Source organism: Nocardia sp. CA-135953 (assembly GCF_050955735.1).
Classification (GTDB): Bacteria; Actinomycetota; Actinomycetes; order Mycobacteriales; family Mycobacteriaceae; genus Nocardia.
In genome coordinates, this window is sequence record NZ_CP192082.1 from 4,752,501 (window position 1) to 4,809,451 (window position 56,951).

The window sequence follows — 56,951 nt, forward strand, 5'->3', positions numbered from 1 at the left end:
AAGAACACACGCACACAACTGGACCCCAGATTCTCTCGGGGGGCTTGTTGAGGCAACTGTCCTAGCCTAGCCAACCGCCCGCGCAGAGTCAAGTCTGCTCGTCCGATCCGGCAACGCTGATCGCCAGGCGCTCCTCGTCCTACCTCGTTTCCCAGGCCACTGTGCTCAACGTTTCCGCTGCGCTTTGGGCTCCGGGTCGGTGTCCGTGTGGACAAAGTTACGCGGCGGAGAACGTCGAGTCAAATCCGCACTACACGGATGTCATTTCGCAGGTCAGCGGCCATCTGACCCCCCGGAAAACGGGCTCGGGACACTCGAATGTGACCCGAGCCACGTGATCTTTATGCGCCCGCCCGCAGCACGCCGGCGAAGTTCCGCTTGCCGCGGCGCAGCACCAACCATCGTCCGTGCAGGTAGTCGGCATCGGCGGGCGTCCATTCCAGATCCGAGATCCGCTCGTTGTTCACCGACGCTCCGCCTTCGTTCACCGCGCGCCGTGCGGCGCCGCGGCTCTCGGACAGTCCGGTGGCGACCAGCAGATCGACGATCGTGCTCGGTGCACCGACACCGACCTCGGCGACCGTGCCGTCGACTGCGGCCTCGCGCAGGGCTGCCGACAGCGTCGGCTCATCGAGTTCACGCAGATCCGCGCGTCCGAACAGCGCCTGACTCGCCAACTGCACAGCCCGGGTATTCGCCTCGCCGTGCACCAGATTCGTCATTTCCTCGGCCAGCTTGCGCTGGGCTTCCCGTGCGTGCGGACGCTCGGCCGTGGCGGACTCCAGCTCGGCCAACTCTTCGCGGGACAAGAAGGTGAACCAGCGCAGGTATCGCACGACATCGGCATCGGCGGTATTCACGAAGTACTGGTACCAGGCGTATGGGCTGGTCATTTCCGGATCGAGCCACAGGCTGCCGCCGCCGGTCGACTTTCCGAACTTCTTGCCGTCGGCCGAGGTGACGAGCGGCACGGTCAGCGCGTGCACTGCCGCACCGTCGACGCGCCGGTTCAGCTCGACACCGGCGATGATGTTGCCCCACTGATCCGAACCGCCTACCTGCAGGGTGCAGCCGTAGTTGCGGCGCAGTTGCAGGTAGTCGTTGGCCTGCAGCAGCATGTAGCTGAATTCGGTGTAGGAGATGCCCTCGCCGTCCAGGCGGCGCTTGATGGTGTCGCGGGCCAGCATGACATTGACCGAGAAATGCTTGCCGATGTCGCGCAGGAAGTCGACGGTCGACAGCTGGCCGGTCCAGTCCATGTTGTTGGCGATGATCGCGCCAGTGGGTGAGTCGTCGAGGTCGACGAAACGCTCGAGCTGTGAACGGATCCTGCCCGCCCATTCCGCGACGGTATCGGTCGAATTCATGGTGCGTTCGCCCACGTCACGAGGATCGCCGATGAGCCCGGTGGCACCGCCGGCCAGCACGATTGGGCGATGGCCCGCGCGCTGGAACCGCTTCAGCGCCAGCAGCGGGACCAGATGTCCGGCGTGCAGGCTGGCAGCGGTGGGATCGAAACCGGCATAGAGGGTCAGCGGCCCGGCGGATGTCGCCGCGCGCAGGGCGTCCAGGTCGGTGGACTGCGCGATCAGTCCACGCCAGGTCAGTTCGTCGATGATGTCGCCGCTCACGCCTCCGCCTCGCTGACGCTCGGCTCCAGCGTGCGCGATGCGCGCTGGCACATGGTTCGCTCACTTCGTTCGCTCACGCTGTCCCATCTTTCCGCACCGGTCCCCACGACCGGCATGGCCCTCAGTTCGCCGCGCGCCGCCACGCAGGGCGAACGATTTTCGGTAAACGCGACGACGATCGGCAGACCGCGGTCTGCCGATCGTGTGCGTTGTTCAGATATTCAGCGAGCCGACAGTTCCGGCAGCGCGACGATGCTGTCGCGACGCTGCCAGCCGATCCAGACGAACACCACGCCGAGCACCAGCGGGAACGGTGCCAGAGCGGGCGCGCCGAGCAGGAACACCTGGGTCAGTGCGGCGCAGACCATGGTGATGGTCAGGCCGACGGCCGCAGGGCCGGTCAGGCGGGGCACCAGCAGGCCGATGCCACCGGCGAGTTCGACGACGCCGGTGAAGTAGCGGAACCACTGGCCCCAGCCGATCGTGTCGAAGGATTCGATCGCCGCATGCGCGCCGAGCAGCTTCGGGGCGGCGGAGGCGATGATGAAGAACAGCGCGAGCATGACCTGCACGGTCCAGAGCGCGATGGTCATCTTCTTGCCGGGGCGGTGGGCGACGGTGGCGGCAGCGGACGTGATCGGGGCGGCGGGGGCGATGGCGGTCATCTGTCATTCCTTCGGGTCGGTCGCGCCGGGTGAAGCGCGTTCAACAGATAGGACGGACACCGCGGCGAAAACCCATCGCCGATCCCGAAAATTCTTGTGACCTGGTGTTATACCGCTTCGATCGGGGCACGCGGGCTGCGCCGGTAGACCGAGACCGCCGGCGACGCGAGCCAGAATCGCCACGGCACATCCGCGGCACTGCTGACCCCGACGCGCGGTCCGTCCGAAATCTCGGCGGGGTCGATCGCGCCGTTCAGCACCAACCGGATCGGCGAGGCCGGGTCGAAGAGCGGAGTGCCATAGTCGCTCAGGGTTATTCCGAGCGCGCTGCCGAGATTCCCTGGGCCCCTTGCCAAATCGACGTCCGTGCGAGCCGCGGGTCGTCGCTCCCTGACCGTCTCGGCCCCGGCGATCACCTCGCCCGACCGGATGAGTACCGCACTCGCGGTGCCGTCCGGGCCGCTGGTCACGTTCACGCACATATGCATGCCGTAGCTGAGGTAGACGTACAGCACGCCCGCGGGCCCGAACATCACCGCATTGCGCTTGGTCCGCCCGCGTCCGGAATGCGATGCGGGATCCGGCCACGGTCCGGCCGGATCGCCGCCATATGCCTCGACCTCGACGATTCGCACGCCGACCGGTCCAGACCACAGTGTCGAGCCGAGCAGTCGGCGAGCCGCGGCGGGTGGTTCGACCGCGAGTTCCTCATTACGCACGACTCTCCATTGTTCCCGAAAGTCAGACGTAGCGACTGTGCTGGCCCGAGCGCAGCGTGACGAGATCGTCGATGATCACCGCGGCGTAGCCGACCGCGACCAGCACCGCGAGCTGCGCCCAGGCGACCCACGCGATACCGATCGGGATGGTCGCGGCCACCGCGGCGGCAGCGAGCAGTCGCGACCACGGGCGTCGCAGACCGAGGGCGAGCCGGAAGCAGAATTGGCCGAAGAAGTACAGCGCGACGCCGCCGGAGAGCGCGGACGCGGCGGCGACGGAGGCGGGTTCGTTGCCGTGCGCGATGGTCATATTGATGCCCGCCGCGGTGACGGTGATGCCGGTCAGCAGCGGGTAGAGCGCGTAACCGTAGGCGAGCACCGCGGGACGCGAGCGTTCCCGATCCGGGACCGCGGCCAGCGCATGCTCGCCGAGGTCGTCATCGATCCCGAAGTAGGCCCACCACAGCACATAGACCAGGCAGAGTCCGAGTGCGACGGTGGCGGTCAGCGGCACGGTCAGCTTCTCCCCCGCCAGGCCCAGACCGATCGCGACCACCGACTCACCGATGGCGACGATGATCACCAACCCGTTGCGCTCGCAGAAATGGCTGGCCCGCACCACGAAATCGCGGGTGTCGACCAGGTACGGACTCAGTACCTGCACCCCGAATGCCAGCCCCCAGCACAGGTACTGCCACCAGCCGTGCACGAAACCGCCCGCGAGCACGAGCGCCGCCGCGAGCGCGTTCAGCGGCGCGATGCGTTTGATCGCCTGGCTCGCCGAGGTGCCGCCGCTGACCCAGAACAGCGCCGTGTGCACCGTGTTGACCAGGACGTAGCCGAGACCGAAGGCGAGACCCGTGCCGTGGAACGCGTCCGGGATCGCCAGCGCGACCACGAAGAATCCGAACATGCCGATCAGCAGCAGCGTGCGGCGCTGCGAATTGCTCGGCGCCACTTCGTTGGTGAGCCAGACGTAGCCGCTGTACATCCACCAGATGACCCCGAACAGCACCAGCACCTGAGCCAGCGCCTCCCAGCCGGGATGGTGGGTGAAGACGTGGGTGAGCTGGGTGATGGTGAAGACGAAGACGAGATCGAAGAACAGTTCCAGGGTGGAAACCCGAACCTGTCCTCCGTCCACGTTCGGTTCCGTGGTCTGGCTGGTCACGGCAGGATCGTAAAGCAACGCGGCGAACTGGTCATCCGATCACGTCGGTCCCCATGTAGAGCCCCGCGAGCTTGCTCGGGTTCACCTGGAAGCGCAGGTTGTGGATGTGGCCCTCGATGATGTCGTAGGTGAACACCGCCACCGGGTTTCCGTCGATGCGCGCGAGCGCACCGAGTTCCCCGTTGATATGCGCGGGCTCGAGGACGATGCCCGCGACCGACGGCTTGGCGAGTACGCCGAGGACCCAGCGGGCCACATGATCCGGTCCGTACAGCGGACGCCGGGCCGCGGTGACCACACCGCCGCCGTCGGACCACGAGGTGACTTCGGGGGCGAGCAGGTCCATCAGGGCATTGAGATCGCCACCGGCGCAGGCGGCCATGAACTGTTCGGTGATGTGGGAGCGCTCGGCTTTATCGGTATCGAAACGCGGGCGACGGGACTGCACATGGGAGCGAGCCCGATGCGCGATCTGCCGCACGGTGGCCTCGGGCTTGTCGAGGGTGTCGGCGATTTCGGCGTGGCTGTATCCGAACACCTCGCGCAGCAGGAAGACCGCGCGTTCCACCGGATTCAAGGTCTCCAGGACCACCAGCATCGCGGTGGAGACCGTGTCGGCCAACTCGGTCGCCTCGGCGATATTCGGTGAGGTCAGCAGGGGTTCGGGAAGCCAAGGGCCGATATAGGTTTCGCGCTTGGCCTTGGCCGAGGTGAGCCGGTTCAACGACAGGTTGGTGACCGTGCGCACCAGATAGGACTTGGGGTGCTGGACTGTCGACTGATCGGTTTCATTCCACTTCAGCCAGGTGTCCTGGAGGATGTCCTCGGCATCGGTGACGGTGCCCAGCATCCGGTAGGCGGTGGAAAAGAGCAGGCGCCGGTGTTCGATGAACGGGTCCTGCGCGGACGTAGCGTCGGCCATCTGGACCATGCTCCTAGGGCAAGTCCGGATTTGGCAATCCAACTTTCCGGACGAACGCGGAAACCGCCCGCCTGGTTGGCCGACGGCTGATCCGGGCCGGTTCATGCGGTCCGACGCGTGGATTTGCCGCCGTTGGACAGCTGGACCGAGACCGTCATCTTCTTGCTCAGCTCGAAGCTCGGCACCGGGCTGCCGCTCACCCCTTCCTTGTACAAGACGGCCGCTCGTCCGGTCAGGTAGAACCGGCTCGATTCGTCGCACGGCAGGTTCCGCGACGTCGGGTTCCTCGGCGACCGGACCATGGTGAACGGAACCCTCACGCCGTATCGGAATGTCGGCGATGAGTTCGAGCCGGGTCAGTCGGCCGGAATACCGGAACATCACCACTGACGGGTCTTGCCCCAAGGACCAGATCGCGCTAAATTCATCACACAGTGAATTCAACGCTCGATGAATTGAGGCGTCCCATGACGGACCTGCACTCATCCCATGCCGTCGAGGTTCGCAACCTCACCGTGCGCCGCGGCGGCCGCGAAGTCCTACACGACATCTCGCTGACCATCCCGCGCGGATCCATCACCGGACTGCTCGGTCCGTCGGGATGCGGCAAGACCACGCTCATGCGCAGCATCGTCGGCACCCAGATCGTGGCGTCCGGCGAGATCTCTGCGCTCGGATTACCGGCGGGCTCGGCGGAACTGCGGCATCGGATCGGTTATGTAACCCAGGCACCGAGCATCTACCGCGATATCAGCGTGCGTGAGAACGTCGCCTACTTCGCCGCGCTCTACGGCCGCGACCGCGACGACATCGACGAGGCCATCGGCGCGGTCGGTCTGCTGGATAACGCCCATCAGCGCGGCGACGAACTCTCCGGCGGCCAAGGGACCCGCGCGTCTCTGGCCTGCGCCTTGGTCGCACAGCCGGAGGTGCTGATCCTGGACGAGCCGACGGTCGGCCTGGATCCGGTGCTGCGCGTCGACCTGTGGAAGCAGTTCCACGAATTGGCCGCCAACGGAACGACACTGCTGGTTTCCAGCCATGTGATGGACGAGGCCGAACACTGCGACAAACTGCTGCTGATGCGCGAGGGCAATCTGCTCGCCGAGCTCAGCCCCGACGAACTGCGCACCGAAACCGGTGAGCAGAACCTCGAACAAGCCTTCCTCACTCTGATCACGATGGGACGTGCGGCATGACCACCACCCTCGTACCCCGCCGCCGGACGCCGACACTGCGTCCCTATGCCGCGACGACCGGGCGCATCCTGCGTCAGCTGCGCAACGACCACCGCACTGTCGCAATGATTCTCGTGGTTCCGGCGGTCCTGATGGCGCTGCTCTACTTCATCTACAAGGACACCCCGCCCAACCCGTTCAACCCCGTGCCGATATTCGATCGCGTTGGTATGAGCATGCTCGGCATCCTGCCGTTCATCGTGATGTTCTTGATCACGGCGATCGCCATGCAACGTGAACGCACCTCCGGCACGTTGGAGCGGCTGCTCACCACACCGCTGTCGAAACTCGATCTGCTCGCCGGATACGGCACCGCCTTCTCGGTGGCCGCGGCGGCGCAGGCGGCGGTTGCCTGCCTGGTCTCCTTCGGGCTGCTCGGCCTGAATTCAGCGGGCAGTCCGGTCTGGGTGGTGGTGATCGCCATGATCGACGCGGTCTGCGGCGTCGCACTCGGGCTATTGGCAAGTGCCTTCGCGCGCACCGAATTCCAGGCCGTGCAATTCATGCCGGTGGTGGTCGCACCGCAGATCTTCCTGTGCGGCTTACTTGTTCCGCGTGGACAGTTGCCCGGCTGGCTGGAGGCGATCAGCAATGTGATGCCGCTGAGCTATGCGGTCGATGCGCTGCAACAGGTTTCGACGCATCCGGATGTCACCGGACAAATGCTGCGTGATCTGGCGGTCGTCACCGGATTCGCGATCGTAGCGCTCTGCCTGGGCGCGGCCACGCTACGACGGCGGACCGCGTGACAGCCGAGGAGATTGCACAGGACCCGACGACCAACGGCGACCGGGGCACTCGCTCCGGTCGCCGGCCTGGTCGCTCCGACACCCGGGAGGAAATCCTCGCGGCCGCCCGCACCCGCTTCGCCGAGATCGGCTTCGACAAGACCTCGATTCGCGCCGTCGCCGCCGACGCCGGGGTCGATCCCGCGCTGGTCCACCACTATTTCGGGACCAAACAGCAACTGTTCGCCGCGGTGGTCGAGTTTCCGATCGATCCGGAAGCCACACTGCGCCGGATCGAGGCCGCGCCGCTGGATCGGCTCGGCGAAACCATTCTCGGCTCGGTGCTCGCGGTGTGGGACTCCCCCGCCGGCCCCGGGATCGTCGCGGCAGTGCGCAGCATTCTCGCCGGTGGCGATATCGCGCTGGCCAGGACGTTTGTCCTCGATGTCGTCCTGGAACGGGTACGGATGCGGATAGCGAAGCCCGAGGACGACGGGCGCGCCCGGGTCGCGCTGGTAGGCACGCAGATGATCGGCGTGCTCGTCGCGCGCAAAATTCTGGAGATAGAACCGCTGGCCTCGATGCCGGGTCCTGAACTGGTCGCGGCCGTCTCCCCGACGCTGCAGCGCTATCTCACCGGTGAAATCGACACTCCCGCACCATAACTCGCGGCCGCGCACGCTATCGCGGGCCACCGGGCCGATGGCTGCTCAGGCGTCGGCATGCTGACTTGTGAAGGCGGCGTGTTCGGCGTCGGTGACATCGCGAGCCTCATCGATCAGCAGCACCGGAATGCCGTTCTCGATCGGGTACGCGCGGCGCAGGCGCGGGTTGTAGAGGGCGGTGGCGCCCTTGTCATCGCGGACCAACAGCAGCGGACCCTTGTCCTGCGGGCAGGCGAGCAGGCTCAACAGGGTGGCGTCCAAGGCGGTTTCCTCCGGCATGATCGATAACTTACCCGGCGCCTAGGACCGTTCCGCACCCGAACCGGCCGATGGCGGCTCGGGCACGGGCGCCCGGTGGAACGAGATGTAGCGATGCCCGAAGAAGCTGGCGACGGCGACCAGACCCATCACCACCACCGCGGCCGGCCTACTCGGCAGATGCAGCACCGAGACGGCCAGCGACAGCAGGGCGATATTCATCAGCAGCCCACCGGAATTGACCGCCACGAAGCGAACGAAATCGCGCAGCATATGTCCGCGCACCCGGAAGACCAGCGTGCGATGCAGTACGAAAGCGATGACGATGCTGACGGCGTACGCGGCGACCACCGCGACCGCGGGCGGCACATTACTGCCGAGCACCGATAGCCACAGCACGGTGAGCCCCATACCGAGCGCGGTGTTGAACGCACCGACCACCGCGAAGGCGATCTCCTGCCGACGCACCAGCCGCAGCAGCACACCCGGATCCTCGGCGCCGGTCGCACCCGCATGATCCGCCGTGAATTCGGCCTGCTGGTCAGCTGTCAACGAGATACTCCCGCCAGATCGGGTTCCGAAACCGTCACGGTCACCGGCGGTTCGGTCGGCGTCGCATCCTCGTCACGCTCGCGACCGCGCACGAACATCCATTGCAATGCGCCGATTCCGAACAGCCCGAGCAGTATCGCGACCCCGCCGATCTTCCACCCCGGCGGGCGCCAGGCCAGCTCCAGGTCGCCGTTCTTGGTACCGGCCGGAATATCCACGGCAACAAAGGTTTTCGCGACCACGTCGAAGGGGATCGCGCGGCCGTTCAGCTTCACCTGATAGCCCGGCCAGCCCAGCCGCGCGAAGACCACGCGGCCACCACTATCCGAACTCACGCGAACCCGGCTGGTCAGTTCCGATTCCGACACCGACGTCGCGGTGCCACCGGAGACCGCCGACACCCGGCCGTTCTGCGTGGACAGCAGCCCACCCACTCGCTCGAGCACCGCGATGTCCTGGTCGTGACCCGGATAGTCGACCCACTGCCAGCCAGATGGTGCGGGTTGATCGCGCGCGTCCGGGTACAGCGCCTTCTGCAGTACTACCCGATCCACCTTCATCAGGTCGACGATCGTCCTGCCGGTAGTGGGCTCGGTCGCGAAGGCCCGCCGGAAGGCATCGGGGCAGACGCTGGTGTCCCAGCGCATGCACAGCATTTCACCGAACCAGAAGTGCCCGTTGGGCGTATAGCCGCTGACGTAGGTCTTCTCCAGATCCTTGGCGTAGTTACCGAAGACCAGCGATCCGTACGCGCCCCGCAGCGAACGATCCTCCGGCCGGATCAGCCCGCGATCGGCCAATTGCAGGGTGGTACCCCGAAATTCGGGAAAAGCGTCCTTCATCTGCGACCGCTGCTCGGGCAGGTTCCAGCTCATCGGCGTCGGCTGTGCCGCATGCACCTGCAGGAAGGCGATCGGGAACACCGAAACGATGGTCAACGCGCAGGCCGCGGCCATGCTTTTCTTCATCCCGAGCCACACGACGGCCGCGCCGAGCACGGCGATTCCGACCGCCGCCACCACATGCCAGACGACCTCGCGCGGCGCCGCCGAGAACGACCGCACCCACAGCAGCCCGATCAGCACACCCGCCGCGATAGCGCGGCCACGCCAATTCTCGAAGGTGGCGAAGCGGCCGAGCAGCACGCACACCAGCACCAACAGTCCGAGGGCCAGCATCGGCAATACCCGCGCGGGCCAGCGCAGCGGGCCGATGGTGCCCGGCCCCGCCGTCCACATCAGCGCCATCAGCGCGACGAGCGCGATCGCACTGAACTCCCGCCAGGACGCGCGCGCCTTGCGCCAGTCGATGAAGGCCAGCGCCGGAATCAGGAACCAGGCGATATAGACGACCGGCATCGGCTGCACATAACCCCACCACGAGTTGTACGCGGGTAACGAGCTGGGCAGGCTGGCATTGAGCGATTCCGACCACGGCACGGTCAAGAACTGGTCGTTATTGATCTGAGCCGTGCCGCGCCAGGTCACCTTCGCCGACAGCATGCTCGGCAGATAGGTGGCCAGCCCTGCCACCGCCGCACAGCCCGCGACCGCGAGCAGTCGCAGCGACGGCTGCCACTTGCGTTGGTAGACGACCTCCCCCACGGCCACCGCGCCGATCATCAGCCCGGCCTCGACCGCCGGGAAAATGTATTGCACCGAGATGGCCAGGTACAGGAAAACGAAGGTAGGGATCGGGCCGCTCCGTCCCCGTGCGTAGCGCACGCCGGACGCCCACGCGTGCACCAGCCACGCGGTACCGGTGAAGGCGGTGTACCAACTCGCCTCGTCGAAGAACAACAGCCAACCGGTGAACGGAATCGACACGCCCGCGACGGCGGCCCACGGCAGCCGCGCCCCGTACTCCACGCAGATGCGGTAAACACCGGTTCCGAGGACGACCGCGAAGATCAGCTTGATCACGGTGGTGTAGAGCGCGATGTTGTCGACCGAGGGCGCGATCAGATCGACCAGCAGTTGCGGCGGATTCAGCAGGCCCGCCTCCTCGATGGCGTAGTTGCCCGCCATCCAGTGCTCGGGGACCAGCACCGGGAACTGTCCGTCGCGCAGGGACCGGCCGAGCATCACCCACAGCGGGCCGTACTGCGACTCGCTGTCATCGGTGTAGAAATGCCTGGCATTGGCCAGCAGGACGGCACCATATCCGGCAATCACACCGAGCGCGGTTATGAATCCCCACTTGTACACGTCCCGCCGGGCGGGGGCGCTGCTTTCCACCACGAGTTCCAGACCCTACAGGGCGCACTCGTCGAGGGACACCTCCGATCGGGCCTGCGCGAATCGACCGCTACGAGACCACGTCCGCCAGTTCGCGATCCGGCTCGCCGGGGCTCGGATCCGCCGCAGGCGGTTCCGGATCCCGACGCCGCGAGCGCACCCACAGCCACTGCAGCACCCCGATGGCGGCGAGACCGAGCGCTGTGGTGCCGATGCCGATCTTCCAGCCCGGTGGCCGCCAGGTCAGCACCAGTTCGGCGTTCTGCGTGCCTGCGGGTATGTCGACGGCGACAAAAGACTTCGCCACGGTGGTGATCGGGATCTGCTTACCGTCCAGGGTCACTCGGTAACCCGGCCAGCCGAGGCGCGCGAATACCACCTTGCCGCCGCCGGCCGAGGACACCCGCACCCGGCTGGTGGTATCGGTCTCCGAAACCGATGTCGCTGTCACATTTTTCGCATCCGCGACGCGGCCGTTCACCGTCGAGATCGGACCGTCCACGCGTTCCAGCACCGAGATGTAGCGCTCGTGACCGGGATAGTCGACCCACTTCCAGCCCTCCGGTGCCGACTGATTACGCGCATCGGGGAACAGGGCGTGCTGCAACACCACTCGGTCCAGCTTCATGAGATCGACAAGGGGACGGCCGGTGGTCGGCTCCGGGGCGAACATCCGCCGAAAGGCGTCCGGGCAGACGCTGCTGTCCCAGCGCATGCACAGCAGTTCGCCGAAATAGAAGTGACCGGTCGGGGTGTAGCCATTGACATAGGTCAGCTCGAGCGATTTGGCGTAGTTACCGAAGACCAGGGATCCGTAGGCGCCGTCGAGTCTCATATCGTCGCGCTGCAGCAGCCCGCGCTCGCCGAGTTGGATCGTGGTACCGGGAAAGTCCGGGAACGCGGCCTGCGCCTCGGACCTGTTGGTCGGCAGATGCCATGTCATCGGCGTCGGCTGCGCCGCATTGACCTGATAGAACGCGATCGGGAACATCGCGACGATGGTCAGCACACCCGCGGTGGCAAGACTCCGGTTACGGGCCAGCCAGACCACCCCGGCGACAAGCGCGCCGATCGCGGCGGCCGCCAGCACATGCCGGACCACATTGTGTGGATCCGCGGAAAAGGACCGCACCCACAGCAGACCGATCAGCAGGGCGGCGGCGATGCCGCGACTCTTCAGATGACGCAGGGTGGCGTAGCGCCCGAGTAACACACAGACCAGCACGAGCAGGCCGAGCGCGAGCATCGGCAGCACCCGCACCGGCCAGCGCAGCGGACCGATCGAACCCGGTCCGGCACTCCACATCAGCATGATGATCGCGAACAGTGCGACCCCGCTGAGCTCGCGCCAGGATTCGCGGGCGCGCCGCCAGTCGATGAAGGCCAGCGCCGGAATAAGGAACCAGGCGATATAGGTGACCGGCATCGGCTGGATATAGCCCCACCAAGAGGTGAACGCGGGCAATGTGCTCGGCAGACTGGCATTCAGGGATTCCGACCACGGCACCGTCAAGAACTGGTCGTTATTGATCTCCATGGTGCCGCGCCAGGTCACCTTCGCCGACAGCATGCTCGGCAGAAAGGTCAGCAATCCGGCCAGACCGGCACCCGTCGCGGCGACGGTCAACCGCGCCACCGGCTGCCATTTGCGTTGGTAGACGAGCTCGCCCACCGCGACGGCGAGCAGCATGAGCGCCGCCTCGACAGCCGGGAAGATGTACTGCGTGGAGATGGCCAGGTAGAGGTAGATGAAGACGGGAATCGGCCCGCCCAGACCGCGGGTGTAGCGCACCGACGACGCCCAGGCATGGACCAGCCATGCAGTGCCGGTGAGCGCGGTCATCCAACTGGCCTCGTCGAAGAACAGGAAGAAACCCGACAGCGGGAACGCGACACCCGCGACCGCGGACCACACCGGCCGCGCGCCGTACACCAGGCAGATCCGGTAGACACCGAGCGCGGCGATGATCGCGAAGATCAGTTTGACGACGGTCGCGTACACCGCCATGTTGTCGACCGACGGCGCGATCAGATCGATCAGCAGCTGTGGCGGGTTGAACAGGCCGGCATCATCCATTGTGTTGTTGCCCGACATCCAACGCTCGGGCACCAGCACCGGGAAGGTGCCGTCACGGAGCGCGCGTCCCAATCCCACCCAGAGTCCGGTGTACTGCGATTCGGTGTCGTCGGTGTAGAAGTGCCGCGCATTGGCCAGCAGGACCGCCAGGTATCCCGCGATGACACCGAGGGTGCAGAGGGCACCCCATCGGAACACCTCCCGACGCGAATCGGGCTCCCTGTCGCGAGCGTCGGGTCCTGCGCTTTTCGCCTCCGTCACTGCACCAACCGTCACGAGTTCCAAACCCTACAGCGCACAGTCGAGCTTGGCATCGAAGCGCCGACACCACCATGATGATGCGATGAGCTGCTCCGGAATGCCGTATGCGTACCGTGTTAAAGTTCACGGCGGCTCGGGCTCTGCTGTCCAGCGGAGATTACCGGCACACACCGTCATCGAAAGTCGATCCAGCTGATGCCGATTCCCACCGCCCACTCCAACGGCTCGCCCGCGGGTGCGACCAACGGACGCCCCGCTCGACCGGGCGCCGACCAGCCGCACGCGGTGTCGGTCGTGGTGCCGATCTATCGGGGCGAAGAAACCATCGGTGGACTTGTCGAAGAACTGCACCGCCTGACCGATGCCACCGACACCCCCGGCGGCGTCGCCTTCACGATCGGCGAGATCATCCTGGTACACGACCATGGTCCCGACCGCTCCGATGTGGTGCTGCAGGAACTGGAGCAGACCTATCCGGAGGTCCGCATCGTCTGGCTCAGCCGCAACTTCGGGCAGGACGCCGCGACCATCGCCGGAATGTCGGCCGCCCAGGGCGACTGGATCGTCACCATGGACGAGGACGGGCAGCACGATCCCGCCTTCATCGGCGCATTCCTGGACGCGGCCCTGACCGAGCGCGCCGATCTGGTCTACTCGAAGCCGACCAACACCCGCCCGCACGGATTCCTGCGCAACATCACCTCGCGCGGCGCGAAGATGGTGCTCGCGACGATCTTCGCCTTCCCGGACTCCACCCGATTCGAAAGCTACCGACTCATCCGCGGCGATATCGGCCGCCAACTCGCCGAGGTCGCCTCCAACGGCGCCTACCTCGACGTCGCGCTGACCTGGGTGGTCGGCACCGTCGCACAGGTGCCGGTGACCTTGCGCGCCGAGGGCCGCGAGGAATCCGGCTACAACTACCGGCGGCTGTTCTCGCTGTTCTGGAAGATGGTGCTGTGCAGCGGAACCCGGGGGCTGCGGCTGGTCAGCCTGCTCGGAGTCACCCTCGCGCTGGCCGGTGGCGTGATGGCCGCGTTCGTCGTATACGAGGCGCTCACCGCCGACAATTGGGCGCCCGAGGGTTGGGCCTCGATGATCGTCGTGCTGCTGCTGTGTTCGGGAACGATCTTGTTCTCGCTGGGACTCATCGCCGAATACCTCGGTGTGGCTTTGCATATCCTCGTCGGCAAGCCGCTGTATCTGACCGTCGGTGCGCCGACACCGCGCCCCGCGGATAACCGCGAAATGACCACGACCACCGCCAGCAGGGAGAACGACCGGGTTGAGCACTGACCGCGTCATCTTCAGCCGCCCGTACCGGGCCCGCCGCGAACTGCCCAATCTGGAGGCCGTTCTCGCCTCCGACCACAGTCACGGCGACGGGCGGTTCACCGCCTCGGCCACCGCGAAGCTGAAAACCATCACCGAGGCACCGCATGCGCTGCTGACCACCTCGTGCACCTCCGCACTGGAGATGGCGGGTCTGCTGCTCGAGCTCGGCCCCGACGATGAGGTGATCGTGCCGAGTTTCGCGTTCACCTCGACCGCGACGGCCATGGCACTGCGCGGCGCCACCTGCGTCTTCGCCGATATCGACCCGGAAACGGGCAATTTGGATCCCGAGTCGGTCGCCGCGGTGCTCACCGAGCGAACCAAGGCCGTTGTGGTCATCCACTACGGCGGGGTGGCCGCCGATATGGCCGGGCTGCTCGCACTCGCCGACGCGCACGGCATCGCCATCGTGGAGGACAATGCGCACGGCCTCGGCGGCCGATGGCGCGATCGCCCACTGGGCACCCTCGGCACCCTCGGCACGCTCAGCTTTCACGACACCAAGAACGTGCACTGCGGCGAGGGCGGTGCACTGTTACTCACCGACGAGATCCTGATGTCGCGCGCCGAGATCATCCGCGAGAAGGGCACCGACCGCGCCCGTTTCCTGCGCGGCGCGGTGGACAAGTACTCCTGGCAGGATATCGGCTCCAGCTATCTGCCCAGCGAGCTCAACGCGGCGGTGCTGGACGCGCAGCTGGACGAATTCGAGACGATCCAGACCGGACGGCACCGGGTTTGGGACGCATACGCCGCCGCACTGCCGGACTGGGCCCGCCGCAACGATGTCCGGCTCATGGCCGTGCCCGCGGACCGCACACATACCGCGCATCTGTACTACCTGCGCGCACCTACCGAGCCGCAGCGCGACGATCTGATCGCACATCTGGCCGCACGCGGTATTTCGGCGCCGTTCCACTATGTTCCGCTGGATTCCAGCCCGGCCGGACTGAAACTGGGCCGCACCCCGAAGCCCTGTCCGCGCAGCGCCGAATTCTCGGGAACCGTTGTGCGCCTGCCACTTTGGCCTGATCTCACCGACGATCAGATCGCCAGGGTCATCGACGCCGTCACCGCGTACACCGTCTAAGGGAGGGTGGGGCCCGCCTCACGCGGTGAGCACGAACAGCTTCTCCCTGCCACCGGCGATCAGCGACCGCTGTACCACGCGTGGCTCATATTCGCGGAAGAACGCGTCCAGAGTCGCCTCGCTGAACCGGCGCGCCTGTGCGCCGTCGCCCGCATCGGTGAACCGCTGGCCGATCGCGGCGAGCACCCGATTGTCGCTGGTGGCAAGGTTGCGAATCGGCTCCGCGATGATCACCTGCTTTCCTGCCGCCGCCAGCATCCGATCGATGACCGGAGCAGGCTCGGGCAGAAAGTGATACAGGCTCGACTGCATGATGACGTAATCGGCCTCGGGCAGCGGGGTATCGGAACGCAAATTCCACACCACGCCGTGTCCACCCGTCCGGGCCAGCCTCGCGATGAATCGGTCGTTGAGGTCGAGTCCGGTGTATTCGATGGCCCGGTCGCGCAGATAGTGGGTATACAGCGTCGCGGGCCCACAGCACAGGTCGACCACACTGACGCCATCGGGCACGAGTTCGGCGATCGCGCGATACCGAGCGGGGTAGTGCCGCCCATACAGTCCACGCATCAACAGCTCGTAGATGGTTCCGTTGCGGTAGATAAGGCTCGGTCTCACAGCACCCCTGAACAGTTGTCGACATGGCAACTACGCCACCCGGATGCGCCGGGCAGCCAGCACGAGGCACCGCCCTCTTGGTAGTGAATCAACCAACTCGCCAACACGATCCGGCGCGGCAAGCGTACCCGCCTACGGCTGCCCCTGCTGACGGGCGGCCTCCTCACGGATCTCGCGGAGTCTGGTCGCCGCATCCTTCGTGGGACGGGTCGGGAGCGCGGGAGGTGGGGTGGCGGGCAGCTGTGACGCTTCGGTCTCGGTGGCTTTGCCGCGACTGCCGACGTAGAGCCGGAACACGCCGTAACCGGCCAACAGCAGGATAGCCAGTGGCACCAGGGACAGCACCAGGCTCTTCACGAACCCGATCACCATCAGCACGCCCAACAGCGCCAGTATGCCGACGCCCAGTTTCACCTTCCACGACATCTCGAAACCTCCGTTGTCGCCGCGGACCTGGCATCCACGCTACCCCGCCGTTGCGACCGAAACCGGAACGACGGGGCGCGGGCTTATTCGCCGGAGATGGTTCCGGCTTCGTCGCCGGTCCGGATTTCGTAGGCCTCGGATTCCCGGTTGTACCACCAGGTATCGGGTCCCGGCTGCGGACGACCCGCGGCCTGCACGGCCCGCGTCGACGGGCGGTAGGACGAACTGCGCGGAATCTGGTCGACGACGTAGACGATATCGGGCCGCTGGTCCGGATCGAGTGCGCGCACCGCCTCGGTCACATCCTTGGGTTCCAGCCGAAAGCCCTTGCGGACGCTGACCGCCGCCACCGCCAGCGCATGGTCGCCGACGGGCAGTGCGTAGGCGACCTCCATATCGACGGCGGTGATGTCGTTGAGCATGTCGACGATGGGCTGGGTGAAGACCGGGCCGCGTTCGGTGTGGATCACCGTATCGGTGCGATCGACCAGCCAGTAGTCGCCATCGCTGTCGCGGCGGAAGAGATTTTCGGTCGGCATCCAGGCATCGCCCGCCGTGAACACCCCGCGGAGCCCGCCGTCGGAGAGGTCGATGCCCTCGGTCGCCTTGCCGATCAGCAGACCGACCTCGTTATCCGCGCACCGGCGCGCGAAGCCGGACCCGTCGGTTCGGATCTGCTCGGTGACCGGGTCGTAGGCGACCAACTCCACCTTCGCGGTACCCGGCACGGGGCGGCCCTTGCAGCCGGCCTTCACACCGGCCACATTGGCAAGCACCACATCGCCCTCGATGGAGGCGTAGAACTCGAGTACCCGCGCGGGTGTGAACTGTTCGGTGGTGCGTCGCCACAGGCCCGCTGGCATGCCCGAGCCGATGAACAGACGGATCGGATGCCAAGTGGGGGTGGCAGTCGGCGGAGCCGACGGGGTGGGTGAATACAGTCCGGCCGGGAAGACTTCGGCATCGAGTATGTCGCGCAGCATGGTCCAGGTGTAGGTGACCACGGTGACGCCGTAGCGGTGCACCTCCTCGCCGAACCGAATCGGGTCCAGCGACCTGGCCAGTGCGATCCGGCTGCCGCCCGCGATCGCGCCGCCCAGGCTCACCAGCAGACCGGATGAATGATGCAGCGGCGCAAGGCAGTAGACGGTGTCCTTGCGATCCAGATCGGCCGAGGTCGCGGTGCCGAAGGCGGACAGCGCCCAGCGGTGGTTGGTGATGTATTTGGTTTCCAGGCGGTCGCCGGTGCCGGTGACGAGCACGAAGGCCAATTCCCGCGCCAGACCCGGATCCGGGCGGTACCAGGCGGGTAGCTCGACCTGCGTGGGATCGATCTGTTCCAGGTCGATCACGTCATCGCTCGATGCAACGGCGAGAGTGCGTGTGCTACCGCCGCCGAGCACCAGGACCCGGGTGCCGGTTGCCGCCGCCGTGCGCAGATTCTCCGGATCCGAGACCAGGGCCTTGATGCCGGTGAGTTCGATGGCGCGATCCAATTCGCTACCGGGGGCGAGTAATACGGACACCGCGCCGATACGGGAGAGCGCGGCGACGGTAGCCAGCGCGCTCGGCCGGGTCTCCATCACCACACCGACGCGCATGGCCGGGCGGATACCGACGGAGACGAGCCCGCGCACGACATTATCTATGCGCGCGTTCACGGCGGCATTGGTGTGTACGCGATCGTCGAAGAGGAACAGATCGCGCAGCGGCGCGCGGCGCGCCTGCTCGGCGACCAAGCGGCTCAACGAGATGCGGGTGTGCGGCTGGATCATGCCGAGTCGAGCCAGCCGCGGCAGTGCGCGCGCGGCCTCACCCGCGAGTTCGATCGAACCGCGCACGGTATTGCCGGCAATGTCCTCCAGCGCCTTGCCGATGCCCGCGCCCGCCTCGGCCAGGGTGGCCACGTTGTGCACGACCCGGGTGGCCGCCGAATTCGGCCGACTGGTCGCCACATGGTCGGTCATCGGCGCGATCTCCGGCGGCAGCGGCTGATCGCCGTCCATCCAATCGATCCACTGACGCACCAGCGGCCAGGTATGCCTGGTCGCCGTGCTGCCCGCGACGAGGCCGAAATGTCCCGCCACCAAACCGGCTTCGTATACCTCGGCATTGGGTGCGGCGCGAACGATGCCGCGCACTGCGGCCGGTTGGCCGATATCGTCGATCTCGCCGACGAAGGCCAGGATCGGGCACTTCAGCTCGGCCAGCGAAACCGGCTGGTCCCGGATCACGAAGCCACCGAGCATCAATCGGTTGTGCACGACGAACTGCTTGAGCAGATCCGCCGCCGCCGGACCGGCGTAGCCGACCCAACCGTCGTTATTGAGGAACCGGCGCTGACGTTCCTTGGGCAGCAACGCCTCTCGGTCGTGCAGTTGGCGCAGGAAGTCGATGCGCGATTTGGCGGTCTTCATCGGATCGAGTATCTGGAAGCCGAGCCGGACCATGGAATCGGTGATCGGCAGGCGGGTCACCACATGGTCGGCCAGGAACTCCGCGACATCGGAGACCACGCCGTAGGGCAGTCCGAACGGCATGCCCGCGACCACATCCACCGGGCTGCCGAAGGTCACAATGCTCTCCACGCCCTTGCCGAAGCGGTAGGCGGTGGTCTGATAGGCGAACATGCCGCCCTGCGAGTACCCCATCAGGTGCACATTGGCGCCGGTCGCGTCGCAGACCGTATCGATGGCGCTGTTGATCGCGAGGACATGATCGGCCAGATCCCGCTCCCAGCCACCCTCCTCACTGGCGGGCGAACCGAAATCGACCACCCAGCAGTCGATTCCGCCACGGTGCAGAATGCCGACCGCGCCGTCGTCGGCGTTCACATCCCAGATATCGGCTTTGACCATCAGCGGAGGTACCAGGAGCGCGACCGGGCGGTGCCCATGGCGGCCTTCCCAGGGGCCTCCGTGGTTACGCTCGCTGCCTCCTCCGGGCCCGTCGCTCGGGCCGCGACCCGGCGTCGCGTCGTCGGGGAAGTAATGGCGCAGCCGATACATTCTGCGCCGTTCGACGACCTCGAACGGCGAGGACTCGACATCGTGGGTCAACCCACCGAAGCGGATGACCTCGAGGCCGTTCTGGGCCGTTGCCATCAACCGCTGCATCGACCCGACCAAACCTTCCACATTCAACTTCACGATCGCTCCTGGCCCTGCCCTGCAAAGTGACCCGCATCACATACCCCGATGTGCTCAGACGAGCTTCCCACACCGTGTATCCATTATGGGTCGGCTGTGACGGATCCATGCCGGGTCGGGCCGATGATGCGGGATGTTCGCGGCGGCGGTGCGCAAAAGATACCGACCGTACAGCCCTGCCCGGTCCGCACCGATCCGCGCCGGGTCGTTATCGGCAGTTATCCGCATCGAGGTCATGTCGTAACCATCCGAAAAACAGACCAGCATTCTCGTGGCTTCATTCTCGAGATTCGTGTGCGCACAGCATCTTTCGCGGTTTAGGATCGAACCCGTTGCGGAACGCAATGTCGCGTAAGCCAATTCGCACGGGAGAGTCGGTCACCGTCTGCATGCCTCGGGTCGGCCACTTCTCTCGGCAATCATGCCGCCATGCCCCAGCAGGCCTGCCGCCTGTCGAATTGTTGTGCACCACCACCGAATTCGAAATCCGTCGAACCATCAGTACAGCACAATCGACCGTCTCGGTGACCATCTCAGGTGAGGACCACGCATGACCATCGAAATGCCAGTCCAAACAGAAACCAACGGGCGCAAGAGCCTCAGCACCGGTGCCGCCCACCAGCTCGCGCACACCACCAAGTCCGAGCCGCAGATGCAGGGCATCACATCGCGCTGGCTTACCCGCGCACTGCCGTGGACGCAGGTCAACGGCGGTATTTATCGTGTCAACCGACGGCTGACCCACACCGTCGGCAACGGCGAGGTCGAGTTCGTCATCGACGGCTCGCAAGCCAGAGTGATCCCGATGGAACTCACCGAACTTCCGCAATTGCGGAACTTCGACGACGAAGAGGTGCTGCGCGCGCTCGCCCAGCGTTTCGAGCAGCGCGACCTCGAACCCGGTACGGTGGTCGCCGAATTCGGCAATCCGATGAATCAGGTCATGCTGATCGTGCACGGCAAACTCGGCAAGATCGGCACCGGGGAATTCGGCGAGCAAACCAAGCTCGGCATGCTGGGCGGCGGTGATTTCTTCGGTGATGAAACCCTCATCGATGGGTCCGGTATTTGGCCGGTGACCGTCAAAACCGTCACCCCCACCACCATGCTGGTGCTGTCCCGGCAAACGCTCGAAGAAATGCTGGAGTTAACCCCGGCGCTCCGCGAGCAATTGTCCCGCGTCGCCGACGCTCCGGCACGTCCGCAGAACACCAAGGGCGAGGCGAATATCGAGATCTCCTCGGGCCACTTCGGTGAGCCGTTGCTGACCGGCACCTACGTCGACCTCGACGACGCCCCGCGTGAATACGAGCTCAGCCTGGCCCAGAGCGTGCTGCGGGTGCACACTCGCGTCGCCGACCTGTTCAACGATCCGATGAACCAGGTCGAACAGCAGCTCCGGCTCACCATCGAGGCGCTCTACGAGCGGCGCGAGAGCGATCTGGTCAACAATCCCGATTTCGGATTGCTGAACAATTGCGACCTGAAACAGCGCATTTACAGTGAGTCCGGTGCACCGACGCCGGACGATATGGATGAGCTGTTGAGCATGCGGCGCAGCACGAAACTGTTTCTGGCACATCCGAAAGCGATCGCCGCTTTCGGTCGTGAATGTAGTAAGCGCGGCCTGTATCCGGGTCCGGTCGAGGTGGACGGACACCGCGTGTTCGCCTGGCGCGGCGTCCCGATCTACCCGTGCAGCAAGATCCCCGTCAGCGATACCCAGACCACCTCGATTCTCGCCATGCGTACCGGCGAGAAGGATCAGGGCGTCATCGGCCTGCACCAGACCGGCATCCCGGACGAATACGAGCCGAGCCTGAACGTCCGCTTCAAGGGCATCGACGACCAGTCGATCATCTCCTACCTGGTCAGCTGCTACTACTCGGCGGCCGTACTGGTGCCGGACGCACTGGGCGTGCTCGACAACGTCCTGGTCGCCCGGCAGGCGGACTGACCGGGGTGATGACCGATGTCGGTGCTCTCCCGCGCCTCGGCACCACCCGCCACCCACGAGGTGGCCGCCGCTGTCGCGGCACTGCTGTCCAACCTCGATACCACCGCTCCGCCCACACTCCCGCTGGAGGTTCCGGAACCGGCAACCTCGGCTCCACCTGAAAACACCGATATACCGGAAAGTACGGAATTACCCGAATGCACAGCAATACCCGAATCATCCGAAACCCAGGTGGTGGAAGCTGATTCGTCAGAACTGGACCGACCTACCCAACCTGAGGCGATTGTTCCGCGCAGCCTGCTCGGACCCAGCGGCCTGGGTGCGGCTGCACTCCTACTTCCGTCGTCCACCACCACCCAAGCGGGATTACCTACTACTGAGGTACCCGACCCCACACGCACACCTACTATCGTGGCGGCTGGTCTCCAGCCGCCACCGGTGTCGTTCGACGCCACATCGATCGCTGTCGGCGTGGCGCAGGGGGCCGCGCCGGCAGCATCGGACCCAGCCGAACCGAAAACCAACCGGGGCCGAATTCCATTCGGCCCCAGCGGATCAGGTACCACATCTGCCTACCTGCAAGGCACCGCGGCACCGATTCCACCGCTGTACTGCCCACCGCCGTTGCGTGATGACCCGGCGTTGGCCCAATCGGTCAACGACGGGCTCATCGACTGGGCGCGGGATATCGGTCTCTACGCCGGGCGCTTGGACGAACTGCGCGATGCCGACTTCGGCCGATTGATCATGCTCGCCCATCCGGACAGCAACGATGCGGACCGATTGCTCGCGGCCGCGAAATGCGCGGTCTCGGAATGGTCGGTCGACGATTACTACTGCGAGGAAGGAGCCGATGAGACCGCACCCGACGGCACACCGTCCAGTGCCGAGGCCGAACTCGGCCCCCGACTCGAATTAGCAGCCGCCGCAATGGATCCCGTCCACCTTCCAGCTCGCTACCAGCCACAGCTGGAGCGGGCGCTACAGGCCGATCCGATCCTGCGCGCGTTCCGTACGTCCTTCGAGCATCTGTCCCGGTATGCGACCCCGGCACAGCTGGCTCGATTGCGCACCGAGATCGCCGGATGGTTCATCGCGCTCGGCGCGGAGGCCGGCTGGCGGTCCGCACACCGGATGCCACCGGTGTGGGAGTACCTCACCAATCGGCAGCCGCACAGTTTCCTGCCATGTATGGCGCCGATCGATGTGGTCGGCGGCTATGAGCTCCAGGCCGCCGAGTACACCGATCCGCGGGTGCGCCGGGTCGTGACCACGGCCGCGCTCGCCAGTCAGATGGTGAACGACCTGTATTCGATGGCACGCGAAGACCGTTCGGACGGTAGGGAATTCAACCTGCCGACGGTCTTGGCCGCCGAGGAGCGCTGCTCCCGGCGCGAGGCGGTGCTGCGCACCGCCGTCGTGCACGACGAACTGGTGCACCGATTCGAACAGGAGGCCGGTCCACTGGCCGCCGTCGGATCTGCCGAACTGCGCCGGTTCCTCGGCGGACTCTGGGCGTGGATGGGCGGCAACCGCGCCTGGCACGCCGCGAGCAAGCGCTACAACGAGTCGAATTAGCCAGTACCGCAACGTAATCAGCAGTACCGCAACACGAGAGGATGATCAGGCATGACCATGCTCAATCCCGACACGGGGTCCGTCCTGCGCACCAGCTACCAGAAGGCCGTTGCCGAGTACTGGAACAACAATCCGAATGACGACCGGGTCAATACCGAACTCGGTGAGGTCGACGGGCTGTTCCACCACCACTACGGCATCGGCGAACCCGATCAGGCAGCGCTGGCCGGACCGGCGGATTCTCGCGAGGAACGGATCGTCAAGGAACTGCACCGCCTGGAGACCGCACAGGCATCGTTGCTGCTGGACCACCTCGGTGATATCCGGCCGGGCGATCGGCTGATGGACGGCGGCTCCGGCCGCGGCGGCACGAGTTTCATGGCCAATCAGCGCTTCGGCTGTCAGGTAGACGGCGTCACCATTTCCGAATACCAGGTCGGCTTCGCCAATGATCAGGCCGCTCATCGCGGTGTCGCGGACAAGGCGCGCTTCCATTTCCGGAATATGCTCGAAACCGGTTTCGACACCGGATCCAGGCGCGGCATCTGGACCAACGAAACCACCATGTATGTGGATCTCGGCGAGCTGTTCGAGGAGTTCGCCCGGCTGCTCGAACCCGGCGGTCGCTATGTCTGCATCACCGGCTGTTCCAATGATGTCAATGGCGGGCGTTCGGCCTCGGTCAGCTGGATCGACGCCCATTATGGCTGCATGATCCATCCGCGCAGCGAGTATTTCCGGGCCTTGGCCGACAACAATCTGGTGCCGGTCAACGTCATCGATCTGACCGCCGCCACGATTCCGTATTGGGAGCTGCGCACCGAATCCGAGCTGGCGACCGGTGTGGAGAAGCGGTTCCTGACCGCCTACAAGGAGGGCAGCTTCCAATACCTGCTGATCGCCGCCGATAAGGTAGGGCGATGAGCGAGCGGAGTGAGCGAATCATGGGCACAGCACCGTCGGTCACTGCGGAGCCGAGCGCTGGCGAGGCGCAGGTATGAGCGAGCGGAGTGAGCGAATCATGGGCACAGCACCATCGGTCACTGCGGAGCCGAGCGCTGGCGAGGCGCAGGTATGAGCGAGCGGAGTGAGCGAATCATGGGCACAGCACCATCGGTCACTGCGGAGCCGAGCGCTAGCGAGGCGCAGCTGTGACCGAAACGCTGGCGAAGCCGATTGCCGACCGCGAGGCCCTGCCTGTCGAGCTAGTCGACGCGGCCGGGCGCGCGGTCGGTGCGTGCCCGGTAGCGCAGGCGCATACCGCGCCCGGGCTGCTGCACCGCGCGTTCTCGGTGCTGCTGTACGACGATGCGGGTCGGGTGCTTTTGCAGCAGCGTGCCGCGGTGAAGACACGGTTTCCGCTGCTCTGGGCCAATACGGCTTGCGGTCATCCGGCGCCGGGTGAGCCGGTGGTGGCGGCCGCCGCGGTCCGATTGGCCGAGGAGTTGGGGTTGGCCACCGCGCTGACCGAGGTCGGAATCTTCCGGTATCACGCCCAGGATTCCGCGACCGGTCGGGTGGAGCACGAATGGGATCATGTGCTCATCGGACGGCTCGATGCCGAGTTCCTGCGGACCGCGGCGCCGCGGCCGGATCCGGCGGAGGTCGCCGACTACGCGTGGATCCAACCGGAGGCGCTGCGGGATGCGATCGCCGACGATCCTGGGAGCTATACGCCGTGGCTGCTCGGTGTGCTCGATATCGCCGAAGAAGCGGTTCGGGGCATCTGAGCTCATTGGAGGTCGTCGCGCTGACCCGGCCGTTTCAGGTTCGTAGGCCGGGTCAGCCAACGATCATCTCCGGCCGTCCCTCGTAATCGCCGCGGCGCTCCGTAGCTGCCACCGCGGTGCTTCGTAACTGGCTGCCTCGTGCTGGGTCCCCTGCTTCTTGCTGGTTGTGGTTCGAAACATATGCTGGACGACTCTCGGGATCTCATGCCCTGATGCGCATATCTACTTTTCAGCAAGTATTTTTGCCCGATAGGAGACTTGTAACACCGGTCGAAGCCTTCGTGAAATCACAGGAACGACACAGGGTGCGAACAGGAGCGACTCGGATCCTGGATCGCGTACGAGGTCTTGGATTCAGCGAGGTGCACGATGGTCGAAGTCGAAGTCACGGACGACAAAGTGACGGTTCATGTGCTCGGCGGGCACCGACTGCTGGCCCTGCGCGAGCACGTGACCTTCGATTTGGCCGATATCAAAGAGGTGACCCTCGCTCCGGTCGATCTGCGCCCACCGTGGGTCCGCGCACCGGGCACCTTCTTTCCCGGCGTGATCGCGGCGGGCACCTACCGCGGCAAGAGGCGAAAAGAGTTCTGGGACACCAGATTCGACGGCCATGCCATTCTCATCGACCTCGCAGGCCCCGGGTTCACCCGTCTCGTCGTCGATGTCGACGATCCCGATGCGGCGATGGAAGCCCTGGCCGCGGCCGCCTGACAGTTCAGGAATTCGAGCCGAAGGAGCGCAGCGGGCCGCTATACGCCTTGGGTGGTGGTGCGGCGAACTCTCCCCTACCCGATTTGCGCAGGCCGAGGGTGATCAGCGACTGGGCGGTGAGGGTGGCCGCGGCGACGCCGTCGATCACCGGTACACCGATCTCGTCACGGATGTGGTTGCAGAGGTCGGCCATACCCGCGCAGCCGAGGACGATCGCATCGGAGCCATCGGCGTCGACCGCATCGCCGCATGCCTCGGTGACGATTTTGCGGGTATCCGGATCTTCCAGTGCGAGCACCGGGATTTCGCAGGCGTGGATGCCCCGGCAAAAACGTTGCATGCCATAGCGATACACCAGCTCGTCCGCTCGGCCGATGGTTCGGCCGAGCGTCGTGACGATGCTGAATCCGCCGCCGAGATGACTCGCGGTATGCATTGCCGCCTCCGCAATGCCGATTACCGGCCCGCGCGCCAGTTCTCGGGCCGCGTCCAGGCCCGGATCACCGAAGCAGGCGATCACGTAGCCGTCGACACCCTCCTGTTCGCCGCGTCGGATGGCGGCGAGAATGCCCGGAACACTGAGGGCTTCGTCGTAGTGACTCTCGATCGAGGCGGGCCCCATCTCGGCGGTTACCGCGTCGAGCAGTGTGTCCCGGCCCGCTACGGCCTGGGCACACTGCTCGATCGTGTCGGTCATCGCCCGGGTGGTGTTCGGGTTGACGACCCGGATGCGCATCAGGCGGCAACTCCGCGCACTGCCAACCGGGTTCGGGTGGCCAGCAGGTAATAGGTGAGGAAACCGAGGCCGCAGCCGATGAACCAGCTGTACTGCGCGGCGGTGTACATGCCGGTGACATCCTTGGCCAGCACCGGTATCACCGCGATGATCGCGCCGACGGCGGTTGCGATGATCGCCGCCGGGTTGTAACCCTTGCTGTACCAGTAGGATCCGGTCTGCGACAGGGTGAACAAGTCGTCGACGACAACCTGCTGTTTGCGCACCAGATAGTAGTCGGCGATGAGGACACCGAACAGCGGGCCGATGAATGCGCCGAGCACCTCCAGGGTGTAATGGATGACCTCCGGATTGTTGTAGAGGTTCCACGGCGTGATCAGGACCGACCCGACCGCGGCGATCATGCCGCCCGCGCGCCAGCTGATCCGCTGCGGGCTGACGTGTGAGAAGTCGAAAGCCGGTGAAATGAAGTTGGCGACGATATTGATACCGATCGTGGCGATGGCGAAGGTCATCGCGCCCAGCACGATCGCGAAGGTGCTGTCGATACGGGCTACCGTCGCAACGGGATCGGTGATCAGCTCACCGTAGACGGGGACCGTCAGCGATGCGGTGATCACGACCAGCAGCGAGAAGAGCAGGAAGTTGACCGGCAGCCCGAGCAGGTTGCCACGCCGCACCACCGCGAAACTCTTGCCGTAGCGGGAGAAATCGCCGAAGTTCAGCATCGGACCGGAGAAGTAGGACACCACCAGCGCGATCGCGCCGAGCATGACCGGGACCGAGGCCCAACCGGTGTATTTCACCTCGCCGAGCTTCAGGTCGATGGCACTCCACCCGGCCTTGGCGATCAGATAGCCGCAGAGCACAAACATCACGACATACACAGCGGGACCGCAGAAGTCGATGAATTTGCGAATCGATTCCATGCCGCGCCAGAACACGCAGGCCTGCACGACCCACAGCATTAGATAACTGCCCCACCCGAGCAGTGAAAGACCGAGGAAACCGTAGTCGTCGACGACCGCATACGGAGCGAGGCTCGGAAATAGTTTCACCAGTACGACATCCAGTGCCGCCGAGGCGAGAAAGGTCTGAATCCCGTACCAGGCGACGGCGATCAGGCCACGAATGATGGCCGGGATATTCGCGCCGAGCACTCCGAATGCACTGCGGCACATGACCGGATACGGCACACCGGTCACCTGACTCGGCTTGGCGACCAGATTGCAGAAGAAATAGACGATGGTGATGCCGATCAGCAGCGCCGCGAGCACCTGCCAGCTGGCGAGTCCGAGTGCGAACAAGCTGCCCGCGGTGACGTAGCCGCCGACGCTGTGCACGTCCGACATCCAGAACGCGAAGATGTTGTAGGAGCCCCAGGTCTGCTTGCGCAGCGGGGCCAGGTCCGCATTCGTCAGCCGTGGGTCGTAGGCGGGCGGCGCGAGTACGGGCGGGGCCGCGGTGGTGAGCGTTTCGGTCATGGTGTTTCCCATCCGAAGGTGAAACCGTTGATCGAAACGACGGTAGAAACCACGCATTGCCCGGCCATTGCGCAGTTATTGCCCGGCTATTGCGCGATCGATATATCTTCCGGCGCGAGCAGTCCGGTATCGGTGGGCAGTGTCGCGATTACCGTCTCCAACCTGCGGTGATGGCGTTCGGCGATCAGCAGCAGGCGGTCCACATCGCGGGCCATGAACGCATCGAGCATCAGCGCGTGATCGGTGTGCAGGCGCACCCGATCGCCGCGGCCGATATGCACCATGGACTGTACCGGCTCGGTGACATTCCACGCCGATTCGAGCATGTGCAGCAGTCGGAACATCCGTGACGGCTTGGTCAGCGCCACGTGGAAATGGCGCGACTGGCGGTGGTATGCGACCGGGTCGTCATCTCGAATCGCCTGTTCCAGTAACGAATTCACCTCGAGTAAACGAGCGCGGTCGGCGTCGGTGGCATTGCGCGCCGCGGCCGCCAGCGACGCGGTTTCCAGGGTCTCCCGCGCGATATACATTTCGCGCAGCTCGTTGGAAGTCAGCTGGGCCACCGCATACCCGCCGTGCGGCTGATGGGTGACCAGCCCCTCCCCGATCAATGTCTTGAGCGCCTCCCGCACCGGGATATGGCTGACGCCGAACAATTCGGCAACCTCGCGCAACGGGATCACCGTGCACGGCGGCACGGCCCCGTCCAGAATCACCCGGCGCAATTCGCCGAGGATCACTTGCGGTCGGCCTGGTTCGTCGACAACCAACCTGGCCAGTAGCGCCGATCGTCGTCTCGGGGGCATGCGGCCACGCTATGCGAGCCGTGTTGCGATCTCGGTCGCGGATATGACGGTCAGGAAAAGTTCACCGAACCGACTGGTCTCACGGTTGGGATTTCGGCTCCGCGATGGCCGCGGTCGCCGCCGTGCCATGCTGTTGGTTGGTTGGTTGGTCTGACAACAGAGGTAATCCGATGACATTTACCGCAACGCAGTCGGTGGATCGTCGCTATGTGCGCCTGGTCGCCGAATTCGACAGACTGTTCCGCAGGCCGAGCGATGGCGGCGGGGCGCTCGTGGTCTATCAGCACGGCGAACCGGTCGTGGATGTGTGGGCCGGGTTCGCGCATCCGGGCGTGCCGTGGGCCGCCGATACCGTGGCCATGGCCTATTCCACCGGCAAGGGTGTGGTCTCGACGCTGGCGCACCGATTGGCCGAGCGTGGACTGTTCGATTACGACGAGCCGGTCGCCACCTACTGGCCCGAATTCGGGGCGGCGGGCAAGGAGCGCATTACGGTGCGGGAAATGCTCACGCACCGGGCGGGTCTGCATCGACTGCGCGATCTGCTACCCGGGCCGGTAGCGCGTTTCCTGGACGATGCCGAGGTCACCGCCGCGCTCGCGGCCTGCTCCCCCGACCCGCGTCACCTGGTGACCAGCGGCTATCACGGAATCTCCTTCGGGCACTTGGTCGCCGAGCTGATCCGACGGGTCTCCGGTTCGGACTTCACCGAGCTGTTGCGCACGGAAATCGCGAAACCGCTCGCGGCGGAGGAACTCTGGTTCCGCGTGCCGGAATCCGAACGCGGCCGCATTGCCACCAACTTTCCTCGGCTCACCGTTGCGGGCATGAGTTGGGAAAACAGTGCGCGGCTCATGGGCCGGACTCGTTTCGCTGCGGCCGCCGAAACCACCCCGCGCGGATTCGCGGATATGGTTTCCGATCCGCGCCTGCATGATTCGGTGATTCCAGGCGTCAACGGTGTCTTCTCGGCGCGTGCCCTGGCGAGGATGTACAGCGCGCTCGCGACCGATGGTCGGCTCGGGGACTTCCAGTTGCTGCGTCCGGAGACCATCGAGCAGATCACCAAGCGTCAGGTCTTCACTCCCGATTACGTTCTGGCGTTCCGCATTCCGTGGGCGCTGGGTTACCACGGTGTGCCGATGAAGCCGTCGAAGGCCGATACCATCTCCGCGTTCGGCCATTTCGGTCTCGGCGGTTCGGGGGCGTTCGCCGATCCGGCCACCGGGATGTCGCTGGCATTCGTCACCAATCGGCTCGGCGGGAAGCTGACGCCGCTCGGCGATGCTCGGCTGGCGCGGCTCGGTGCCATTGCGCACAGTCTCGCGAAGGCCGGATAGGCGCATGGAGTTGCTGGGACTGGACCGTATCGAGGCGGCCGCAGCGGCATTGGCGCCGGTGATTCGGCGGACGCCGGTGGTCGCGTCACGGGTGTTGTCCGAACACGCCGGCGTCGAGCGGACTGCTCGCGGTGGTCGGGAAGGCCGGTGCGTGTGGTGGATGTGGTGCACTCGCGGACTGGCTCGCGGTCGAGATATCGCTGACGTCGGAAACGCGCGGTCCCACGCATCGCGACAATATGCTTGCCGCGCTGAATAATTCGGGATACACAGTGCGAGTGGACGATTAGCCCGTTCCGAGCGGCCTCCGACCCGACGTCGACCCGTCAATACTTCCGCTTCGGTACCGGTCTGGATCAAGATCAGGTGGACTGATGGCGGGCGTTCTCGGGCAATGCCGCCAACCAGTTCCTCCTGGTCTTGGTCGCTGAGGCGGAGCGCCCTGCGCGCGGGCGTTGAGGGGAACTACGGGAAGAGGGGGCGCAGGGTGGTGACGGCGTTGCGGATGTCGTCGAGTTGCGATGTGACCTGTACCCCTGCGGTGCCGCCGCGGGCATTGCGGGATGCGATCGAGCCCTGCACGGTGAGCACTTCGCGGACCTGTGGGGTCAGTGCCGGATCGATGGCGGCGAATTCTTCGTCGGTCAGCTCGTCGAGGCCGACACCGCGCGCTTCGGCGGCGCGCACGCAGCCACCCGCGGCCTCGTGTGCGACGCGGAACGGAACACCCTGGCGGACCAGCCATTCGGCGATATCGGTGGCAAGGGTGAAACCGGCGGGGGCCAGTTCGGCCATGCGGTCGGTGTGGAAGGTGAGCGTCGAGACCAGGCCCGCGATGGCCGGGAGCAGCAGTTCGAGCTGGGCCACCGAGTCGAACAGCGGTTCCTTGTCCTCCTGCAGGTCCCGGTTGTAAGCCAGCGGTTGGGCTTTCAGGGTCGCCAGCAGTCCGGTCAGATTGCCGATGAGGCGGCCTGCCTTGCCGCGGGTGAGTTCGGAGACGTCCGGATTCTTCTTCTGCGGCATGATCGACGAGCCGGTGGACCAGGCGTCGGCGAGGGTGATGTAGCCGAATTCCGGTGTGCTCCAGATGATCACCTCTTCGGCCAGCCGGCTCAGATCGACGCCGATCATGGCGAGCACGAAGGCCGCCTCGGCCGCGAAATCACGTGCGGAAGTGGCATCGATCGAATTCGCCGCGGCGGCATCGAAATCCAGTTCGGCCGCAATGGCTTCCGGATCGAGTCCGAGCGAGGATCCGGCGAGTGCGCCGGAACCATAGGGCGACACCGCCGCCCGCTTGTCGAAGTCGCGCAGCCGATCGATATCGCGCAGCAGCGGATGCGCGTGTGCGAGCAGATGATGTGCGAGCAGCACCGGCTGCGCGGCCTGCAGATGCGTCTTGCCGGGCATTACCGCGTCCGGATGCGCGGCGGCCTGAGCGACCAACGCGTCGACCACATCGAGGAGTCCGGCGGCGACCCGGCAGGCCGCATCGCGCAGCCACATCCGAAACAGCGTGGCCACCTGGTCATTACGCGAACGCCCGGCCCGGAGTCGACCGCCGAGTTCGGCGCCGACCAGCGCGATCAGCCCGCGCTCCAACGCGCCGTGCACGTCCTCATCGGCCTCGGCGGGGGCGAACGCACCCGAATCCACGTCCGCCGCAAGGCGATCCAGCCCAGACAGCATGGCGGCGAGGTCGCTCTCCGACAGCAGTCCCGCCTTGTGCAGCACGCGCGCGTGTGCCTTGGACGCGCGAATGTCGTAGGGAGCCAGCGCCCAGTCGAAATGGGTCGACTTGCTCAGCGCGGCCATTGCCGCGGCCGGTCCGGACGCGAAACGTCCGCCCCAGAGCGCCCCTTCGTTGGTGCTGCCGCTCTGCGTCATCGTGTGCTGTCTCCTCCGGGTCGTCGGGCGGTGAACAAAATGTCGGTCTTCAGGTGGGCAGCGGCCGCGTCGGATACCTCCCGGCCACGGCTGCGCAGCACCTCGGCAGGATCGGCACGCGACACCGTCCAGCCGTGTTCGGTGAACCAGTCGACCGGATCGCTGCGGCCCTCGTCGGAGTACCACAGTTCGCCGACATCGACCGTCACGTCGACCCCGGCCGCTCGCGCATCCCGCAATGCCTTCGAGTCCGGCGCGGAACCGGATGAGCGGTAGATCGCGATGCGACTGCCCGGTGCGCTCGATGCCACGATGTTGTCGAACAGCCGGTCCTGAGCGTCCGCGGGGAGGTAACGCAAGAGGCCTTCGACCAACCATGCGGTCGGCGCGGTCGGATCGAATCCATTGTCCCGCAACGCCGCAGGCCAATCCTGACGCAGATCCACCGCTATCGCGCGGCGGTCTGCCGCGGGCGGAAAATCCGCAAGCGCGCTCTCCTTGAACTCCAGCACCTTCGGCAGATCCAGCTCGAAAACCGTTGTGCCGACCGGCCATTCGAACCGATACGCCCTGGCGTCCAGGCCCGCGGCGGGGATGACGAGCTGCCGGATGCCGTCGTCGGCCGCCTCCTGGACGTAGGCGTCGAGGTAGCAGGTGCGTGCGATGAGGGCCGAGATAATAGGGCCCATCGCCGCTGTCGCGGCCTCCTCGAGATCCGGGATCTCCCCGCGCACGATGCGCGTCCAGGATTCCGAACCGACGGCGGTCACCAGCACTTCGGCGTACGGGTCGTGGAACAGTGCGTCCGGGCGGCGGCTCTCGGCGGCTCGCATTGCGGCCACGCCGAGGGCGGTGGCGCCAACGCTCGATTCGATATCCCAGCTGTCGTCGTCGGTCCGCATAGCGCTCCTTTCGGGTCGGCGACTCACTGCGCGCCGACCCGATCGAGCCTAATAGGCGCAGTCGGACGAGGTCCGTCGCTGAATCTCTCGCGCTCGGCCGAGCGAAGGCGCGGCCACCGCCTACTTCTGGTTGAGGTCGCGACGCGCCGCGACCTTGGAGGACAGGCCGTGGATCTGCACGAAGCCCTTGGCGAGGGACTGGTCGAAGGTGTCGCCCTCGTCGTAGGTGGCCAGGTTGAAGTCGTAGAGCGACTGCTCGGAGCGGCGACCGTTGACCACGACCGAACCGCCGTGCAGCACCATCCGGATCTCGCCGGTGACGTGCTGTTGGGTCTCGGCGACGAAGGCGTCCAGCGCGCGCTTGAGCGGGGAGAACCAGAGTCCGTCGTAGGCCAGCTCGCCCCAGCGCTGCTCGACCTGCCGCTTGTAGCGGCCCAGTTCGCGCTCGATGGTGACGTTTTCCAGGGCCTGGTGCGCGGTGATCAGCGCGATGGCGCCTGGCGCCTCGTAGATCTCGCGGCTCTTGATGCCGACGAGCCGGTCCTCGACCATATCGAGGCGGCCGACACCCTGGCGGCCCGCACGATGGTTCAGCTCGACGATGGCCTCGAGCACACTGACCTGGCGGCCGTCGATGGCGACCGGCACACCCTTGTCGAAGGTGACGATGAGTTCGTCGGGCGCCTCGAAGTTGACCGTCGGGTCCGAGGTGTAGTCGTAGACGTCCTTGGTCGGCGCATTCCAGAGGTCCTCGAGGAAGCCGGTCTCCACCGCGCGACCCCACACGTTCTGGTCGATCGAGAACGGGGACTTCTTGGTGACGTTGATCGGGAGCTGGTTCTCCTCGGCGAAGGCGATGGCCTTCTCGCGGGTCCAGGCGTAGTCGCGGACCGGGGCGATCACATTCAGGTCGGGGGCGAGCGCGCCGATGCCGACCTCGAAGCGGACCTGGTCGTTGCCCTTACCGGTGCAGCCGTGCGCGACGGTGCTCGCGCCGTGGAACTTGGCGGCCTCGACGAGGTGCTTGACAATGAGCGGGCGGCTGATCGCCGAGACCAGCGGGTACTGACCCATGTACATGGCGTTGGCCTGGATGGTCGGCAGGCAGTACTCGTTGGCGAATTCGTCGCGCGCATCGACCACGATCGCCTCGACGGCACCGCAGTCCAGTGCGCGCTGGCGCACCACATTCATGTCCTCGCCGCCCTGGCCGAGGTCGATGGCCACGGCCACCACTTCGGCGCCGGTCTCCTTGCCGATCCAGCTGATCGCGACGGAGGTGTCCAGCCCACCGGAGTAGGCGAGTACGACGCGCTCGGACATGTTCTGTGTGCTCCTCGATGTTCGATAGGGGTATCAGCAGTATGGCGGGTGTCCGAGCGGTGGGCGCGGGCCCGGCCCCGACGCCTCTGGACCAGCCTGGGCGGGCCCGCGTCATTCTGCAAATGATTATGCATGATGATGCAAGCCCATTCACAACTGGGGTCGCGACCGCGAACCCAGCAGACCCCATCATGTACGCGATACCGTACAGAATCCGACTTCTGGCTCAATTCGTGCCATTGGCCAACTGCTCGCTCAGCATTCGCCCGATCCCAACACACCTTGATGCGTGGCAACGACATTCAGCCGTGAACTCACCCCAATGCCTTCCACCCCGGCCACGGGCGGGGACCGAGTTCGCCTCGGATACATGCCAACCGGTGCTCAGCCTGTCCCCGGAGCGCCGGCGTGGTTGATGCTGCCTGCAGCGCCATCGTGGTCATCCGGAACTCCCGTATGTCGCGGAGCAGTTCGAAGCCTGCCCACTCCGTGACATCGTGTCCATACACCCCTGCTTCCAACGGAATCGGGGTCGGTTCGATCTTGCCCAGCAGCTCGAGAAGCGGCTGCTGGGTCGCTGCCGCCACGTCACTGAAACGACCGTGGGCTGCCCGATGCCGGGCAGCCCACTTCTGGTCTTCTTGTCCTACAGCTCCTGGTATGCGGCAAGTACCTGCCGTACAGCATCCGTAACCGGCGGCTCCTCGGTGAGTGCCGTCCAGGTGTAGGCGTCGTGCTCCTGGAGCTGCATGGGCTCGGCGCTGGCGACATCGACCGCGAAATTGAACTGGCGGGACTTCTTGCCGCTGCCCGACTCATAGTCGAAGCTGCCGAGGTAGGTACGCACATCCGCGACAGCTAGGCCGGTCTCTTCTTTGACCTCGCGGATCAGGGCTGGGTCGAGGGTTTCGCCCAGCTCGACCTTGCCGCTCGGCAATTCCCAGATGCCGCCCATGAAGTCGTCCTCGGGGCGTTGAAGCAGAAGTACCTTGCCGTTGTGCTGGACGACGGCACCGACGACGAGTTGCTGTACGCCGTCGCTGGTGGCTCCGGTGGTGAGTTCGATCAGGGCGGTGTCCATGAACTTACCCTTTCAGTTCGTTGATGTGTTTGATCACTTTGCGGATGGCGCTGACGTAGCGCATGGCGATCGGGACGTCGTCCTCTCGGTGCCAGACCGGCAGCTCGAGCGTGTTCCGATGGACTTGCTCGGCCTGCGGGAAGTCGCCGGGCCGGTAGGACAGCTTGCCTTCGTACTGCGGGAACATCGGTCCGGGTTCCTGGAACAGCGGCAGGAGGTTCAGCGGGCAGGTGGAGCCGGGCCGATCCAGCTCGGCGCAGCCCTCGGCCTTCAGCGCCTCGTAGAACCGCTCGATGGGGACTCCGAGTTCTTCCTCCTTGTACAGGAGGGCGAGGCCGTACCACGACGAGCGCACCTCGGAATCGTGCCAAGGGGTAACAACTGCGTAGAGGCCATCGAGTCCTTCGCAGATCCGCTCGGCCACATTCGCTCGACCCACCAGATATTTGTCCAGGTGATCGAGCTGTTCCAGCGCGATGGCCGCGGCCATCGGGTGGATGCGGTGCTTGAGGCCCATGCCGGTGACGTTGTAGCGGCTCAGGCCGAAGCTATCCGGTATCTCGTTTCGGCACCGCTTGTTGTACTGGCCGTGCAGCAGCACTCGGTAGTAGACGTATTCGTCATCGGTGCGGACGAATCCGCCTTCGCCAGCCGAAAGCGGCTTGGGACCGTTCATGCTGAACGCCGAGGCGCGACCGAAGGTGCCGACCTTGTGACCGCCGACCGTTGCGCCGTGGGCGTGTGAGGCGTCTTCGAGGAGCTGCACGCCGTACACGTCGCCAAGCCCTTCAAGCTGCGTATTTGCGCGGGTGACCCCCATATATGTTGTACCACAATGGCTTTAGTGTGTTCAGTGATGCGCCGAGGAGACGCCTCGACCGCCCTGCACCGACGTCTGTGGCCAGGACAATCGCCAAAGGTGACGTCCGACTCGCGGCATCGCACGATGCATCACCCGCTGCGCCAGCCATGAGCGATTCGAACCACTCATATCCCAGCGTTGTTCGTCGCTGACTGGGCGCTGTTCAGACATTCCATGGGTCGATCACCGGCACACCCATCGGGCCGAAATCCTTCGCGTTTCGCGTGACGACCGTCATGCCGTGTTCGCTGGCCGTCGCGGCGATCATGGCGTCACGCTCGGGGCGAGGGTCCGGCACACGCAGCTGCGCCGTGCGGCGCGCGGCTGACAGGTCGAGATCGAGAATCCGGCCCGCGAATGCGTCGAGCACCTTGTCCTCCAGCCACATCCGCAGCCGCTTTCCCTGCGTCGAGTCACGTCGTTCGACCCGGCCGATGCCGATCTCGATTTCCATCACAGTGATGACGCTCAAATACAGCTCCGACGGCCTTCGACCCGCAACCCAGGCGCGAACCGACTGATCCGCCACCTGCGACGATTTCCGCAACTCGCTGATGACGTTCGTATCGAGCAAGAATGTCACAGCGTGGGAACCTTCAGCTCGACACCCAGTGGAGTCGGATCGAAATCGATATCGTCGTCCTCCATACTCAACCGTGTCACGAGGTCCTGACTGTCCGCCCGCAACCTCCGATACTCCTCGATCGAGAGCAGCACGAAGGCATCCGCGCCGCGATCGGTGATCACGACCGGACCGTGGGTAGCAGCGCGCTTCGCCGCGCTGACGTCGCGATTGAACTCACGCGCGCTCATTGTGGTCATCGACAGCACTCCTAATGTAGGTACATACCTACATTAGGGGACATATCTCCGACACGCCAGGAAGTCGGTTCGTCCACTCCCCGAAACCTGCCGCCGCCTTTCAAGCCAGCTGTTCGATCTTTCCGGCCACCTCTGCGCCGGTCAGCGGCTCGCGCGCGATGACGGCGATGGTGTCGTCACCGGCGATGGTGCCGACGATGTAGGGCAGGGCGGCGCGATCCAGGGCGCTGGCCAGGTAGTGCGCCGCGCCGGGCGGGGTGCGCAAGACCGCGATATTGCCGCTGGCGTCGGTCGAGACCAGCAGGTCGCCGAGCAATTTGGACAACCGGTCGGTGCCGCCGGTGACACCACGTACCGGGCTGCCGTCCTCGGGCACCACGTAGACACCCGCGCCGCCGTCGGCGGCACGCAACTTCACGGCGCCGAGTTCATCGAGGTCGCGCGACAGGGTGGCCTGGGTGGTTTCGATGCCTTCGGCGGCGAGCAGTGCGGCGAGTTCGGTCTGGCTGCGGACCGCGTGCGCAGTCAGCAATTCGATGATGCGGGACTGGCGACCGGCGCGGGTTCGAGCAATAGCGGGTGCGGACTTACCCGCGTCGGGTTGTGCTGTCACGGACGAGCCCCGCTGCCACATCTCGCACCGAGCCGCGAGAACGCCGAACGAGAGCCGGTGTGGCCACGCCGAGCCGCCGCCTTCGAGCCCGTCGCTCCCGCGCGACCGGACCGCTCGCCGCACTCACTCACTGCGCTTCACCTTGCCTGGCCAGCAACCACACCAGCAGCGCCTTCTGCGCGTGCAGCCGATTCTCCGCCTCGTCCCACACCACACTGTGCGGACCGTCGAGCACCTCGTCGGTGATCTCCTCGCCGCGATGCGCCGGAAGGCAGTGCAGCACAACGGCATCCGGCTGCGCCTTGGCGAGCAGATCGTCGTTGAGCTGGAATGGCCGGAACGGGCCGACTCGGTCGAGGCCGTCGTTCTCCTGCCCCATGGAGGTCCAGGTGTCGGTCACCAGAGCATCGGCACCCGCCGCCGCGGCAACCGGATCGCCGGTGAGGGTGATGGTCGCACCGGTCTCGGCGGCCCGCTTGCGTGCGGCCTCGAGAATCCACGGCAGCGGCTCGAAACCCGTTGGCGCGGCGATGGTTATGTTCAGACCCGCGGTCACACCACCGAGCAGCAGAGAATGCGCCATATTGTTCGCACCGTCACCGAAGTAGGTGAGGTTGCGACCGACCAGACTGCCCTTGTGCTCGGCGAGAGTCTGCAGATCGGCGAGGACCTGACACGGGTGGAACTCATCGGACAAGGCATTGACGACCGGAACCGTTGCGGTGACGGCCATTTCGTCCAGTCGCACCTGTTCGAAGGTGCGCCACACGATCGCATCGACATAGCGCGAGAGCACCTTGCCGGTATCACCGAGCGTCTCCTCGCGACCGAGCTGGGTGTCGCGACCGTCGACCACCACCGCATGCCCGCCGAGCTGCGCGATACCCATTTCGAAGGAGAACCGCGTGCGGGTGGAGTTCTTCTCGAAGATCACCCCGACTCCGCGCGGCCCTTCCAGCGGGCGGTGTGCGAATGGATCCTTCTTCAATTCCGCTGCGAGTGCCAGGATTTCGGCTTGCTCGGCAGGCGTGACGTCATCGTCGCGCAGAAAGTGCCGGAGTGGCCCACCCGTCTCCCGGCCGCCACCCCGCATGGAATCGCTTCGCGATGCTGTACTCATTTGGCCCCCTCGGCATCCGCGATCGCACCGTCCAGGATCTCGGGCAGATCGCCGACGAAATTGTCGGACTGGGTCTCGGTGAGCACCAGCGGCGGTGCGAGCCGAATGATGTTGGGCTTGGGCGCATTCACCAGATAGCCCGCCTCCCGCGCCCGGTTCTCGACCTCGGCCGAGATATCGTCGGTCAGCACGATTCCGAGCAGCAGACCCGCACCACGCACATGGTCGATCAGCGGGTGCTCGAGCAGCTCGATACCGTCACTGAGCCGCTTGCCGACCGATTCGACATGGGCGAGCAGATCGGTCTCGTCGATGGTGCGCAGTACCGCCAAAGCCGCTGCGGCACAGACCGCATTGCCGCCGAACGTGGTGCCGTGCAGACCCGGCGTCAGCAGATCCGCGGCCGGTCCGGTGGCCAGCACCGCACCGATCGGCAGCCCGCCGCCGAGCCCCTTGGCCAGCGTGATCACGTCCGGCACTATGCCGAATGCCTGGTGCGCGTAGAACTTTCCGCATCGGCCGATTCCGGTCTGCACCTCGTCCAGAATCAGCAGCGCACCGTGACGCGCGGTGATCTCCCGCGCCTTCACCAGATAGTCGATGGGCGGCACGACAACGCCGCTCTCCCCCATGATCGGTTCGAGGAATACCGCCGCGGTGTCCTCGTCGACGACCGCCTCGAGCGCCGCCGCATCGCCGTAGGGCACATGGACGACACCCGCGGGCATCGGCTCGAACGGCGTCCGCTTGGAGGGCTGTCCGGTGAGCGCGAGCGCGCCCATGGTCCGGCCGTGGAATGCCTCGTCGGTCGCGATGATCTTGTGCCGCCCCGTCAGCCGCGCCATCTTGAACGCTGCCTCATTGGCTTCGGTGCCCGAGTTGCAGAAGAACGCGCGGCCGTGGCCGTCCCCGAATTCACCGTCGCCGAAGTGCGCGAGCAGCCGTTCGGCCAGTTCGATGACCGGTTCGTTGGCGTAGATATTCGAGGTGTGCCCCAGCGTGCCGAGCTGCTGGGTAACGGCTTCCAGAATCGCCGGATGGGCGTGGCCCAGGCTGTTGACCGCGATGCCGCCGAGGAAGTCGACGTAGCGTCTGCCGTCCGCGTCGTAGACCACCGCGCCCGCGCCGCGCACCAGCGCGACCTTGGGGGTGGTGTAGTTCTTCATCAACGCGGCGGACCACCGCTGTTGCAGCTCTGCTGTGTCACTCATTTTTCGTTCCGTTCAGTGTGTCCGCCGCGCTCGTCGGGAGCGGGGCGGGCGTCACCATCGTTCCGATTCCTTCTCCGGTGAACAGTTCCAGCAGCACCGAATGTGGGACGCGACCGTCGATGACATGTGCGGTCGGCACCCCACCCTGCACGGCGCGCAGGCAGGCTTCCATCTTGGGCACCATGCCCGCATCCAGACGCCGGAGCAACTCGGCCAGTTCGGCCGCGTCGATGCGCGAGGTCAGCGAGGAACGGTCCGGCCAGTCGGTGTAGAGGCCCTCGACGTCGGTCAGGATCACCAGTTTTTCCGCGCCGATGCCCTCGGCGAGTGCGGCGGCAGCGGTGTCGGCATTGATGTTGTGCACCACGCCGTCGGCGTCCGGGGCGATGGTGGAAACCACCGGAATACGCCCCGCGCCGATGAGGTCGAGCACGGCGTCGGCATTCACCTCGGTGACATCGCCGACCAGCCCGATATCGGTGGCTTCGCCGTCGATGTCGACGGTGCGCCGGGTCGCGGTGAACAGGCGCGCGTCCTCACCGGATATGCCGACCGCGTACGGACCGTGCGCATTGATCAGCCCGACCAGTTCCCGGCCGACCTGGCCGAACAGCACCATCCGCACCACATCCATCACCTCGGGTGTGGTGACCCGGAAGCCGCCGCGGAATTCACCTTCCAACCCGAGCTTTTTCAGCATCGCGCTGATCTGCGGTCCACCTCCGTGCACCACCACCGGGTGCACACCGACGGTGCGCAGGAACGTCATATCGGCGGCGAAGGCCTGTTTGAGCTCCGCATCGATCATCGCATTGCCGCCGTATTTGACGACTACGATCTTGTCGCGGAACTTCTGCAGCCACGGCAATGCGTCGGCGAGGACGTGCGCCTTGTCCAATGCCGAAAGTTCCCGCACCGCATCGCTGGTCGAGTTGATTGTTCGCTCGCTCATGAGCTGTAGGCCGAATTCTCTTCGACATAGCCGTGTGACAGGTCGGTGGTCCGCACGGTGGCGGTGCCGTTACCGACATTCAGTTCGATCCGCACCTCGATATCGGCGCCGGACAGGTCGACCTCGCGCGCACCCGGCGCGCCCACGCTGTCGACGCAGACCGGATTTCCGTTGAACGACACCGAGATCCGGTTCGGATCCAGGGTGACCGGTGCGATGCCGACGGCGGCGAGCACCCGGCCCCAGTTCGGGTCGGAACCGAAGAGCGCGGTCTTGACCAGACTGTCGCGGGCGACGGCCCGCGCCGCGACCAGCGCCTCGTCCTCGGAGACCGCACCGGCGACGGTGATCTGCACCCGCTTGGTCACGCCCTCGGCGTCGGCCATCAACTGGGCGGCCAGATCGTCACAGACCGCGAGCACCGCCGCGTCGAGGTCCTCCTGCGACGGCGTGACCTCGCTCGCCCCGTTGGCGAGCAGCAGCACGGTGTCATTGGTGGAGCAGGAGCCGTCGACATCGAGCCGGTCGAAGGTGAGCCGAGTCGCGTTGCGCAGTGCGCGATCCAGTTGTTCGGCAGTTGCGGCGGCATCGGTGGTGAGCACTACCAGCATGGTCGCCAGCGATGGGGCAAGCATGCCCGCGCCCTTGGCCATGCCGCCGACATTCCACTTGTCGCGGTGGTGGAAGGCCGCTTCCTTGGGCACGGTGTCGGTCGTCATGATCGCGGATGCCGCGTCGAGACCGCCGGACAGCCCGCCGCCCATTTCGTGCACGATCTCGGTGACGGCCGGAACCACCTTGTCCATCGGCAGCCGGTCACCGATCAAACCCGTTGAGCAGACGGCGATTTCGCCCGCGCCGGTCTCGGTGCCCCAATTGCTCAGCGCCTTGGCCAATTCCTCGGCGGTCTGGTGCGTGTCCTGGAATCCGCCCGGACCGGTACACGCATTGGCTCCACCGGAATTCAGGATCACCGCACGCAGACGGCCGGCGGTGAGCACCTGCTGCGACCACAGCACCGGTGCGGCCTTCACCTGGTTGCGCGTGAACACGCCCGCGGCCGCGTATTCCGGGCCCTCGTTGAATACCAGTGCCAGATCGGGTTTTCCGCTGGCCTTGATGCCCGCGGCGATGCCCGCCGCCCGGAAGCCGAGCGGAGCGGTCACGCCCTGGCTCCGGACCAGCTTGCCCGCCGGAGTTTCGATCGTCGTCACGGTGCCACTCCTACGGTGGAAAGTCCTGCCGTCTCGTCGAATCCGACGGCCAGATTCATGGATTGGACCGCGGCGCCCGCGGTGCCCTTGGTCAGGTTGTCGATCGCGCCGATCACCACGAGCAGTCCGGCATCGGCATCCACCGCGACCTGGAGGGTCACGGCATTGGAGCCGAGCACCGAACCCGTCTGCGGCAGTGTGCCTTCCGGCAGCAGCTGCACGAATGGTTCGTCGGCGTAAGCCTTTTCATAGACCGCGCGAGCCTGGTCGGCGTCGACTCGGGTCGGAGCCGTGCAGGTCGCCAGGATGCCACGCGGCATCGGCGCCAGCACCGGAGTGAACGATACGGCGACCTCGGTGCCACCGGCGGCCTGCAGGTTCTGCGCGATCTCCGGGGTGTGCCGGTGCGCGCCCGCGATGCCGTAGGCACGCACCGAACCCATCACCTCGGACCCGAGCAGGCCGATGTCGAGTTTGCGGCCCGCACCCGAAGTACCGCTCACCGCAACAACATTCACCTTCGGTTCGACGATTCCGGCCGCGATCGCCGGTACCAGCGCGAGGCTGGCGACCGTGGGATAGCAACCGGGCACGGCGATCCGGTGCGCGCCGCGCAGCCGCTCGCGCCCGCCCGGCAGCTCCGGTAGGCCGTACGGCCAACTGCCCGCGTAGGTGGTGCCGTAGTACTTCTCCCAGGCCGCCGCATCGGTCAGCCGGAAATCGGCGCCGCAGTCGATGATCACCGTCGACTCCGGCAGCTGCTCGGCGATGGCGGCGGACTGACCGTGCGGCAGGCCGAGGAAGACGATGTCGTGACCGGCCAGCTCGTCGAGCGTGGTCGGCGCGAGCACGCGATCGGCGATCGGCAGCAGATGCGGCTGCAGCTCCCCCAGCATGCTGCCCGCATTGGATCCAGCGGTCAGCGCCCCGATGACGAGGCGCCCGTCGCGGTAGGCCGGATGACCGAGCAATAGGCGCAGCACTTCACCGCCGGCGTATCCACTGGCACCGGCCACAGCAACCCGCAACACTGGGTTACTCGACGAATCAACCATGTGATGATTATGCACGATTATGCAAGCCCATTCATGAACGGGGTCCGGGTACTGATCCTGGCCCACGTCACCAGGCGGTTCCGCATCGCCCGGGCACTGATACCCGGGAAAGGCTGCGGGTCAATCGCGTCGATGAGATTCGGCACTCGATCGATCCTGCGCGAAAACGGGCGCGGTGTCAGCCGACTGTTGCGGGATCGATACCGAGCGGCATATTTCGGCGGGCACCGAAATATCCGACCGATTTCTGTCCGCGATGTCGATTCGCCGCAGGGCCGTTCGTGTAGGTAGCGAAGCCGGTCACCGACCGGCCAACGGAAAGGTAGGACTCCCCATGAGCAAGATCATCGCGGTCGAGCACCTCACCCTGGACGGCGTCATGCAGTCCCCCGGCGGGGCCGATGAGGACACCCGGGACGGCTTTGGACACGGCGGCTGGGGGCATCGCCACGACGACCCCGTGCAGGCCAGGGTGATGGGCGAACATATGGCGACCCAGCACGGTGCGCTGTTGCTCGGACGGCGGACCTACGAGCAGTTCTACAGCTTCTGGCCGCATCAAACCGACAATCCGTACACCGAGGTGCTGAACAAGACCGAGAAGTTCGTCGCGTCCCGGACGTTGACCGAACCGTTGCCTTGGGAGAACTCCACACTGCTCGGCGGCGATGTCGTCGCCGCGGTACGCGAACTGCGGCAGGATCTCGTCGTGCTCGGCAGTGGCGATCTGCTGCAAACGTTGATGCGCAACGATCTCGTCGACGAATATCTATTGCTGATCCATCCGATCGTGATCGGCGGCGGGCGGCGGCTGTTCGATGGCACGGACCTCGGCGAACTGCGACTCGCCGATAGCGTGACCACCCCCACCGGCGTAGTGATCGCCACCTACCAGCGGGGATGAGGAGGAGTCGTGCAGCAGTATCTGCTGAGCATCTATCAGCCCGAAGGCAGTGCGCCGCCGGACGATCTCGACGAGATCATGCGCGATCTGTACGCGCTGAACGACGAGATCCGGGCCGCTGGCGCTTGGGTTTTCGCCGCGGGACTACATGCGCCGAGTACCGCGACGGTGCTGCGCGCCCGGGGCGACGATGTGCTCGTCACCGACGGTCCGTATGTCGAAAGTAAGGAGTACATAGGCGGATTCACCGTCATCCAGGCAGCCGATCTGGACGAGGCGCTCGACTGGGGCAAGAAGATGGCCGCCGTACTCACCTTGCCGATCGAGGTACGACCGGTGGCCGATCACTGAGATGGTCACCGATGCCGCGATCGCTGCCGTATTCACCGAACACTACGGTCGGGCGGTCGCCAGCCTGATCCGCGTCTTCGGCGATATCACCATCGCCGAAGACGCGGTGCAGGACGCGTTCACTGCCGCCGTACAACGCTGGCCGACCGACGGACTCCCGCCGAGCCCGCCGGGCTGGATAATCACCACTGCGCGCAACCGAGCCATCGATCGCTTGCGGCGCGAAGCGTCTCGCGACGACCGCCATGCCGAGGCCGCACTTCTGCACGCCGACAACGAACCCGACGATATGACCGCCGTCCAGGATGACCGCCTCCGCCTGATGTTCACCTGCTGTCACCCGGCACTATCACTGAATGCCCAAGTGGCACTGACATTGCGGCTGCTCGGCGGTCTCACCACACCCGAAATCGCCCACGCCTTCCTGACTTCCGAATCGACCATGGCGCAACGGCTCGTCCGCGCCAAGGGCAAGATCCGCGACGCCCGCATCCCCTATCGAGTCCCGCGCGACGCCGACCTGCCCGCCCGCCTGCGCGCGGTCTCGGCCGTCATCTACCTGATCTTCACCGAGGGCCATACCGCCTCCTCCGGAGATCAGCTGGTTCGGACCGACCTGTGTGCCGAGGCAATCCGCTTGGGGCGCTTACTCATCGAGCTGATGCCCGACGAGCCGGAGGTACACGGGCTGCTCGCGCTGATGCTGCTCACCGAGTCGCGTCGAGCCGCCCGCACTGCACCGGACGGATCGCTCGTGCCGCTGCCCGACCAAGACCGCGACCGTTGGGACCGCACGCTCATCGCCGAGGGACATGCCCTCGTCCGAGAGTGCTTGCGCCGCAACCAACCCGGCCCCTACCAGATCCAAGCCGCAATCAACGCCGTACACGCCGACGCCCCCGATCCGGAATCCACCGACTGGCAACAAATCCTGCAACTCTACGACCAATTGGCCGCCATAGCACCGAGTCCAGTGGTGGCGCTGAACCGCGCGGTGGCGGTCGGTGAAGTCGCGGGGCCGGACGCGGCACTGGCGCTGCTCTTGGAAATCGATCTACCGAATCATCACCTGTACCACGCGATCCGCGCCGACCTCCTACGCCGACTCGACCGCACCGCAGAGGCAATCCAGGCCTACGACGCCGCCATCGCCCACACGGCAAACACCGCAGAACAGACCTTTCTGCGGCGGCGCAGGGATGAGCTCGCCTCAGCTGACTGATGCCGAGCATTGCAGAAGATGACCACCGCCAGGCGGGGCAGTTTATGCGCGGCGGTGTTCTAGGGCTCATACGCCTGATGCGCTCATCCTGGATGGGACCGGCGTATGGGCGGTGCGATCGCGGACCGCCTGGCACCCCCAGCGATTTTAACAAACTATTCCAAGATGTACAGATTTCTGTACAGTAGAGACATGCGCCCGATGACCTATACCGAAGCCAGAGCCAAGCTAGCCGAGGTTCTCGACACCGCAACCGAAGATATGGAAGAGGTCGTGATCACCCGCGCCGGACATGCACCGGCCGTCGTGATCGCCCTCAGCGAGTACGAATCGTTAAGAGAGACCGCTTACTTATTGGGCAGCCCCGCGAATGCCCGGCGTCTCGAGTCCGCAATTGCGGCATACCGGGCTGGCGGTGGGACACCGCGCGAACTGGTCGATATACCTGACGATGACGACGAGCCAGCACCCAAGCCTGCCAAGAAGGCCCGCAAGGCGGCGAAGGCAGTCAAGTCTCCAAGAGCCAGGGCGATGAAGGCGAGCCAATGAAACTCACCTTCTCGGACGAGGCATGGGAAGACTACCAATGGTTCCTGACAAACGACCGAAGAACGTTGCGGCGCATCAACACTCTGATCGAGGACATCAAACGCAACGGATATGAGGGTATCGGGAAGCCGGAACCGTTGCGCCACAATCTGTCTGGGCTCTGGTCGCGTCGCATTACCGGCGAGCATCGCATTGTGTACAAGATCGACGACGATACGGCGGTCATCTTCGCATGTCGCTACCACTACGGTGAGTAGCGAGCCCATGGAAGCGCACCGACTGTTCCGGCCAACTGCCGCAGCTGATCACCGCCGACCGGCCGTGCTCAGTGTTTGCGCACCACCCGCTCCCCCTGCCCTGGCTTCCAGATGGTGATATCCAAGTGATCGTCGATGACCTCGACGGTGGAGGCACTGGTCAGGTCCGCGGTGTAGAAGTGGTCGAATTCCTCGCCGCGGATGTCGAAGCCGGTTTCGTCGAACAGTTGCTGGGCGAAGCGGGCGTGGACTTCCTTGTCCGGGAGGTCGATGACGGTACCGAAGAGCTTCGCGTCACCGTCGCCGACTTGGGTGTCGACGGTTGCGGTGTGCAGGCAGAAGCGCGGGTCGCGGGCGAGGTCCTTGAATTTGGTGGTGTTCGGCATGCCCGCGATTACCAGCATGCCCTCGAAGATCCGCGGTTCTATGGGGCTGATGCGGGGGAAGCCGTCGGAGCGCAGGGTGCCGAGCATGCAGAGATTGCCGGTGGCCTGGTGCCGACGAGTGAAGACTGTGGCGATGCGCGGGGCTTCTTGGGTGAACTGGCTCCATGTGGTCATGGGATCGACGGTACGAGCAAAACTTGACATCTTCTGTCAAGTTTTGTGGCTAATCTCGAATCATGCGAGCGAGTCGACTGGTGCAGCTGTTGTTGCTGCTCCAAACGCGCGGCCGAACGACCGGGCCGGAGCTGGCGCGCGAGCTGGAGGTGTCGGTGCGCACGGTGTATCGCGATATCGAGGCGCTTTCCGCCGCAGGCGTGCCGATCTACAGCGAACCTGGTCGGACGGGTGGCGTGCGGCTCGTCGACGGGTACCGCACCCGGTTGACCGGTCTCACCACCGGGGAAGCCGATGCGGTACTGCTCGCCGGACACCCCGCGGCCGCTGCCGATCTCGGACTCGGCACGGTATTGGCGACCGCGCAGCTCAAAGTGCTCGCCGCACTGCCGCCTGAATTGCGTGGCCGGGCAACACGAATCGCGGAACGTATCCATGTGGACGCGCCGGGCTGGTTCCATCGCCCCGACGAGACACCAACGCTCGCAGCGGTTGCCGATGCCTTGTGGCACGACAGGCGACTCGATATCCGGTATCGGCGCAACGATCGAGCCGTCGAACGCCGCTTGGATCCACTCGGCCTCGTATTGAAAGCCGGGACTTGGTATCTCGTCGCACGTGACGGGTCAGCCATCCGCTCGTATCGGGTCAGCCGGATCACCTCGGCCGAGCAGATCGGTGAATCCTTTACGCGGCCAGACGATTTCGACCTCGCCGAGCACTGGTCGGAGTCCGCCGATGATTTCGCCCGATCGATGCTGCGTGTGCGGGCTCGCTGCCGGATCGCGGCCGCCCAACTGCGACTGCTCCGGCTGATGCACGAGCCCGCCGCGGTTGCCGAGGCGTTGGCATCGGCCACCGAACCGGACGCCGAGGGCTGGGTCGAATTGACCATTCCCTCGGAGTCCTACGAGGTGCTGGCGGGGGCGATCCTGCCACACGGCGAATTCTGCGAGGTTCTCGACCCGCCGGAATTCCGCGACCGGCTCGCCGCGACGGCCTTCGCTATGGCCGAACATTACCGAAGCCCGCACGCTCCCTGACCTTGCGCAAGCCACACCCACACAGTGCTCAGCGCAGCGAGCGGAAGAACGCGCGCACATCGTCGGTCAGCAGGTCCGGTGCTTCCATCGCGGCGAAGTGACCACCCCGGCCGTACTCGGTCCAGCGCACGATGTTGTGCTGCTGCTCTGCGAGTACGCGAATGGAATTGTCACCGGCGAATACCGCGGCCGCAGTCGGCACGCCGGAATTCCGCGCAGGCATCCCCCATGAGTCCCCCTCCCCGTACAGCCGGATCGAGGAGACGAAGGTCCTGGTGAACCAATAGAGGCTGACATTGGTCAGCAGCGCGTCGCGATCCACCGCCTCGTCGGGCAACTCGAGCGTGGGATTGCTCCAGCGCTGAAAGAGATCCACGATCCAGGTCAGCAGCCCGGCGGGTGAATCGTGCATGCCGATCGCCAGCGTTTGCGGACGCGCCGCCTGCACCATCGCATAGCCGAAGCGGGTATAGCTTTCGCTACCGGTGAGTTTGTCCAGCTTCACCCGATCCTGCGGGCTGTATTCCGGTTCCGTACCGTCAGCGCTCCAGGACGGCAGCGTGATCGGCCCGTTCACATGGATGCCGAGCACATGATCGGTGGCGATCCGTCCCAGTTCGGTCGAGACGAAGAAGCCCGCGTCGACGCCCTGCGCCCCGTACCGGTCGTAGCCGAGCCGTGCCATCAATTTGGCCACCACCTGCGCGAATTGCTCGGTCGAGCCGTCCCCGACCTTCGGTCCGGCCGCCGAGAAGACGAATCCGGGCAACGACGGGATGACCAGATGGAACGCATCGGCCGGATCACCGCCGTGCGCCCTCGGATCGCTCAAAGGTTCGATCACATCGAGGAATTCGATGAACGACCCGGGCCAGCCGTGGCTCAGTACCAGCGGTACGGCATCGGGCTCTGGCGAGCGGACGTGCAGGAAATGCACCTGCTGCCCGTCGATATCGGTGACGAACTGCGGCAGCTCGTTCAGCCGCGCTTCGACCGCGCGCCAATCGTATTCGGACCGCCAGTAATCGGCGAGCCCCTTCATATACGAGATCGACGCGCCCTTGTCCCAACCATCGCCCGGGATTTCATCCGGCCACAAGGTATTCGCCAGCCGGGCGTGCAGATCATCGATCTGGGCCTGCGGGATCTCGATGCGGAAGGGGCGGATGTCCTGTTCGGGGTTCATGAAAGCGACGGTATTACTCCCTTAGGACAGGATCGTTCCTAAGCATCTGACATTCTGGATTTCGTGTTGGAGACCTCGGCGCGCCTGCTCAAATTGCTCGCCCTATTGCAGACCCACCGCGACTGGACCGGAACCGAACTCGCCGAACGACTCGGCGTCACCGGCCGCACGGTCCGCCGCGACGTGGATCGGCTGCGTGAACTCGGCTACCCGGTGCACGCCACACAGGGCACCGCGGGTTATCGACTCGGCGCCGGGGCCGCGCTTCCGCCGCTGCTTCTCGATGACGAGGAGGCCGTTGCGGTGGCGGTCGGTTTGCGCAGCGCCTCCGACGGCACGGTCGCGGGTATCGAGGAGGCATCGCTGCGCGCGCTCACCAAACTCGAACAGGTGCTGCCGCCGCGGCTGCGCCACCGGGTCCGCACACTGCGTGGCGCGACTGTCCGGGTCGGGACACCGGACGCAACCGTGGAACCGGACACCTTGATGGCCGTCGCCGAGGCCTGTCAACGGCACGAGCGCTTGCGCTTCGACTATCGCGCACACAGCGGTGCTACCACCCGTCGTGCGGTGGAGCCGCACAGCCTGGTCCACTTCAGCAGGCGCTGGTACCTCGTGGCCTGGGATGTCGATCGCGATGACTGGCGCACCTTCCGAGCCGACCGCATCTCGCCACGAACCCCCACCGGCCCGCGATTCACGCCACGGGAACTCCCGGAAGGCGATGTCGCGGCCCACCTTTCACTACGACTCTCTTCCCGAGCCTGGCCTTACCAAGCAATTGCCTTGCTGCACAGGTCCGCCGAAGACGCCGCACCGAATGTCTGGCCCGGTATGGGCGTTATCGAAGCCGTCGATGACCACACCTGCCAACTGCACGTCGGCGCGGATACTCCGGACGCACTGGTCTGGATGATCACCTCGGTCGATATCGACTTCACATTGCTCAACGGCCCACCCGAACTCGTCACAGCCGTCCGCGCCCAAGCCACCCGCTGCACAGCCGCCCTCCGCAACTTCCACTGATCCGCGCTCTGCGACTTCGATCGAGCACCGAAGCTTCGACGGCACCGAAGCTTCGACAGCACCGACGAGGGCACCGAGTCGCATGGCCGCATTCCGTACTGCAATCTCCAGTGAGCTACTCGAAGAACATGATGGAGGTCGACCGGAAGACAACCGAGCTGCACGAATCATCCAGCCCGGCACCGGGATTCGATCGAGATGCCGGGCTGAAGCCAGCTGGAGCGAGTTCAGCTGACAATCGCGAACAGCACCGCCGCGACCGCGAAACTGACCACCGAGAGCACGGTTTCGAGCGCCGTCCAGGTCTGCAGTGTCTGCTTCACCGTCAGGTTGAAGTACTTCGAGATGATCCAGAAGCCACCGTCGTTCACATGGCTGAGAATGATCGACCCCGCCGCGATCGCCATGGCGATGAGTGCGACGGCCATCTGCGAGTAGCCGTGCCCGGTGACCAGCGGCGCGACAATGCCGCCGGTGGTCACGATGGCGACGGTGGCCGAGCCCTGTGCGATGCGCAGACCGCAGCTGATGATGTACGCGAGCACGATCACCGGCAGTCCGGCGGCCGACATGGTGTCGGCGAGAGCGGTCCCGATGCCGGTGGCGGAGATGACCTTTCCGAAGAACGCACCCGCACCGACCACCAGCAAGAGCATGCCGACCGGCTTCAGCGATTCCGCGGTGAGCGTACTGAGCTCCTGCACACTGGAACCGCGCCGCACACCGAGCAGATAGAAGGCGACGAGCACCGCGATCAACAGCGCCACGGCCGGTGTGCCGAGGAAGGTGAGCACCTGCAGCAGCCGCGAATCCTTGTCCAGCCATTGGCTGCCGAAGGTCGCACCGAGGATGAGTACCAGCGGAATCGCGATGATGCCGCCGATGAGCCCGACCGCGGGCGGGCGGGTCTCGGTGCGTACAGTCTCCGGATCCGTCGCGGTGCCAGGACCTTCGCCCTTCGCCGTAGTCTCGGCCTCCGGCCGCACCAAGAACTCGGCAGGCACCTCGACCTGTACCCGCTTGCCGATGTACGTGCCCCACACAATGCCCGCGGCGATGAATCCCGGTATGCCGCAGACGAATCCCATGATGATCAGCCATCCCAGGCTCACCCCGAGCAGTCCACCCAGTGCCACCGGACCCGGATGCGGCGGCAGAAACGCGTGGGTCATGGACAGACCCGCCAACATCGGCATGGCGTACAGCACCAGCGATCGCCCACCGCGCTTGGCGGCCACATAGATCAGCGGTGCGAGCACGAAGATGCCGATATCGAAGAAGACCGGGATGCCGAAGATGAGCCCGAGCAGACCCATGGCGACCGGTGCGCCCTTCTCACCGAAGAGGCTCAGCAGCTTGCCGGTCAGAACATCCGCACCACCGGAGCGTTCGAGGATCGCACCGAGCACCGTGCCGAGGCCGATGATGACCGCGATATGCCCGAGAATGCCGCCGAAACCCGTCTCCAGCAGCGAATCACCGGGCTTGATCGCCGTACCGACGATCTTCGACACCGGTAGTCCGGCCGCGAGTGCCAGCCCGAGTCCGGTGAGCAGCAGCGCGATGAACGGCTCCAGCTTGACCTTGATAATGGCGAGCAGCAGTACGGCAATCGCGAGACCGCACAGCACCAGCAAGCCGGGTGTGGTGGTGCGCAGCCAGTCGACAGTGGTGCCCATCTGGGTACCTCTCAATTCATGGATCGAACGAATGACGCCGCACGCGAAGCGATTTCGGACCATCGGCCCGCGGCGACGTCGGATGGGGCCACGACATCGGTACCCGCGGTCACGGCCACGGCTCCGTTGGCGAGGAATTCGGCGGCATTGCCCGCATTGACGCCCCCGGAGGGAATGAGCGCCACATCGGGGAAGGGACCGCGCAGGTCTTTCATATAGCCGGGACCGAGCGCCCTGGCGGGGAAGATCTTCACCGCGGCGGCGCCGAGGTCGAGTGCGGTGAGCACCTCGGTGGGTGTGAAAGCGCCCATGACGACCGGAATGTCGCGTTCGGTCGCGACGGCCGCGACCTCCGCGCGCACACCGGGGGTGACGAGGAACCGTGCACCGTTGTCGATCGCGGCCGCGGCCTGGCCGGCATGCAGTACGGTTCCGACACCGACGACAGCATCGGGAACTGTTGCGGCGATACGAAGGTAATCGAGCACGCCAGGCGTGGTGAAGGTGAGCTCCAAGGTGCGAATCCCGGAGCGCGCCAGCGCATCCGCGAGCGCCGATGGATCCGGAATCTTCGGCGCCCGCACCACAGTCAGCACACGGTCGGCGCGCATGACGTCCAGAGCGCTCATGGCGTTCAATATGTCTCCTTCCGCGTGGTGTCCATGCGCAGCGCGCGTCCGGCGAGCTTGCCGGTGGGCGCACCGTTCTCGATAGCGAATTCGCCGTTGACCAGCACGTGCCGAATGCCGCGCGCCTGCTGCTTCGGGTTGTCGAAGGTCGCGGTGTCGGTGATCGTCGATGGGTCGAACAGCACGAGATCGGCTGCGTACCCGGTGAATACGTGTCCGCGGTCGCTCAGTCGCAGCCGCTCGGCGGGCCGACCCGTGAGGTGATGCACACACTCCTCCAATCCGAGCACACCGAGCTCGCGGACGTAATGGCCCAGATAGCGCGGGAAGGTGCCCCAGGCGCGCGGATGCGGCCGATCACCGACGAGCAGTGCGTCGCTGCCACCCATATGCACCGGATGCACCATGATCGCGCGCACGTTCTCCTCGTGCCCGACGTGCTGCAGAATGGTGGTGGCCAACTGATCTCTGCGCAGCAGATCGAAGAACACCGCGACCGGTGCGCGATCGGTATCGGTCGCGATTTCCGCGACGGTCTTGCCGACGTACTCCCCCAGCTCCGCATTGGCGACACCGCTGATTTGAATGGTCTCCCATTCGACCGTGACGCCGTGGCAGCCGTCGGAGCCATTCACGTTCACATCCAACGTGATTCGCGCGCGCATCTCGGGATCGTCGATGCGAGCCGATGCCGCATCCGGGCCACCGGACATCGCCCAGCTCGGCAGCAGCGCCGAAAGTGTCGTGGAGCCGGGCAAGTATGGATAGGTATCGAGGGTGATATCGCATCCCTCGGCCCGGGCGGCATCGATCAGCGCCAGGAATTCCGGTGCGCGCCCGCGGTTCACGCCGAAATTCATGGTCGCGTGGGTGAGATGCAGTGCGCAGCCGGTGCTGCGCGCCAGGCCGATCATCTCGGCGTAGGCCGCCAACGCACCCTTACCGTAGGAGCGCGTATGCGGTGCATAGAATCCGCCGTATTCGGCGACGATCTCGCACAACGCCGCCAATTCCCCGGTGTCCGCATACATTCCGGGCGTATATGTCAGTCCGCTCGACATACCGACCGCACCCTCGCGCAGCCCCTGCGCGAGCAGTTCCCGCATCCGCCGGATCTCCGCCACCGTCGCCGAGCGCTGCTCGCTACCGACGACCAGCAGCCGCAGCGTGCCCTGTGGTACGAGGTACGCGGCATTCGGTGTTATGCCCTGATCGAGCCGGTGCAGATACTCCGCGACCGTGCGCCAGGAGAAGTCCAGATCGGTGGGATTGCCGTTCCATCCGGCGATCTGACGCCGCAACACCGCCAGCGTGGCGTCATCGATCGGGGCATACGAGAGCCCGTCCTGTCCGATGACCTCGGTGGTGACACCCTGGCTGATCTTCGGGAAATGGCCGGGTTCGGTGAGCAGATGCAGATCGGAGTGCGCGTGCATATCGATGAAGCCGGGGGTGAGCACCGAACCGGGCACGTCGACGACACGGGCCGCGTCGATGATCGTTCCCGGGTCGGCGATAGTGCTGATCCGTCCCCGATCGATGCCGACATCGGCGCGGAAGCGTGGCGCTCCCGTGCCGTCTATGACATCGATATCGCGAAACACTAAATCCGTCATGGCTACTCGTCAGAAGAACGTGTGAACGAGGTCGACAACACGTGGCCGCTCCGCATCGGCGTCATCAATGACCGGGATCAACCGCCACTTGTCGAAAGCGGTGCACGGATGCGACAGACCGAGCCGCACCACACTGCCGACCGGCAGGTCACCAGCGGCACCTCCCGGCAGCCGCAGGAACGTGTGCTGATCATTGAGCGCACTGACATGCGCCGCCGGATTCAACGAACCTTCCGGTCCCGCAACGAATTGCGGGACCGGAAGCCCCTCGTCGAATGGCAGATCGCGCTTACCGGCGTCCAGCAGCGCGAGTTCTGCCTCGGGTCGCGAAACGGTCCGCGCCCAGCCGTGCATCGCCGAGCGCAGCGGTCGTTCGCTGCGCGGCGCGGCCAGCGGCGAAATGCCCGCATAGAAGCCGTCGTCGTGAATGATGTACGCACCGGAGCGCAGTACCACTGTGGTCGGCACACCTTGCTCGTCGGCGAGTCCGGCCAGACATTCGACGACCAGATCCGGGAATGCGCTGCCGCCCGCGGTGACGATCGCGCCTTCCGGATAGCGTCCCGCCGCGGCGAGTTCGCGGTGTAGGCGGGCGATTTCGTCCAGATAGTGCCGGACGGCGACGATCCCGTCCGGGGTGCGATCGTGAGCGAGCGCACCCTCATAACCGCCGACTCCGGCCAGGGTCAGTCGCTCGGCGCGGCCGACGGCCTCGGCAATCGCATGCGCCTGTTCGACCGTGCGTGCTCCGGTACGCCCATGCGGCCCACCGAGTTCGACGATCACCCGAATTCGCACATCACCCGTCAGGTGCTGCTCCATCAGCGCGACGGTCTCGACACTGTCGACCCAGCAGAAGAATTCGAACTCCGGATCCCGCGCCGATTCCGCGGCGACCCAGCGCAATCCGACCGGATCGACGAGTGCATTGGCCAGCACGATCCGTCCGACTCCGAACGACCGGGCCACCTGTACCTGCCACACGGTGGCGAAGGTGATCCCCCAGCATCCGGCTGCCAACTGCTGCGCCCACAGCTGCGGGGCCATGGTGGTCTTCCCGTGCGGCGCCAGGCGCACACCCGCGGCCGCGACCCAGTCGGCCATTACCGCGACATTCGCCGCGACGGCCGCGCGATCGACGGTCAAGACCGGGGTTTCGAACTCGTCCAGGTGTGGCGCGGAGTCCAGGAAGTCGCGAACCGTGCGGCCCCACGCCGCGGGCGGCAGGCCCTTGTGCTCGGGTCCGAGCGTCCGATCCGCCAGTGCGGCAACGGCTTTCTCGTCGATAGCCATGTCGCTCCTTCCCGCGGAATCGTCTCCGCCGAATCATATCGCTCAGGAATTGCATATTTTGCAACGCTTGTTGCACATCGTGTTTTGTGTGGCTATTCTGCACTGGATGGCCGGTGGCCGCAAGGGCAGAAGGGAGATCGATGTGACGTGGCCTACGACGTCGCACCGCCCGCGGGCGGTGACCATCGGTGAGGGGCTCGCCGTGCTGGTGGCGCGTCCCGGTCCGCTGGAGGACTCGGAGAACTTCGAGCGAACCGCGGGCGGCGCCGAGGCGAATGTGGCCACCGTGCTCACTCAGCTCGATGTGGACGCCGCGTGGATTTCCCGGGTCGGCGATGACGGATTCGGCCGGTATCTCACCGGACACCTCGTGGCACGCGGCGTGGACGTGTCGGCGGTCGTCATCGATCCCGTACGCCCCACCGCCGTCTATGTGAAGGAGCGCGGCAGCGGCTCGGGCAAGGCGACCGATCTGGCCGATGGAGCCAGCCGCATGCTGTACTACCGCACCGGCTCCGCCGCCAGCGCGCTGTCCACCGCCGATCTGACGGCGGCGGCCGGACTGCTCGAACGCACCGACCTCGTGCACTTCACCGGAATTACCACCGCGCTCTCGGAATCCGCGACCCGCCTCACGGAATCCCTTGTCGCACTTCCCCGCCGAGGCATGCTGGTCAGCTTCGATCTGAATTACCGTCCGGCGCTGTGGGCGGGGCGCGTCGAGCGGGCAGCCGAGGTGCTGGCTCGTCATGTACGCGGCTGCGATGTGGTGTTCCTCGGCGCCGACGAGGCGGATGCGGTCTTCGGCACCGACGACGCCGACCGCTTGCGGGGTCTGTTCCCCGAGCCGGAACACTTGGTGGTCAAGAACAATGAGCATTCGGTGACCGGATTCTCCGGAGCCGAGCGTATCGAAGTGCCCGCGCTGGAACTGGAGATCACCGAGCGGATCGGTGCCGGTGATGCCTTCGCGGGCGGATATCTTGCCGCCCTGCTACGTGGACGACCGCTGGAGCAGCGGCTGCGCTTCGGGCATCTGTGTGCCGCCGCCGCGCTGACCGGCGCCGGTGATGTCGCGGAATTGCCTTCACCCGGTGCGCTGGCGGCATTGGCGGCACTCGACGAGTCCGCCTGGGGGCGCGTGCACTACACCAGAGATGTCGTAGCAGAGAATGTGGCGTCATGAGCGAGCGTGGCGAGCGAATCGAAGGCACAGCGCCCATGGCGATGACGGAGCCGAGCGCCGGCGAGGCGAAGTCATGAGCCAGAGTTTGTTGCGCGCGTTGACCATCCTGCTGTCACTCGGGGAGGATGCGCGCTCGCTCGATCAACTGGCCGGTGAGCTCGGCGTGCACAAGTCGACGGTGCTGCGACTGCTGCAGACCATGGAATCGCAACGCTTCGTCACACATGACAGCCAGCACCGATACGTCCTCGGCTCCCGGATTTTCGAACTCGCCAACCGCGCCTTGGAACAGCGTGATGTTCGCACCCTCGCCCGCCC

Annotated in this window: 54 protein-coding genes (1 of these 54 only partly in view); 20 read left to right on the forward strand and 34 right to left on the reverse strand. The window is 65.6% G+C overall.

The features are described 5' to 3' along the window. Positions 1-341 precede the first annotated feature (341 nt). The 5 genes from tyrS to ACQPXH_RS21890 form a co-directional block, all read right to left on the reverse strand. Positions 342-1,631, reverse strand: coding sequence for a tyrosine--tRNA ligase (gene tyrS / locus ACQPXH_RS21870; protein WP_433598397.1), 1,290 nt, complete (start codon positions 1,629-1,631; stop codon positions 342-344). Positions 1,632-1,852: 221 nt separating this feature from the next. Beyond that, positions 1,853-2,296 carry a DoxX family protein gene (locus ACQPXH_RS21875; protein ID WP_433598398.1) on the reverse strand — a complete coding sequence of 148 codons (444 nt, stop codon included), beginning with the start codon at positions 2,294-2,296 and terminating at the stop codon, positions 1,853-1,855. A gap of 107 nt (positions 2,297-2,403) precedes the next feature. Then, positions 2,404-3,015: a DNA-3-methyladenine glycosylase gene (locus tag ACQPXH_RS21880; protein ID WP_433598399.1), complete on the reverse strand. Its 612-nt coding sequence runs from the start codon at positions 3,013-3,015 to the stop codon at positions 2,404-2,406. 22 nt (positions 3,016-3,037) lie between these two features. Then, a complete protein-coding gene (locus ACQPXH_RS21885) occupies positions 3,038-4,186 on the reverse strand; it encodes a low temperature requirement protein A (protein WP_433598400.1) in 1,149 nt (382 codons plus the stop codon). A gap of 31 nt (positions 4,187-4,217) precedes the next feature. After that, on the reverse strand, positions 4,218-5,108 hold the full coding sequence (locus ACQPXH_RS21890) for an RNA polymerase sigma-70 factor (protein WP_433598401.1): 891 nt from the start codon (positions 5,106-5,108) through the stop codon (positions 4,218-4,220). 467 nt (positions 5,109-5,575) lie between these two features. Between ACQPXH_RS21890 and ACQPXH_RS21895 the strand changes: the two genes are divergently transcribed. The 3 genes from ACQPXH_RS21895 to ACQPXH_RS21905 are packed head-to-tail and all read left to right on the forward strand — an operon-like array spanning position 5,576 to position 7,739. Continuing rightward, positions 5,576-6,307, forward strand: coding sequence for an ABC transporter ATP-binding protein (locus ACQPXH_RS21895; protein WP_433598402.1), 732 nt, complete (start codon positions 5,576-5,578; stop codon positions 6,305-6,307). After that, entirely contained in the window at positions 6,304-7,095 is a 792-nt protein-coding gene (locus ACQPXH_RS21900) for an ABC transporter permease (protein ID WP_433598403.1), read from the forward strand. The genes ACQPXH_RS21895 and ACQPXH_RS21900 overlap by 4 nt, the downstream gene beginning before the upstream one ends. Further along, the gene (locus ACQPXH_RS21905; RefSeq protein WP_433598404.1) at positions 7,092-7,739 is read left to right on the forward strand and encodes a TetR family transcriptional regulator; all 648 of its coding nucleotides are present in this window, start codon (positions 7,092-7,094) and stop codon (positions 7,737-7,739) included. The genes ACQPXH_RS21900 and ACQPXH_RS21905 overlap by 4 nt, the downstream gene beginning before the upstream one ends. A 45-nt stretch (positions 7,740-7,784) precedes the next feature. Here ACQPXH_RS21905 and ACQPXH_RS21910 read toward each other — a convergent pair whose 3' ends face one another. The 4 genes from ACQPXH_RS21910 to ACQPXH_RS21925 all read right to left on the reverse strand — a co-directional run bounded on the left by ACQPXH_RS21910 (position 7,785) and on the right by ACQPXH_RS21925 (position 13,061). Beyond that, positions 7,785-8,018, reverse strand: a complete 234-nt coding sequence (locus ACQPXH_RS21910) for a Trm112 family protein (protein ID WP_040689305.1) — start codon at positions 8,016-8,018, stop codon at positions 7,785-7,787. A 21-nt stretch (positions 8,019-8,039) separates the two neighbouring features. Next, positions 8,040-8,549 (reverse strand): GtrA family protein, encoded by a 510-nt coding sequence (locus ACQPXH_RS21915; protein WP_433598405.1) that lies wholly within the window; start codon positions 8,547-8,549, stop codon positions 8,040-8,042. Continuing rightward, on the reverse strand, positions 8,546-10,786 hold the full coding sequence (locus ACQPXH_RS21920; RefSeq protein ID WP_433603532.1) for a hypothetical protein: 2,241 nt from the start codon (positions 10,784-10,786) through the stop codon (positions 8,546-8,548). The genes ACQPXH_RS21915 and ACQPXH_RS21920 overlap by 4 nt, the downstream gene beginning before the upstream one ends. Positions 10,787-10,856: 70 nt before the next feature. Further along, positions 10,857-13,061, reverse strand: a complete 2,205-nt coding sequence (locus ACQPXH_RS21925) for a hypothetical protein (protein WP_433603533.1) — start codon at positions 13,059-13,061, stop codon at positions 10,857-10,859. Positions 13,062-13,319: 258 nt separating this feature from the next. Here ACQPXH_RS21925 and ACQPXH_RS21930 point away from each other — a divergent pair, with 258 nt between their 5' ends. Next, positions 13,320-14,420, forward strand: a complete 1,101-nt coding sequence (locus tag ACQPXH_RS21930; RefSeq protein WP_433598406.1) for a glycosyltransferase family 2 protein — start codon at positions 13,320-13,322, stop codon at positions 14,418-14,420. Continuing rightward, positions 14,410-15,549 carry a dTDP-4-amino-4,6-dideoxygalactose transaminase gene (gene rffA, locus ACQPXH_RS21935; protein ID WP_433598407.1) on the forward strand — a complete coding sequence of 380 codons (1,140 nt, stop codon included), beginning with the start codon at positions 14,410-14,412 and terminating at the stop codon, positions 15,547-15,549. Before ACQPXH_RS21930 ends, rffA begins: the two co-directional genes overlap by 11 nt. An 18-nt stretch (positions 15,550-15,567) precedes the next feature. Here the strand turns inward: rffA and ACQPXH_RS21940 are convergent, their stop codons facing one another. From ACQPXH_RS21940 to ACQPXH_RS21950, 3 genes are all read right to left on the reverse strand, one after another. After that, a complete protein-coding gene (locus ACQPXH_RS21940; protein ID WP_433598408.1) occupies positions 15,568-16,119 on the reverse strand; it encodes a class I SAM-dependent methyltransferase in 552 nt (183 codons plus the stop codon). A 180-nt stretch (positions 16,120-16,299) separates the two neighbouring features. After that, positions 16,300-16,593, reverse strand: a complete 294-nt coding sequence (locus ACQPXH_RS21945; protein ID WP_433598409.1) for a hypothetical protein — start codon at positions 16,591-16,593, stop codon at positions 16,300-16,302. 83 nt (positions 16,594-16,676) lie between these two features. Further along, entirely contained in the window at positions 16,677-19,709 is a 3,033-nt protein-coding gene (locus tag ACQPXH_RS21950; protein ID WP_433603534.1) for an AMP-binding protein, read from the reverse strand. 583 nt (positions 19,710-20,292) lie between these two features. Between ACQPXH_RS21950 and ACQPXH_RS21955 the strand changes: the two genes are divergently transcribed. From ACQPXH_RS21955 to ACQPXH_RS21975, 5 genes are all read left to right on the forward strand, one after another. Further along, positions 20,293-21,699 carry a family 2B encapsulin nanocompartment shell protein gene (locus tag ACQPXH_RS21955; protein WP_433598410.1) on the forward strand — a complete coding sequence of 469 codons (1,407 nt, stop codon included), beginning with the start codon at positions 20,293-20,295 and terminating at the stop codon, positions 21,697-21,699. A 15-nt stretch (positions 21,700-21,714) separates the two neighbouring features. Further along, positions 21,715-23,277 (forward strand): family 2 encapsulin nanocompartment cargo protein terpene cyclase, encoded by a 1,563-nt coding sequence (locus tag ACQPXH_RS21960; RefSeq protein WP_433598411.1) that lies wholly within the window; start codon positions 21,715-21,717, stop codon positions 23,275-23,277. A 51-nt stretch (positions 23,278-23,328) separates the two neighbouring features. After that, the gene (locus ACQPXH_RS21965) at positions 23,329-24,201 is read left to right on the forward strand and encodes a geranyl diphosphate 2-C-methyltransferase (protein WP_433598412.1); all 873 of its coding nucleotides are present in this window, start codon (positions 23,329-23,331) and stop codon (positions 24,199-24,201) included. A 227-nt stretch (positions 24,202-24,428) separates the two neighbouring features. Beyond that, positions 24,429-25,007 carry an isopentenyl-diphosphate Delta-isomerase gene (gene idi, locus ACQPXH_RS21970; RefSeq protein ID WP_433598413.1) on the forward strand — a complete coding sequence of 193 codons (579 nt, stop codon included), beginning with the start codon at positions 24,429-24,431 and terminating at the stop codon, positions 25,005-25,007. A 369-nt stretch (positions 25,008-25,376) separates the two neighbouring features. After that, positions 25,377-25,721 carry a hypothetical protein gene (locus ACQPXH_RS21975; RefSeq protein ID WP_433598414.1) on the forward strand — a complete coding sequence of 115 codons (345 nt, stop codon included), beginning with the start codon at positions 25,377-25,379 and terminating at the stop codon, positions 25,719-25,721. A 4-nt stretch (positions 25,722-25,725) separates the two neighbouring features. Here ACQPXH_RS21975 and ACQPXH_RS21980 read toward each other — a convergent pair whose 3' ends face one another. The 3 genes from ACQPXH_RS21980 to ACQPXH_RS21990 form a co-directional block, all read right to left on the reverse strand. Then, positions 25,726-26,457 (reverse strand): aspartate/glutamate racemase family protein, encoded by a 732-nt coding sequence (locus ACQPXH_RS21980; protein WP_433598415.1) that lies wholly within the window; start codon positions 26,455-26,457, stop codon positions 25,726-25,728. Continuing rightward, positions 26,457-27,941: an NCS1 family nucleobase:cation symporter-1 gene (locus ACQPXH_RS21985; protein WP_433598416.1), complete on the reverse strand. Its 1,485-nt coding sequence runs from the start codon at positions 27,939-27,941 to the stop codon at positions 26,457-26,459. The genes ACQPXH_RS21980 and ACQPXH_RS21985 overlap by 1 nt, the downstream gene beginning before the upstream one ends. 86 nt (positions 27,942-28,027) lie before the next feature. Then, positions 28,028-28,750 (reverse strand): GntR family transcriptional regulator, encoded by a 723-nt coding sequence (locus ACQPXH_RS21990; protein ID WP_433598417.1) that lies wholly within the window; start codon positions 28,748-28,750, stop codon positions 28,028-28,030. Between the two features lie 170 nt (positions 28,751-28,920). Between ACQPXH_RS21990 and ACQPXH_RS21995 the strand changes: the two genes are divergently transcribed. Continuing rightward, positions 28,921-30,090, forward strand: a complete 1,170-nt coding sequence (locus ACQPXH_RS21995; protein ID WP_433598418.1) for a serine hydrolase domain-containing protein — start codon at positions 28,921-28,923, stop codon at positions 30,088-30,090. 465 nt (positions 30,091-30,555) lie between these two features. On the opposite strand, the gene argH is transcribed toward ACQPXH_RS21995, so the two are convergent. The 13 genes from argH to argC all read right to left on the reverse strand — a co-directional run bounded on the left by argH (position 30,556) and on the right by argC (position 43,132). Beyond that, a complete protein-coding gene (gene argH, locus ACQPXH_RS22000) occupies positions 30,556-31,977 on the reverse strand; it encodes an argininosuccinate lyase (protein ID WP_433598419.1) in 1,422 nt (473 codons plus the stop codon). Further along, positions 31,974-32,879 (reverse strand): class I SAM-dependent methyltransferase, encoded by a 906-nt coding sequence (locus ACQPXH_RS22005; RefSeq protein ID WP_433598420.1) that lies wholly within the window; start codon positions 32,877-32,879, stop codon positions 31,974-31,976. Before ACQPXH_RS22005 ends, argH begins: the two co-directional genes overlap by 4 nt. Positions 32,880-32,999: 120 nt before the next feature. Next, positions 33,000-34,202 (reverse strand): argininosuccinate synthase, encoded by a 1,203-nt coding sequence (locus tag ACQPXH_RS22010; protein ID WP_040689239.1) that lies wholly within the window; start codon positions 34,200-34,202, stop codon positions 33,000-33,002. A gap of 646 nt (positions 34,203-34,848) precedes the next feature. Further along, on the reverse strand, positions 34,849-35,283 hold the full coding sequence (locus ACQPXH_RS22015) for an NUDIX domain-containing protein (protein WP_433598421.1): 435 nt from the start codon (positions 35,281-35,283) through the stop codon (positions 34,849-34,851). A gap of 4 nt (positions 35,284-35,287) precedes the next feature. Further along, positions 35,288-36,103: a DegT/DnrJ/EryC1/StrS family aminotransferase gene (locus tag ACQPXH_RS22020; protein WP_433598422.1), complete on the reverse strand. Its 816-nt coding sequence runs from the start codon at positions 36,101-36,103 to the stop codon at positions 35,288-35,290. A gap of 205 nt (positions 36,104-36,308) precedes the next feature. Further along, complete coding sequence (locus ACQPXH_RS22025; RefSeq protein WP_433598423.1) at positions 36,309-36,728, reverse strand: type II toxin-antitoxin system VapC family toxin; 420 nt, start codon at positions 36,726-36,728, stop codon at positions 36,309-36,311. Next, the gene (locus tag ACQPXH_RS22030) at positions 36,725-36,967 is read right to left on the reverse strand and encodes a type II toxin-antitoxin system Phd/YefM family antitoxin (protein WP_433598424.1); all 243 of its coding nucleotides are present in this window, start codon (positions 36,965-36,967) and stop codon (positions 36,725-36,727) included. Before ACQPXH_RS22030 ends, ACQPXH_RS22025 begins: the two co-directional genes overlap by 4 nt. Positions 36,968-37,067: 100 nt before the next feature. Beyond that, positions 37,068-37,601, reverse strand: a complete 534-nt coding sequence (locus tag ACQPXH_RS22035) for an arginine repressor (RefSeq protein WP_433598425.1) — start codon at positions 37,599-37,601, stop codon at positions 37,068-37,070. 106 nt (positions 37,602-37,707) lie between these two features. Next, positions 37,708-38,700 (reverse strand): ornithine carbamoyltransferase, encoded by a 993-nt coding sequence (gene argF, locus ACQPXH_RS22040; RefSeq protein WP_433598426.1) that lies wholly within the window; start codon positions 38,698-38,700, stop codon positions 37,708-37,710. Then, complete coding sequence (locus ACQPXH_RS22045; RefSeq protein ID WP_433598427.1) at positions 38,697-39,911, reverse strand: acetylornithine transaminase; 1,215 nt, start codon at positions 39,909-39,911, stop codon at positions 38,697-38,699. Before ACQPXH_RS22045 ends, argF begins: the two co-directional genes overlap by 4 nt. After that, positions 39,904-40,863 carry an acetylglutamate kinase gene (gene argB / locus ACQPXH_RS22050; protein ID WP_433598428.1) on the reverse strand — a complete coding sequence of 320 codons (960 nt, stop codon included), beginning with the start codon at positions 40,861-40,863 and terminating at the stop codon, positions 39,904-39,906. The genes ACQPXH_RS22045 and argB overlap by 8 nt, the downstream gene beginning before the upstream one ends. Continuing rightward, positions 40,860-42,077, reverse strand: coding sequence for a bifunctional glutamate N-acetyltransferase/amino-acid acetyltransferase ArgJ (gene argJ, locus ACQPXH_RS22055; RefSeq protein ID WP_433598429.1), 1,218 nt, complete (start codon positions 42,075-42,077; stop codon positions 40,860-40,862). The genes argB and argJ overlap by 4 nt, the downstream gene beginning before the upstream one ends. Next, positions 42,074-43,132, reverse strand: a complete 1,059-nt coding sequence (gene argC / locus ACQPXH_RS22060) for an N-acetyl-gamma-glutamyl-phosphate reductase (protein ID WP_433598430.1) — start codon at positions 43,130-43,132, stop codon at positions 42,074-42,076. Before argC ends, argJ begins: the two co-directional genes overlap by 4 nt. A gap of 334 nt (positions 43,133-43,466) precedes the next feature. Between argC and ACQPXH_RS22065 the strand changes: the two genes are divergently transcribed. From ACQPXH_RS22065 to ACQPXH_RS22085, 5 genes are all read left to right on the forward strand, one after another. Further along, positions 43,467-44,036, forward strand: coding sequence for a dihydrofolate reductase family protein (locus ACQPXH_RS22065; RefSeq protein ID WP_433598431.1), 570 nt, complete (start codon positions 43,467-43,469; stop codon positions 44,034-44,036). 9 nt (positions 44,037-44,045) lie between these two features. Then, complete coding sequence (locus ACQPXH_RS22070; protein WP_433598432.1) at positions 44,046-44,387, forward strand: YciI family protein; 342 nt, start codon at positions 44,046-44,048, stop codon at positions 44,385-44,387. Between the two features lies 1 nt (position 44,388). Beyond that, positions 44,389-45,609, forward strand: coding sequence for an RNA polymerase sigma factor (locus ACQPXH_RS22075; protein WP_433598433.1), 1,221 nt, complete (start codon positions 44,389-44,391; stop codon positions 45,607-45,609). 201 nt (positions 45,610-45,810) lie between these two features. Then, complete coding sequence (locus tag ACQPXH_RS22080) at positions 45,811-46,158, forward strand: type II toxin-antitoxin system Phd/YefM family antitoxin (protein WP_433598434.1); 348 nt, start codon at positions 45,811-45,813, stop codon at positions 46,156-46,158. Continuing rightward, positions 46,155-46,415, forward strand: a complete 261-nt coding sequence (locus tag ACQPXH_RS22085; protein WP_433598435.1) for a Txe/YoeB family addiction module toxin — start codon at positions 46,155-46,157, stop codon at positions 46,413-46,415. The genes ACQPXH_RS22080 and ACQPXH_RS22085 overlap by 4 nt, the downstream gene beginning before the upstream one ends. A 68-nt stretch (positions 46,416-46,483) precedes the next feature. On the opposite strand, the gene ACQPXH_RS22090 is transcribed toward ACQPXH_RS22085, so the two are convergent. Further along, entirely contained in the window at positions 46,484-46,975 is a 492-nt protein-coding gene (locus ACQPXH_RS22090; protein ID WP_433598436.1) for a pyridoxamine 5'-phosphate oxidase family protein, read from the reverse strand. A gap of 62 nt (positions 46,976-47,037) precedes the next feature. On the opposite strand from ACQPXH_RS22090, the gene ACQPXH_RS22095 reads away from it, so the two are divergent. After that, complete coding sequence (locus tag ACQPXH_RS22095; RefSeq protein WP_433598437.1) at positions 47,038-48,018, forward strand: helix-turn-helix transcriptional regulator; 981 nt, start codon at positions 47,038-47,040, stop codon at positions 48,016-48,018. Positions 48,019-48,046: 28 nt separating this feature from the next. Here the strand turns inward: ACQPXH_RS22095 and ACQPXH_RS22100 are convergent, their stop codons facing one another. Continuing rightward, entirely contained in the window at positions 48,047-49,204 is a 1,158-nt protein-coding gene (locus ACQPXH_RS22100) for an epoxide hydrolase family protein (RefSeq protein ID WP_433598438.1), read from the reverse strand. A 63-nt stretch (positions 49,205-49,267) separates the two neighbouring features. Here ACQPXH_RS22100 and ACQPXH_RS22105 point away from each other — a divergent pair, with 63 nt between their 5' ends. Continuing rightward, positions 49,268-50,230 carry a helix-turn-helix transcriptional regulator gene (locus ACQPXH_RS22105; RefSeq protein WP_433598439.1) on the forward strand — a complete coding sequence of 321 codons (963 nt, stop codon included), beginning with the start codon at positions 49,268-49,270 and terminating at the stop codon, positions 50,228-50,230. A 227-nt stretch (positions 50,231-50,457) separates the two neighbouring features. Here ACQPXH_RS22105 and ACQPXH_RS22110 read toward each other — a convergent pair whose 3' ends face one another. Genes ACQPXH_RS22110 through ACQPXH_RS22125 form a run of 4 tightly spaced genes read right to left on the reverse strand, consistent with a single transcriptional unit; the run spans position 50,458 to position 55,447 of the window. After that, the gene (locus ACQPXH_RS22110) at positions 50,458-51,909 is read right to left on the reverse strand and encodes a GntP family permease (RefSeq protein WP_433598440.1); all 1,452 of its coding nucleotides are present in this window, start codon (positions 51,907-51,909) and stop codon (positions 50,458-50,460) included. An 11-nt stretch (positions 51,910-51,920) separates the two neighbouring features. Continuing rightward, the gene (locus ACQPXH_RS22115) at positions 51,921-52,538 is read right to left on the reverse strand and encodes a bifunctional 4-hydroxy-2-oxoglutarate aldolase/2-dehydro-3-deoxy-phosphogluconate aldolase (protein ID WP_433598441.1); all 618 of its coding nucleotides are present in this window, start codon (positions 52,536-52,538) and stop codon (positions 51,921-51,923) included. Between the two features lie 5 nt (positions 52,539-52,543). Beyond that, entirely contained in the window at positions 52,544-54,154 is a 1,611-nt protein-coding gene (locus tag ACQPXH_RS22120) for an N-acyl-D-amino-acid deacylase family protein (protein WP_433598442.1), read from the reverse strand. A 9-nt stretch (positions 54,155-54,163) separates the two neighbouring features. Further along, positions 54,164-55,447, reverse strand: a complete 1,284-nt coding sequence (locus ACQPXH_RS22125) for an amino acid deaminase (protein WP_433598443.1) — start codon at positions 55,445-55,447, stop codon at positions 54,164-54,166. Positions 55,448-55,535: 88 nt separating this feature from the next. Between ACQPXH_RS22125 and ACQPXH_RS22130 the strand changes: the two genes are divergently transcribed. Both ACQPXH_RS22130 and ACQPXH_RS22135 read left to right on the forward strand, forming a co-directional pair. Continuing rightward, positions 55,536-56,633, forward strand: coding sequence for a sugar kinase (locus tag ACQPXH_RS22130; protein WP_433598444.1), 1,098 nt, complete (start codon positions 55,536-55,538; stop codon positions 56,631-56,633). Between the two features lie 73 nt (positions 56,634-56,706). Further along, positions 56,707-56,951: the 5' portion of an IclR family transcriptional regulator gene (locus ACQPXH_RS22135; protein WP_433598445.1), read on the forward strand. 511 nt of this gene lie beyond the right edge of the window; 245 of the gene's 756 nt are visible here — the first part of the coding sequence; it begins with the start codon at positions 56,707-56,709; its stop codon lies off the right edge, out of view.

Coding starts and splice junctions, on each gene's coding strand:
- ACQPXH_RS21950 (WP_433603534.1), bottom strand. CDS start 19,709: ATGCAGCGGTTGATGGCAACGGCCCAGAACGGCCTCGAGGTCATCCGC.
- ACQPXH_RS21890 (WP_433598401.1), bottom strand. CDS start 5,108: ATGGCCGACGCTACGTCCGCGCAGGACCCGTTCATCGAACACCGGCGC.
- ACQPXH_RS22065 (WP_433598431.1), top strand. CDS start 43,467: ATGAGCAAGATCATCGCGGTCGAGCACCTCACCCTGGACGGCGTCATG.
- ACQPXH_RS22080 (WP_433598434.1), top strand. CDS start 45,811: ATGACCTATACCGAAGCCAGAGCCAAGCTAGCCGAGGTTCTCGACACC.
- ACQPXH_RS22090 (WP_433598436.1), bottom strand. CDS start 46,975: ATGACCACATGGAGCCAGTTCACCCAAGAAGCCCCGCGCATCGCCACA.
- ACQPXH_RS21990 (WP_433598417.1), bottom strand. CDS start 28,750: ATGCCCCCGAGACGACGATCGGCGCTACTGGCCAGGTTGGTTGTCGAC.
- ACQPXH_RS22020 (WP_433598422.1), bottom strand. CDS start 36,103: ATGGGGGTCACCCGCGCAAATACGCAGCTTGAAGGGCTTGGCGACGTG.
- argC (WP_433598430.1), bottom strand. CDS start 43,132: ATGGTTGATTCGTCGAGTAACCCAGTGTTGCGGGTTGCTGTGGCCGGT.
- ACQPXH_RS21930 (WP_433598406.1), top strand. CDS start 13,320: ATGCCGATTCCCACCGCCCACTCCAACGGCTCGCCCGCGGGTGCGACC.
- ACQPXH_RS21960 (WP_433598411.1), top strand. CDS start 21,715: ATGTCGGTGCTCTCCCGCGCCTCGGCACCACCCGCCACCCACGAGGTG.
- ACQPXH_RS22100 (WP_433598438.1), bottom strand. CDS start 49,204: ATGAACCCCGAACAGGACATCCGCCCCTTCCGCATCGAGATCCCGCAG.
- ACQPXH_RS22005 (WP_433598420.1), bottom strand. CDS start 32,879: ATGCGGACCGACGACGACAGCTGGGATATCGAATCGAGCGTTGGCGCC.
- ACQPXH_RS21900 (WP_433598403.1), top strand. CDS start 6,304: ATGACCACCACCCTCGTACCCCGCCGCCGGACGCCGACACTGCGTCCC.
- ACQPXH_RS21980 (WP_433598415.1), bottom strand. CDS start 26,457: ATGCGCATCCGGGTCGTCAACCCGAACACCACCCGGGCGATGACCGAC.
- ACQPXH_RS21895 (WP_433598402.1), top strand. CDS start 5,576: ATGACGGACCTGCACTCATCCCATGCCGTCGAGGTTCGCAACCTCACC.
- ACQPXH_RS21965 (WP_433598412.1), top strand. CDS start 23,329: ATGACCATGCTCAATCCCGACACGGGGTCCGTCCTGCGCACCAGCTAC.
- ACQPXH_RS21940 (WP_433598408.1), bottom strand. CDS start 16,119: ATGCGTGGACTGTATGGGCGGCACTACCCCGCTCGGTATCGCGCGATC.
- ACQPXH_RS22125 (WP_433598443.1), bottom strand. CDS start 55,447: ATGGCTATCGACGAGAAAGCCGTTGCCGCACTGGCGGATCGGACGCTC.
- ACQPXH_RS21995 (WP_433598418.1), top strand. CDS start 28,921: ATGACATTTACCGCAACGCAGTCGGTGGATCGTCGCTATGTGCGCCTG.
- ACQPXH_RS21910 (WP_040689305.1), bottom strand. CDS start 8,018: ATGCCGGAGGAAACCGCCTTGGACGCCACCCTGTTGAGCCTGCTCGCC.
- ACQPXH_RS22010 (WP_040689239.1), bottom strand. CDS start 34,202: ATGTCCGAGCGCGTCGTACTCGCCTACTCCGGTGGGCTGGACACCTCC.
- ACQPXH_RS22045 (WP_433598427.1), bottom strand. CDS start 39,911: ATGAGTGACACAGCAGAGCTGCAACAGCGGTGGTCCGCCGCGTTGATG.
- argF (WP_433598426.1), bottom strand. CDS start 38,700: ATGAGTACAGCATCGCGAAGCGATTCCATGCGGGGTGGCGGCCGGGAG.
- ACQPXH_RS21945 (WP_433598409.1), bottom strand. CDS start 16,593: ATGTCGTGGAAGGTGAAACTGGGCGTCGGCATACTGGCGCTGTTGGGC.
- ACQPXH_RS22095 (WP_433598437.1), top strand. CDS start 47,038: ATGCGAGCGAGTCGACTGGTGCAGCTGTTGTTGCTGCTCCAAACGCGC.
- ACQPXH_RS22035 (WP_433598425.1), bottom strand. CDS start 37,601: ATGTGGCAGCGGGGCTCGTCCGTGACAGCACAACCCGACGCGGGTAAG.
- ACQPXH_RS22030 (WP_433598424.1), bottom strand. CDS start 36,967: ATGACCACAATGAGCGCGCGTGAGTTCAATCGCGACGTCAGCGCGGCG.
- ACQPXH_RS22015 (WP_433598421.1), bottom strand. CDS start 35,283: ATGGACACCGCCCTGATCGAACTCACCACCGGAGCCACCAGCGACGGC.
- ACQPXH_RS21985 (WP_433598416.1), bottom strand. CDS start 27,941: ATGACCGAAACGCTCACCACCGCGGCCCCGCCCGTACTCGCGCCGCCC.
- ACQPXH_RS22120 (WP_433598442.1), bottom strand. CDS start 54,154: ATGACGGATTTAGTGTTTCGCGATATCGATGTCATAGACGGCACGGGA.
- ACQPXH_RS22115 (WP_433598441.1), bottom strand. CDS start 52,538: ATGAGCGCTCTGGACGTCATGCGCGCCGACCGTGTGCTGACTGTGGTG.
- ACQPXH_RS21875 (WP_433598398.1), bottom strand. CDS start 2,296: ATGACCGCCATCGCCCCCGCCGCCCCGATCACGTCCGCTGCCGCCACC.
- ACQPXH_RS22085 (WP_433598435.1), top strand. CDS start 46,155: ATGAAACTCACCTTCTCGGACGAGGCATGGGAAGACTACCAATGGTTC.
- ACQPXH_RS22110 (WP_433598440.1), bottom strand. CDS start 51,909: ATGGGCACCACTGTCGACTGGCTGCGCACCACCACACCCGGCTTGCTG.
- argB (WP_433598428.1), bottom strand. CDS start 40,863: ATGAGCGAGCGAACAATCAACTCGACCAGCGATGCGGTGCGGGAACTT.
- ACQPXH_RS21975 (WP_433598414.1), top strand. CDS start 25,377: ATGGTCGAAGTCGAAGTCACGGACGACAAAGTGACGGTTCATGTGCTC.
- ACQPXH_RS22075 (WP_433598433.1), top strand. CDS start 44,389: ATGGTCACCGATGCCGCGATCGCTGCCGTATTCACCGAACACTACGGT.
- argH (WP_433598419.1), bottom strand. CDS start 31,977: ATGACGCAGAGCGGCAGCACCAACGAAGGGGCGCTCTGGGGCGGACGT.
- ACQPXH_RS21955 (WP_433598410.1), top strand. CDS start 20,293: ATGACCATCGAAATGCCAGTCCAAACAGAAACCAACGGGCGCAAGAGC.